The organism is Streptomyces sp. ID05-39B, from assembly GCF_033794725.1.
GTDB classification, from domain to species: Bacteria; Actinomycetota; Actinomycetes; order Streptomycetales; family Streptomycetaceae; genus Streptomyces; species Streptomyces bobili.
Genome location: NZ_JARGEF010000021.1, coordinates 1 through 56,136 on the forward strand (window position 1 = coordinate 1; position 56,136 = coordinate 56,136).

Sequence of the window (56,136 nt, forward strand, 5' to 3'; positions counted from 1 at the left end):
GACCATGCGGGGAGGCCGGCCGGTGCGGGGGCGGGCAGGACGGCCCGTGCGGGCGCCGGGAGCAGCTCGGCGTCGGCGGTCCGGGGCGCCGCGAGCAGCTCCGCTTCGGCGGTCCGTGGCGCCGGGAGCGGAACCGGGTGGCCTCCCCGCTCCAGCCACCGTCGGGCCAGGCTGCTCGGCCGGGCGTCGGCGAACACGTCGTCGAGGTCCAGTTCCACGCCGAGATCGCGCTCCAGCTCCGCCGCCAGCTCCACGGCGTGCACGGAGCTGCCTCCGGCGTCGAAGAAGTCGGCGTCGGCGTCCAGGTGCCCCTGGGGCAGATAGCGCCCGGCCGCTACGGCGATGGCGTCGGCCAGGCCGTCGAGGTCGAGGTCGAGCACAGGGGTGTCGGGGCCGGCCACCGGCACCGAACCGGAGTCTCCTGGGGCGGGCTCAGGACCGGCCGGGTCGGCCGTCATGACCAGCGCCAGCAGCTCGCTCACGCCGAGTCCGCTCCCGCCCTGCTCGATCGCCTCGGCGGTGGTCCGCCCGGCGTTCACCGGCTGTCCGGCGTCGGTCCGCTGTCCGGCTTTCGCCGCCGCTTCCTCGTTCATGTCACGCATGAGAGCCCTTCACGATGTGCACGGTCCTTTCCCTGCTGCTGCGAAAGCGTTGCTGTCATTGTTCCCAGGAGCGGAACGCCCGCAGATGGTCGGGAGTGGCGACGGTCTCCAGGAGTTCGTCGTCCGGGTCCCCGCCGCCGAGCGCGGCCACGATCCGGCGGGCCGGGGCGTTGCGCGGGGTGCGCTCGGCCGTCAACCGGACCTTGGTGCAGCCCAGTTCGTCGGCGCGGTCGGCGAGCCGGGCGAGGAGCCTCTCCTCCACGCCCCGGCCCAGCGCGCGGCAGCTCATCAGCCAGGCGAGGACGTCGAGTTGGTCGCCCTCGGCGCGGACGGCGAGCAGGCCGATCTGGCCGTAGTCACCGAACCGGTCGCGGGCCGAGGCCGTCCACACCTCACCGCGGCCGAGCCACCGGTCGAGGTCGCCGCCGTCGGCGGAGCGGGCGCGCAGCGTGAACTGGTTGGTGCGCCGCACGAGTTGCTCGGCCCGCTGCAGGTCGTCCTCGCCGAGGGCGCGGACGGCGACCTCCAGGTGCAGCTGGGCGAGGAACTCCTCGAAGCCCGCCTGCTCGCGGACGGCGTCCCGTTCGCGTTCCTGGTCGTAGAAGTGGGCCCGCAGGGCGTCCTCGGCGGTGGCCGGGGCGGGGACCAGCGGCCACAACCGGGCCAGGAACTCCTCCAGTCCGGCGGCCGGCGGGCAGGTCACGGACAGCACCTGGGGCAGCGCGGCACGCATCCTGCCGATCTCGGCGGGGTTGTCGTCGAGGAACAGGAAGCTGTCCACGCCCAGGTTGAGGGTGCGGGCCGCCTCCGCGACGCGGGTCGGCTTCGGGCCCCAGGCGGCGGACAGGACGCTGAAGTGCTCGGCCTTCAGGAGGCTGTCGGGCCGGTCGAGGACGGCCCGGACGGTGTCCTCGTCGTTGTTGCTGACGAGCGCCAGCAGCGCTCCGGCCTCGCGCCACTGCAGGAGGCGGCGCGCGAGGAGGGCGCGCGGTCCGGTCAGGTCCACCGCGTCGGGGCCGATCTCGCCGGCCACGCCGCCCCACAGCGTCTCGTCGCCGTCGACGGCGATCACCTTGGGCGCGGGCCGCAGCACGGACCGGACGGTCTCGGCGAGGCACAGCGCGACCGCCGCCTGGAAGGGCGGGGTGAAGGGCAGGTGGGCGAGGCGTTCGGTGCGCTCGTCGAAGGGTTCCGCGACGGCGTGCCGGCGGGTCCAGTCGTCGGGGCGGAGCACCGCGACGCCGGGCAGCGCGGCGAGTTCGCCGGCGATCTCGTGCTCCCAGCGGGTGAGGCGGTCGTCGGTGCGGACGGCCGGCAGGAAGCCGACGATCAGCGGCTTGCGGGTCCGTTCGGCGACGGCCCGCAGCGCGGCCGGGTACTCGGTGCGCAGTTCGGCGAGGAGGGCGTCGTCGACCGGTCCGAAGCGTTCCAGGTCGGGCGCCCGCAGAAGGACGACGCAGACGGCCGTGCCGGGGTCCGCGAAGACGCCGGAGGGGTCGCGCAGGGCGGCGAGCACCTGGTGGTACGGGGCTTCGGCGACCGTCGGCCCGCCGTGCGGCGCCTCGTCCTTGAGGGCGGTCGCGCACATCAGCGGAAGGTTGCCCAGGGCGAAGGTGGCGGCGAGGGCGAGGGACGGGGCGGGCGCGGCCTCCTGGCCCGCGACCGGAGTCGACGCGTCCCGCGCCACCTCCCCCAGCAGCTCCACGAACTCCTCGCCGAGCGCGGCCGTGGCCGCGGGGTCGAGGATGTCGAGGTTGTGGTCGAGGCGGATGCGGCCCGCGTCGGGGGTCATGGTGATCATCAGGTCCAGGTCGGAGTAGCCGGTGCCGGCGGGCAGGACGTCGAGGTGGTCGAGGCGGCCGCCGTAGCGGACGTAGTTGAAGTAGACCTCGACGAGCGGGGCCTCGGCGCGGTGCAGGCCCTGGCGGGCGAGGGTCGCCAGTACGTCGGAGAACATGGCGCCCCTGGCCAGGAGCCGTTCCATACGGCCGTCGGTGCGCCGCAGCACGTCGGCGACGGGTTCGGCGGCCCGTGCCTCGGCGGGGAACGGGACGGGGACGCCGTAGAAGCCCACCGCGTCGAAGGCGTCGGCGTGGATGCGGGTGTCGACGGGGACGGCGAGCACGAAGCGTTCGCGTCGGCGCTTGCGGGCCAGGAGCACGGTCAGGGTGCCGAGGCAGAACGCGGCGGGGGTGACGGCGAGGTCGCTCGCGGCGGCGCTCACGCGGTCCATGAGCCCGTCGGGGAGCGTGACGCTGACGCTGCCCGCGCGGTACGTCCGCCGTTCGGGGCGTGGGTGCGACAGGGTCAGATCGAGCCGCTCGCTGCCGTCGAAGGCCTCGCGCCAGTCGTCCGTCGCCGTGCCCTCGCCCGCCTGCTGGGCCTCGATGAGGAGGTGGACGTCCCGGTTGGTGGGGTCCGCGCCGAGCGGGGTGCCGCAGAGTTCGGCGTCGATCTCGCCCGCCACGAGGAGCAGGGACTGGAGGTCGCTGACCGCGTGGTGGGCGCCGAAGACCAGGATCTGGCCCCGCTTCCCGCCGTCCAGCAGCTCGAAGCGCCACAGGGGCGCGCTCGCCAGGTCGAACTCCGGTTCCAGCAGCGCCCGCAGGCGCTCGGCGGCGTCCGGATCGTCGGTCACGGGCGTCCACCGCAGCAGCGGCGGCACCTCGCGGACGACGTGCAGCAGACGTCCGTCCGCGCCGGTCCGGACGGAGGTGCGCAGGGCTGCGTGCCGGGCGGCGAGGCGGTCCACGACGGCCGTGAGCGTGTCGCGGCCGGTGGGTGTGGTGAGGCGTACGGCGAGGCCGACGGCGTGGGCGGCCTGCGGCATGCCGGGGCGGGCGCTGCGCAGCAGACGTACGACGTCGCGGGTCGCCGGGTGCGTCTCGGTCTCGGGGACTTCGGCCACGGGATCGGCGGTGCGCTGTTCGGCCGCCCGTTCGGGCAGGGCGGCGGCCAGGGTCCTGGCCAGGCTCCTGATGTCGGCGGCGGCGAACATCTCGGCGGTGGGCAGTTCGACGCCCAGTTCGCGGGCGAAGGAGTTGCGCAGCCGCACCAGCATCAGGGAGTCCAGGCCGAGTTCCTTGAGCGCGCTGCTCGCGGAGGTGTCGACGACGCCGCCGGAGACCTCGCCGACGCGGGCGCGGACGTAGGCCTCCAGCCAGCTGACGCGGTCCTGGTCGGTGGTGGCGGCGAACACCTTGCGTACGAGTCCGTCGGCGTCGCCGGTGCCGGTGGGGGCGGTGACGAGGTCGGCGAGGATCGGGCGGGTGCGCACCGCGTCCGGGGAGAGGGCGAGGAGTTCCCAGTCGAGGGCGAGGGGGGCGAGCTGGCGGCGGCGGGTGTCCAGGACGCGGTCGAAGAGTTCGCCGCCCTCCTGCGGGGAGAAGGCGAGAAGTCCGGAGCGGCTGGTCTCGGCGGCGCGGGTGCCGGACCCGGCGACCATGCCGACGCCGGACCATGCGCCCCAGTCGAGGCTGAGCGCCCGTCGTCCGGTGCGGGAGAGGTGGTGGGCCCAGGCGTCGAGGAAGGCGTTGGCCGCCGAGTAGGGGCTCTGTCCGGGTGAGCCGAGCAGGCCGGCCGCCGACGCGAACAGGACCAGGTTGCCCGCCTCGGGGGCGAGTTCGGTGAGCAGGGCGGTGCCGAGCACCTTGGGCGCGAGGACGCGCAGGACGCGTTCGTCGGTGAGGTTGGCGACGGTGGCGTCGTCGAGGACGCCGGCCGCGTGCACGATCGCGGCGATGGGGCCGGCCTCGTGGCGCAGGGCGTCCAGGGCGGCCGTCAGGCTGTCGCGGTCGGCGACGTCGGCGCGCGTGAGGTGCACGGTGATCCCGCGTTCCTCCAGGCCGCGGATCCAGCTGCGGGCGTCCGGGGCGGGGGTGCCGCGGCTCATCAGGGCGAGGTGGCGGGCGCCGCGCCGGACGAGCCGTTCGGCGACGACGCGTCCGAGGCCGCCGAGACCGCCGGTGATCAGGTGCACGCCGTCGGGGGTGACGACGGGTGTGCCGTCGGTGTCGGGGCGGGTGCGGGTCAGGCGGGGGACGAGGCGGCCCGGCTCGCGCAGGGCGACGAGGCGTTCGTCGTCGGCGTGGCGCAGCTGGGTCCACAGGGCGTCGGTGCCGCCGGTGGGCGGCAGGTCGACGAGGGTGACCGTCAGTTCGGGGTACTCCTGGGCGACGGCGAGGCCGAAGCCCCAGGCGAGCGCCTGCTGCGGGTGGGCCACCTGCGTGCTGTCCCCGGCGGCCTGGCCGCTGTCCCCGGCTGTCCGGCCGTGGTGCCCGGCCGCCTGACCGTCGCCCCCGGCGGCCTGGCTGCCGCGGGCGACGACGAAGAGGCGCGGGGAACGGCCACGGGGGCGGTCGGCGAGGGCGCGGACGAGGTGGAGGGTGCTGAGGCAGCACAGCCGGGCCGCTTCCTCGGCGGTCGCCCCGTCGGTGACGGCCGGGGCGTCGAGCGCGCCGAGCTGTACGACGCGGGCGGGAAGGGTGTCGGGGTAGGCCTCGTCGAGGAGGCGGGCCAGGTGGCTCGGGTCGGCGAGGTCGAGGACGTACCGGCCGGGGCCCTCCGCGGTGAACGCGGTTCCGCCGCGGGCGACGACGTGCGGGACCTCGGTGCCGAGGCGGGCGAGGAGGTCGTCGGCCGTGCCGGTGGCGTCGGCGAGGATGAGCCAGCTGCCCTCGGTGGGGCGTTCCTGCGCGGCGGGGCGGGGCTGCCAGCGCGTCTCGAAGAGGGCACCGTCCAGCGGGGAGAGCGCGGCGAGCCCGAACTCCTCGGCTTCCAGGACGAGTTGACCGTCGTCGTCCCACAGGCGCAGGTCGAGGGAGGCGGTGTCGCCTTCCACCGCGCGCAGTTCGCAGCTGACCCAGACGGGTGCGGTGCGCCGTCCGGTGTGACGGACGCGGCCGAACCCGGCGGGCACGAACGCCCGCCCCTCGGGCGCGTCGCCGGGCAGGGCGGCGGTGTGCAGGGCGGAGTCGAGGACGGCCGGGTGGAACAGGTGCCCGGCGGTGGGCCGTTCGGCGAGTCGTGCGAGCGCGGCGCTGTCGCTGCGCCGGCCGGACTCCAGGTTGCGGAAGGCGGGCCCGTAGTCGATGCCGAGAGCAGCCAACTGGGCGTATACGGGCGCCAGTTCGACCACTTCTGTGCAGCTCGCGCGCAGCTCGTCCAGCCGTGGCTCGGGAACGGGTGGCGTGTCGACGAGCATCCGGCCGGTGACATGGCGTTCCCAGCGGCGCTGTCCCTCGGCGGCGGAGGCGACGGTGAACTCGCGGACGCCGTCCTCCGCCGGGCGCAGCACGAGCTGGATCCGTACGGGCCGGGCCTCGTCGAGGCGCAGCGGCTGGACGAACCGCACGTCCTCCAGGCGCACTTCGGTGCCGTCCGTCGTCACGGCGTGGGCGGCTTCCAGGGCCATGTCGAGGAACGCGGCGCCGGGCAGCCAGACCTCGCCCGTGACGCGGTGGTCGGTGAGGTAGGAGAAGCGGCTGTCGCGCAGGTCGACCTGGCTCTGGAAGAGGTGCCGGTCGGGTTCGTCGCTGGCCTCGACGTGCGCGGCGAGCAGCGGGGAGGCGCCGGCCGCGGTGGCCGGGGCGGGGGCGAGCCAGTGGCGTTCGCGGGCAAAGGCGTAGGTGGGCAGGTCGAGGCGGCGCCCCTGGGGGAAGAGGGCCGTGAGGTCCGGTGCGTGGCCCGCGGTGAACAGTTCGCCGATCCGGCGCAGCAGCATGGCGTGGCCGTCCTGCTGGCGGCGCAGGGAGCCGATGCCGACGGCGTCGATGCCGGCCTCGGCGGCGACGGCTTCGACGGCGGCGGTGAGCGAGGGGTGCGGGCTCAGCTCGACGAAGTAGCGGTAGCCGTCGTCCAGCATCCGTCGGATCGTGTCCGCGAAGCGGACCGGCCGGCGCAGGTTGGCGAACCAGTACGCGCCGTCCAGGCGGTCGCCGTCCACGGGTTCGGCGAGCACCGCCGAGTAGAGGGGGGTGTCCGTGCGGGTGCCGCGGACGCCGGCGAAACGGTCGAGGAGTTCGTCGCGGAGCGGTTCCATGAGCGGGCTGTGGGAGGCGAACGGCGTCGACAGCCTGCGCACGGTGACGCCCCGCTCCGCCAGCTGCCGGCCCAGCTCGGCCAGTGCCTCGGCCTCCCCCGAAACGGCGGTGGAGCGGGCGCTGTTGAGGGCGCCGACGAACAGCCGTCCCTCGTAGGGCGTGAGCAGTTCCTCGACCTCGGTGTGCGGGAGGTCGACGGCAACCATGCCGCCGTGCCCGACGAGCGGCACGACCGCGTGGGCGCGGCCGGTCACCACCGTCACGGCCTCGTCCAGGGTCAGGGCGCCCGCGCTGTAGGCGGCGGCGATCTCGCCCAGGCTGTGGCCGACCACGGCGTCGGGGGTGACGCCGAGGGCACGCCAGGCGGCGGCCAGGGCCGCGTTGACGGCGAACAGCACCGGCTGGAGGTATTCGGTGCGCTCCAGCGGGGAGAACTCCTCGGGTGCGCGCAGCACATTGAGCACGGACCAGCCGACCTGCCGCCGCACGGCCGCGTCGATGCGGGTCAGCTCCGCCCGGTAGGCCTGCGAGTCGGCGAACGACTCCAGGCCCATGCCCGGCCATTGGCCGCCGTGCCCGGCGAACAGGAAGGCGACCTTGCCGCTTGGCTCCTCGCGGGACGGAGCCACGGGCGCACGGCCGGACGCCAACGCGTCGAGGACGGTACGCAGTTCGTCCCGGTCGCCGGCCACGACGGTGGCGCGTCGCTCGAAGTGGCTGCGGTGCCGCGCCAGGGTGTGGGCGACCTCCGGCAGCGGGGTCTCCTCGGTGACGTACGCCGAGAGCCGTGCCGCCTGCCCGCGGACGGCGGCCTCGCTGCGGCCGGACAGCAGGAACAGGTGCTTGCCGCCGCCCGTCGCGGCCGGTGTGCCCGGTGCGGTCGCGGGCGCCTCCTCGACGACGATGTGCGCGTTGGTGCCGCTGATCCCGAAGGCGCTGACGCCCGCGCGCCGGACCCGCTCCCCGGTCGCCGGCCAGGGCCGGGCCTCCTGGAGGAGACTCAGTCCGCTGTCGTCCCAGTCGACGTGCCGGCTGGGCGTGTCGGCGTGCAGGGTGGCCGGGAGCGTCCCGTGGCGCAGCGACTGCACCACCTTGATCAGCCCGGCGACGCCCGAAGCGGCCTGCGCGTGACCGATGTTGGACTTCAGGGAGCCCAGGTACAGCGGGCGGTCCTGGGGCCGGGAGGCGCCGAAGACCTCGGTGAGGGCGTTCGCCTCGATCGGGTCGCCGAGCGTGGTGCCGGTGCCGTGCGCCTCGATGTAGTCGATGTCCTCGGGCGCCAGCCCGGACTGCTCCAGGGCGCGCCGCAGGACCAGTTCCTGGGCGGGGCCGTTCGGGGCGGACAGTCCCTGGCTGCGGCCGTCCTGGTTCACGGCGGTGCCGCGCAGCACGGCCAGCACCTCGTCGCCGTCGCGCCGGGCGTCGCCGAGCCGCTTCAGTACGAGCATGCCGGCGCCCTCGGCCCAGATCGCGCCGTCGGCGTCGTCGGAGAAGGAGCGACAGCGGCCGGTCGCGGACAGGCCGCGCAGCCTGCTGAACTCGACGTAGGTCTGCGGGGTGACCATGAGGGTGACCCCGCCGGCGAGGGCGAGGTCGCACTCGCCCGACCGCAGTGCCTGTGCCGCGAGGTGGGTCGCCACCAGGGAGGAGGAACACGCGGTGTCCACGGTGAGGGCCGGCCCGTGCAGGCCGAGGGCGTACGACAGCCGGCCGGAGGCGACGCTCAGCGCGGACCCGGTGCCGACGTAGCCGTCGAGCTGGTCGAGGCGGGTGCCGGCCAGGTACTCGCTGCCGAACATGCCGACGTACACGCCGGTGGTGCTGCCCGCGAGGTCCCCGGGCACGATGCCGCCGCGCTCCAGTGCCTCCCAGGTGGTCTCCAGCAGCAGCCGCTGCTGCGGGTCCATGGCGGCGGCCTCCTTCGGGGTGATGCCGAAGAAGCCCGCGTCGAAGGACTCGATGTCGTCGAGGAAGCCGCCGTCCCGGGCATAGGACTTGCCGGGGACGTCCGGGTCGGGGTCGTACAGGGACTCCACGTCCCAGCGGTCCGCGGGAAAGGGGCCGACGGCGTCGCGGCCGTCCGCGACGAGACGCCACAGGTCGTCGGGGTCGTTCACCCCGCCGGGCAGGCGGCAGGCCATCGACACGATCGCGATCGGCTCGTCGGCGGGGGCGGCGGCGCGGGCCGCCCGTGCGGGGGCCGCCCGGCGCCGGGGGCCGCCGAGCGCCGTGTCGAGCAGGTGGCGGGCGAGCCGTTCGGGGGTGGGGTGGTCGAAGAGGAGCGTGGCGGGCAGCTTGGCGGCGAGGCGGGCGCCGATGCGGTTGCGCAGCTCGACGGCGGTCACCGAGTCCATGCCGAGGTCGCGCAGCGGCTGGTCGGGGCGGACGGCCTCCGCCGAGCGCAGACCGAGGGCGCGGGAGGCCTCCTCGCGGACGAGGGCGAGGACGCGTTCGGCGCGTTCGGCCTCGGGCAGTGCGGCGAGCCGGTCGGCGAGGCCGCCGCCGCCCTGTCCTGCGGTCCGCGGGGCGGGCAGCAGGGAACGCCACAGCGCGGTCCCCGTCACCTGCTCGCGCAGCCGCGGCAGGTCGAGCGAGAAGGCCACGAGGTGGGGTGTGCCGCGCCGCAGGGCCAGTTCGGCCAGGTCACGGCCCTGGTCGGGGGTGAGGGCGCGGTGGCCGAGGCGGGCCATCCGGTCCAGGTCGGCGTGCTCGGCGGCGAGGCCCTCACCGGCCCAGGCGCCGAAGGAGACGGACGTGGCGGGCAGGCCCTGGGCGCGCCGGTGGTGGGCGAGCTGGTCGAGGAAGACGTTGGCGGCGGCGTAGTTGCCCTGGCCCGCGTTGCCGAGGACGCCCGCCGCAGAGGAGACCAGCAGGAACATCTCCAGCGGCAGTCCGGCGGTGAGCCGGTGCAGCTGGGCGGCGCCGTCGGCCTTGGGGCGCAGCACCCGGGCGAGCCGTTCGGGGGTCAGTTCGGCGATCACCCCGTCGTCCAGGACGCCCGCGCAGTGCACGACCCCTCGCAGCGGGTGCTCCTCGCCGACGCGGGCGAGGACGTCGGCGAGGGCGTCGGCGTCCGCGACGTCGCAGGCGGCGACCTCGGTGTCGGCGCCGAGCGCGGCGAGTTCGGCGACGGTCTCGGCGGCACGCGGGTCCGCGGTTCCTTGACGGGACGTCAGGAGGAGTCGGGGCACGCCGTTCTCGGCGAGCAGCCGGGCGAGGTGCCGGCCTACGGCTCCCAGGCCGCCGGTGACGAGGACGGTGCCGTCGGTGGGCAGGGGCCCCCCGTCGCCCGCGCGGGCACGGATCAGTCGCGGTGCCAGCAACTCGCCCGCCCGCACGGCGAGTTCCGGCTCGTCCTCGTGGGCCACGGCGGCCTGGACGGCGCCCGCGCGCTCGGAGGTGTCGAGGTCGAGGAGGGTGAGTCCGAGGTCCGGGTGTTCGGAGCGGGCACTGCGGGCCAGCCCCCAGAGCACGGACTGGGCGAGCGCCGGCACGGCGTCCCCCGCCCCGGCCGCGACGGCGCCCCGCGTCACCCAGAGGGTCCGCGCGGGTGCCTGCCCCGGCGGGAGGGCGAGAAGCGCCTGGAGTTCGGCCAGGGCGACCGCGGCCAGCTCCAGGGCCATGGAGGCGGGTTCGCCGTCGGTCTCCGGCCGCGGCCAGAACCGTACGACGACATCGGCGGCCGTGTCGGTCAGCGGGATCCCTGCACAGGCCAGTTCGCGCGCGGCCGCCGCGTCCCCGACGACGGACCAGGCTCCCTCCGGGACCTCGGACGCCTGGGGCAGGGCCGTCCACGCGACCTCGTACAGGTGCCGCCCGTTCTCCGATCCGGCGCTGAGGTCCGCCGGAGTGGCCGCCCGCAGCCGTACGTCCTCCAGCCGGCCCGCGGGGAAGCCGTCGGCGTCCCACAGCGTGACGTCGAGGGTCAGGTCGGTGTCCGTGGATCCGGTGCGGCGGACGGAGACGATCAGGTCGTCGGCGCGGCCTTCGAGGAAGGTGCAGCGGCCGACGGCGACGGGGAGCAGCACCCGCTCGTCGCAGGCGTCGAGCACGGCGGCCACGTGCAGGGCGGCGTCCAGCAGCGCCGGGTGGACGGGGTACGGGTCGGACACGTCCCGCGCCCCGGCCGGCAGCGACAGCCGGGCGAGGAGTCCGCCTTCGCCGGTGAGGACGGCTTCCCGTACGCCCTGGAAGGCGTTCCCGTAGCCGAGGCCGACGCCGGTCAGTCGTTCGTACGTCTCAGGGGTCCAGGCCGGTGCCGCGTCCTGCGGCCAGGCCGGGGGGCGCTCTCCCGTGGTGCCGGCCGGGTCGGCGCCGGACGCGGTGGCGTGCAGGGTCCAGCCCGTGGCCTCCTGCCCCCTCGGGCGGCTGTGCACGGTGACCTCGGTGGCGGGACCGTCGACGGCCACCTCGACGGACACCTCGACCGTGCCGGAGGCGGGCAGCACCAGGGGGGTCAGCAGGAGCAGTCCGGTGACGTCGGTGCTCTCGCCGGGGCGGGCCGCGGTGAGGGCGGCGCGGCACAGTTCCAGCAGGGTCGTGCCGGAGACGACGGTCCGGCCGAACACGGCGTGGTCGGGCAGCCAGTCGGCGGTGGCCGGGGACCACTCGTTGCGGAAGGTCCAGCGGGTCTCGTCGGCCGACCGGAGCTGGACGCCGAGGAGCGGGTGCGCGGCCCGGTCGAAGATCCCGCCGGTGACGGACGTGCCCTCGGGCTCGATCCAGTACCGCTGCGTGTCCCAGGCGTAGGTGGGGAGTGGTGCGTGTCCCGTGTCGGGTACGACGCGCTGCCAGTCGATGTCCCGGCCGTGGACGTGGAGTTCGGCCGCCGAGAGGTCCAGGCAGGAGCGGGCGTCCGTGTCCCGGCGCAGTGAGCCGACGACGACCAGATCGTGCCCGCTCTCCTCGCCGATCGTGCGCAGGGCCGTCGACAGGGCGGGATGGGGGCTGAGTTCGACGAAGCAGCGGTAGCCGTCGGCGGCCATGCGCTCCACGGTGGGGGCGAACCGGACGGGCTCGCGCAGATTGGCGTACCAGTAGTCGGCCTCCAGCTCCTCGGTGACGGGCTCGCCGGTGACGGTCGAATACCAGGCGACGGACGCCGGGTAGGTGGTGACGCCGTCGAGTTCGTCGAGGATGGCGGCGCGGACGGGTTCGACCTGTGTGCTGTGGGAGGCGTAGTCGACGTCGAGGCGGCGCACGAACACCTGCTCGCGGTCCAGTTCGTCGAGGAGTGCCTGGAGCGGCTCGACCTCACCGGCGATCACCGTGGAGCGGCCGCTGTTGACGGCGGCGACGGACACCGTGCCGTCCAGGCCGGCGAGCCGCTCCTCGACCTCGGTGTGCGGCAGGGCGACGACGGCCATGGTGCCGCTGCCGGACAGGGCGGTCAGCGCCTGGCTGCGCAGGGCCACCACCGCTGCCGCGTCGTTGAGGCTGAGGGCGCCCGCCACACAGGCCGCGGCGACCTCGCCCTGGCTGTGCCCGATGACGGCGTCCGGGCGGATCCCGCGGGCCCGCCACACGGCGGCGAGGGACACCATCACCGCGAACAGCACGGGCTGGACGACGTCCACGCGGTCCAGGGACGGCGCGTCGGCGTCGCCGCGCAGGACGGCGGCGACGGACCACTCGGTGAAGGGGTGCAGGGCCCCGTCGCAGCGGTCGAGTTCGTCGGCGAACACCGGATCGTGCGCGAGGAGGTCGCGGGCCATGCCGGCCCACTGCGAGCCCTGGCCGGGGAAGACGAAGGCGACCTTGCCGGTGGGGTGGGTCTCCTGAGGGCCCGCGGTGGTGCCGGGGTGGGGCTCCCCCGCGGCCAGCGCGTCCAGGGCGGCGAGGAGTCCGGCGCGGTCGGCGGCCTGGACCACGGCCCGGTGCGCGAAGTGGGTGCGGTGGTGGGCGAGGGTCGCGGCGACCGCCGGGAGCGGTGCCGCGGTCCCCTCCCGCAGGGCCTCGGCGAGCCGGCCGGCCTGCCCCTTCAGCGCGGGGAGGGTGCGGGCGGAGAGCGGGAGGAGGACCGGGGCCGGGAGGCCGGTCCCGGCCGCGGCGAGATCGGCGCCGGACACGGAGACCTGGGTCCCGGGCTCGGAGACATCGGTCCCGGATACGGCGAGCCCGGCGCCGGACGGGCAGCCATCGGTCCCGGGCGCGGCCAGGCCGGCGCCGGGTGCTTCCTCCAGCACCACGTGTGCGTTGGTGCCGCTGATGCCGAACGCGCTCACGCCCGCCCGGCGTACCCGGTCCGCGCGGCGCGGCCAGGCCTGGGTCTCGGCCGGCACCCGCAGGCCGCTGCCCTCCCAGGTGATGTGCCCGGTGGGCGTCCCGGCGTGCAGGGAGGCCGGTATGCGTTCGTGGCGGAGTGCCATGACGGTCTTGATGACGCCGCCGACGCCGGCCGCGGCCTGGGCATGTCCGATGTTCGACTTGAGCGAGCCGAGGGCGAGGGGCCGGCCGGCGGGGCGGTCGGGTCCGAAGACGGCGGCGAGGGCGTTGCCCTCGATCGGGTCGCCGAGGGGGGTGCCGGTGCCATGCGCCTCGACGTAGTCGATGTCGCCCGGACGGAGACCGGCGGCGTCGAGCGCGGCTCGCAGGACCCGTTCCTGGGCGGGGCCGTTGGGCGCGCTGAGTCCCTGGCTGCGGCCGTCCTGGTTGAGGGCGGAGCCCTTGACGACGGCGAGGATCTCGTCACCGTCCCGGCGGGCGTCGGCGAGCCGCTTGAGCAGGACGAGTCCGCAGCCCTCGGCCCACACCACGCCGTCCGCGTCGGCGGAGAAGGGACTGCACCGGCCCGACGGCGACAGCCCGCGCAGCCTGCTGAACTCGACGTGCCCGCGCGGGGTGACGAGCAGCGTCGCGCCGCCCGCCAGGGCGAGGTCGCACTCGCCGGCCGCGAGGGCCCGTGCCGCGAGGTGCAGGGCGACCAGGGAGGAGGAGCATGCCGTGTCGACGGTGACGGCGGGCCCCTGGAGGCCGAGGGTGTAGGACAGCCGTCCGGAGGCCACGCTCGCGGCGGAGCCGGTGCCGACGTGGCCGTCGAGCTGCGCGAGGGAGGCGGCACCCAGGTAGCCGCTGTCGTAGAGGCCGACGTAGACGCCTGTGGAGCTGCCGTCCAGGGTGTCCGGGACGATGCCGGCGCGTTCGAGGGTCTCCCAGGCGGTCTGGAGCAGGATCCGCTGTTGCGGGTCCATGGCGGCGGCCTCGCGCGGGGAGATGCCGAAGAAGGGGGCGTCGAAGCGGTCGATGCCGTCGAGGAAGCCGCCGCGCAGGGTGTAGGCCTTGCCGGTGGCCTCGGGGTCGGTGTCGAGGAGGCCGTGGGTGTCCCAACGGCCCGCCGGGACCTCGGAGATGACGTCCTGGCCTGCGTCGAGGAGCCGCCACAACGCGTCGGGGTCGTCGGCGCCGCCGGGAAAGCGGCAGGCCATGGAGATGATGGCGATGTCGTCGCCGAGGGGCCCTGCGGCGGCACCCTCGCGGGGCGCCGCGGCGTCCTGTCCGGCGCGAGCGGTGGTGTACGCGGTCGGCCGTTCGTCGAAGAGTGCGTCGGTGAGCGCGGCGATGGTGGGGTGGTTGAAGACGAGGGACGGTTCCAGGGTGCGGCCGACGCGCTCGGAGAGCCCTGCACCCAGGGCCACCAACTGGCGTGATCCCAGGCCGAATTCGGCTAGGGGGCGGTGCGGGTCGACGTTCAGCGGGTCGAGACCGGCCGCTTCGGCCACGGCCGAGGCCAGCCAGGCGCGCACGCCCTCGGCGGTCGCCGGGGACGGCTCGGGGTTCTGGGGCAGGGACGCGTTCGCAGGCATCTGGAGAGGTCCTCGTGAGCTGGGTGCGCGGCGGACTTCCGTACGCGGTGGAAGGCGCGGCCGGAAGGGAGGGGCGGTTCGACGGCCCTGGGTCTGTCGGGTGGTCGGGACGGACTCGCGGGCTGATCCGGGCGATGAGAACCCCGGGTCGTCGCCGCCGGCCCGAACGGGCGGGCCGGCGACGGCCGTTGTCATCCGGCGGTGGGTACGCCGACCACGGAGAGGGTGTTGTCGAGGTAGGCCGTGCGCGTGGCACGGCGCTGGATCTTGCCGCTGGAGGTTTTCGCAATGGTGCCGGGGTGGACCAGGACGACCTCCCGCACGGGCAGGCCGTGGGCGTCGCCGATCGCCGCACGTATCAGGTCGGTGATCTTCTCGGACTCACCGGCCGCCTCCGGGGCCACCTCGGCGACCAGGACGCTCTGTTCGCCCTCGACACCGCCGTCGACGGAGAACGCGGCGGTGCAGCCGGGGCGCAGCGCCGGGTGGGCCAGTTCGGCGGAGAGTTCGAGGTCCTGCGGGTAGTGGTTGCGTCCGTCGATGACCATCAGGTCCTTGAGCCGGCCGGTGACGAACAGCTCGCCGTCGCGCAGGAATCCGAGGTCTCCGGTGCGCAGGAAGCGGCCCTCGTGGCCGGGCAGGGTGGCGCGGAAGGACTCGCGGGTGGCGAGGGTGTTGCGCCAGTAGCCCTTGGCGACGCTGGCGCCCCGCAGCCAGATCTCGCCGACCTCGCCCTCGGGCAGTTCCCGCTGCCGCTCGGGGTCGGTGATGGCGACGGTCCAGCCGTCGGCGGGGCGTCCGCAGCTCACCGCGGCGGCGTCGCCGGTGCCCGTGGCGGTGTCCAGCAGGACGGGGGATGCGTCGACGAGGCCGCCGGTGACCATGAGGGTGGCTTCGGCCAGGCCGTAGCAGGGGTAGAGGGCCTCGCGGCGGAAGCCGGCCGGGGCGAACGTCTCGGCGAAGCGGCGCAGGGTGGCCGCGCGGACCGGTTCGGCGCCGTTGAAGGCGACCTTCCAGCCGCTGAGGTCGAGGCCGTCCAGGAGTTCGGGGCTCGCGTGCTTGAGGGCGAGTTCGTAGGCGAAGTTGGGGCCGCCGCTGCTGTGCGGGCGGTAGCGGTCGATGGCTGTCAGCCAGCGGTCGGGGCGCTGGAGGAAGTGCAGGGGCGAGAAGAGGGTGGTGGTGGCGCCGAGGTACAGCGTGTTCAGGACCGGCCCGATGAGGCCCATGTCGTGGTAGACGGGCAGCCAGCTGACGAACAGCTCCTGGTCGTAGGCGTCGAGCACGTCCGCGGTGTGGCCCATGCGTTCGGCGATGACGCGCTCGTTGTCGAGCAGGTTGCCGTGGGTGACGACGACGCCCCGCGGGGCGGAGGTGGAGCCCGAGGTGTACTGGAGGAAGGCCACGGAGTCCGGGGTGAGATCGGGCTCGCGCCAGGACGCGGCCGCCTCGTCGGCGATGTCCTCCGTGGCGAGGCAGGTGATCCCGTCGAGTTCGGGCAGCTGCCCGGCCATGGTGCCCAGGGCGGCGATCACCTCGCGCCCGCCGAGTATCACCTTGGCGTCCGCGTCGGCTATCAGGCGCTTCATGCGGGTCACGGCGCGGTGGTTCTGCGAGCGGCCCTGCGGGGGCACGCCGGGTACGGCGACGACTCCGGCGGAGAGGCAGCCGAGGTAGCCGCAGATGAACTCGAGGCCGGGCGGGTACAGCAGCATCGCGCGGGAGCCGGTGAGGCCGCGCTCCTGGAGCCAGGCGGCGACGGCCCGGGATCGGGCGGCCAGGCGGGCGTAGGAGATCTCCTGGATCTCTCCGTCCGCGTCCCCCGTGACGAGATAGCGGTATGCGGTCCGGTCGGGCTGGGTCGTGGCGTGCGTGGTCAGCAGATCGACCAGGGAACGGGCCATGTTGACGAGTCTCACCTGTCTGGAGATAGGCGAGGGAACTGGAGTTCGAGATTCAGCCGACGCGTCTGCGTCGGCACGGGCCGGCACCGGTCCGGCCTCGTCGCCAGAACGTCCGCCTCGATCGTCCACTCGAAGGATCCGGGTGATGGTCGTTCACCGGTTCCTCGTCCCCCCGTACAGCTTGCTACCGACGAGTAACACTCTAGCAAGGCGTCGGGCGCGAACGGGCCGAATCCACGTAAACCCTGCGTGTCGAACGGAGTTGACGCTTCCGAACAGACGGTCGCACCACAGGAGGAACCCTACGGGATCCGGCAGGAAGGGTCACCTCCCGCCCCGCCGCCGGCCACGCCCCACGGCCGCGTCCGGCGCCCCCGCGGAGCCGGCGCCGAGGGGTCACCCACGGCCCGCACGCCACACTCCCCCAGCCCTCACCACGGGGACGCACCGACACCCACACGTTCCACCCACCGCCGCCCGATGCCCCAAATGCCCCACTCCCGAATCGGACCTATCGTGCTCATATGGAGCACGCACTCAGCCCCGCGACCCTCTCCGAACTGCGCCGCCCGCGCCCCTATCCCGCGGTGTCCGTGCTGACGCCGACGCACCGCCGTGAACCCGACAACAGCCAGGACCGGGTCCGGCTGCGCAATGTCGTGGCCGCGGCCAAGAAGCAGCTGGAGGCCGATCCGGCGGTCACCCGGGAGCGGCGCGCGGACGTGGCGGAACAGCTCGACCGGGCCCTCGCGGAGATCGACCTCACCTACACCGAGGACGGCCTGGTGATCTTCGCCGCACCGGGCGAGCACCAGGTGTGGTCGGTGGCCCGCCCGGTCCCGGAACGCGTCGTCCTCTCGGACACCTTCCTCACCCGCAACCTCGTCTCGGCGCAGGCCTCCGAGCGGCCGTTCTGGGTGCTGTCGGTCTCCGCCGACCGCGTCACCCTGTGGAACGGCGGCGCCGACCGGGTCACCGAGGAGCGCTCCCACGGCTTCCCGCTGACCAGGAGCCGGGAGAACTTCGACGCCGAGCGCATGGAGCGCGTCGGCGACCTGCCGAGCACCTTCCGCGACGAGGGCACCCGTCACTTCCTGCGCGACGCCGACACCGCCATGGGCCGGCTGCTGCGCGAGGCCCCACGGCCGCTCTACGTCACCGGCGAGACGGCCGCGCTGTCCCTCCTCGACGAGATCGGCGGCGTCACCGGGGACGCCGTGCACATCCCGCACGGCGGCCTCACCCACGCCACCCCGGACACCGTGTGGCAGGCGGTACGTCCGCTGCACGACGCCGAGGCCCGCCGGGACACCGCCGCCGTGGCACGGGAGCTGGACTCCGCCCGCGGCCACCGCACCTTCGCGGCCGGGGTCGACGAGCTGTGGCAGAACGCCCGCGAGGGCCGCGTCCGTCTCCTGGCCGTGGAGGAGAACTACCGCGTCACGGTCCGCGACGACGGCGAGCACCTGATCCCGGCCGAGAGCGCGGACCTCGACTCCCGCGACGACATCGTGGACGAGATCGTCGAACAGTGCCTGGAGACAGGGGCCGAGGTCCGCTTCGTCCCGGACGGCACCCTCACCGACGCCGAAGGCATCGCGGGCGTCCTGCGCTACTGAACCCGTCACCCGGTCGGCGTACGCTGAACATGATCGTCGGCCGGGAGGGAGCGGGTCCGTGGGTGAGTTGCTGGGGGTGGCCGTACTGGGCGCCGGGCACATGGGCGCCGACCACATACGGCGTCTCGACCGGGTGGTGAGCGGGGCCAGGGTCGCCGCCGTGGCCGATCCCGACGCGGCCCGCGCCAAGGAGGCCGTGGCCGCAGTCGAGGGGGTCTCGGTGCACACCGAGGCCGAGGCCGCGCTGGACGCGCCCGGCGTGGGGGCCGTACTGATCGCCTCGCCCGGACCCGCGCACGAGGAGGCCCTGCTCGCGGCCTTCGCCCGCGGCCTTCCGGTGCTGTGCGAGAAGCCCATGGTCCCCGACTCGGCCGGGGCGCTGCGGGTGCTGGAGGCGGAGGCCCGGCTCGGCCGGCGGCTGGCCCAGATCGGGTTCATGCGGCGCTACGACGCCGAGTACCGCAGGCTCAAGGCACTGCTGGACGACGGGCGCCTCGGACGGCCCCTGATGCTGCACTGCACCCACCGCAACGTCTCCTCGCCGCCCGGCTTCACCAGCGCCATGCTGATCGACAGCTCGGTGTCGCACGAGATCGACGCGGCCCGCTGGCTGCTCGGCCAGGAACTCACGGCCGTCACCGTGCTGCGCCCACGCCCCTCGTCCGGCGCCCCGGCGGGCCTGCTGGACCCCCAGTTCGTGGTCTTCGAGACCGACGGCGGAGCCCTGGTCGACGTGGAGGTCTTCGTCAACTGCGGCTTCGGCTACCAGGTGCGCGTCGAGGCGGTGTGCGAGACGGGCAGCGCACGCGTCGGCGACGACCACGGCATGCGCGTGACCGCGCGCGGCTCGGCCGGCACGGACGTTTCCCAGGACTACCTCGTGCGGTTCGCCGACGCCTACGACCGCGAGGTGCAGGACTGGGTCGACGCCACCCGGCGGGGCCGGGTCACCGGCGCGACCACCTGGGACGGCTATGCGGCCTCCGTCGTCGCCGAGGCCGGGGTGCGGGCACTGGAGGACGGCACGCGCGTGCCCGTCGACCTCGCCCCGCGCCCGGCCCTGTACGGCTGACGCCGTCGGCCTCACACGTTGCCGAGCAACGCGTGCAGGCTCTCGTCGACCGCCGCGCCGACATCCTCCTGACCCGCCGCGACCACGGCGTAGCTGCGCAGCAGGAAGCGGCTCAGCGCGGCCGTGTCGAACTGGAGCAGTGCGAGGCCGAACGGCGAATGGAACTCCACGACCGTACGGGACTTGCCGCACGGCCAGATGTGCACGTCACCGCCGCCGGCCGGCCCCCGCAGCCCCTCGGCCAGCAGCGCGCGCCCGAACGTCCAGGTGACCGCCTCACCCTGGAGGGAGACCTCCGCCGGGAAGTCGAGGTGCACGGCGAGCGGGTCGGCGTCGGTGTAGCGCAGGGTCGCGGGGACGGGCAGTTCCTGCTCCTCGGCGGTGATGAGCCGGGCGTGCGTGGGCTGTTCGACGGTGACGTGGGTGAAATCCATGGGCAGTCTCCGCAGCGATGAGAGGTCGGCCGTTTCCGGTGTGGTGCTTGTAGGACTTCGCAACGGCCGTTCGCATTACGCGAAAGCGGGGTGAATTATTGTGACGTGCATCACTATGGAGTCGCGCGCACGGGCCCTTCACCGGTCCAGCGCCGGTCCACCGCCAACCCTCGGCCGGTTCCCGGCCACCCCTGCGAACACATGACCGTCGAACACCCGAATGAACGTCCGGAAACACCCTCGGAACGTCCCTCAAGTCGCGTACCCCGTCTACGACTTACCCCCTGCATCGAGGTACGTCATCGGCACCCCGGGAACCGTCCGTGAAGACTGTGGCATATGCCAGACGCATCACCGGATCGTGTGTTGCCGAATCCCTTACACCGCGTCGCGGGCTGTGCCACAGTCGTAGCGGCCCCTTCGTCAGTCCGGCCGTCCCGTCCCCGCATCGGAGTGCGTCATGCCGTCCCATCTCTCTGCGGATCGCCCAGCCGCCCAGCCGCCCAAACGCGGCCAGGTCGACTCGCTGATCACGCAGACGCGACGGCTCAAGGGCGAGGTGGACGCCGTACGACGGGACGCGCAGGACGACACCGCCGACCCCCGGGGACGCTGGCAGCGCGCACTGTGCGATCTCGCCCTGCACCAACTCGACGACCTCGACGCGCACTTGGCTCAACTGCGGGACGGCCCACCGGTCCCGCCCGTACCGCCGCAGACCCTGCCCCCGGGCGAGTCACTGCTCAGCCGCGTCGGCAGCGCGGAGTGGAACCTGCTGACGGACGAGGCCGTCTGGTCCCCCGAGTTGCACGGGATCGTCGGCCGCGACCCGTCCTCCCCCCCGCTCACCCTCGACGAACTCCCCTCCCTCGTCCACGAGGAGGACCGCCCGCGCCTCACCGCCATGGTCACCGACTGCCTCATCGACGCCAAGCCCATCGACGGCGAGTTCAGGGTCGTACGGCCCGACGGCGAGGTCCGGACGCTGCACATGATGGGCGAGCCCGTGCTCGACGCCGGCGGCAGCACCACCTCGATGTGGGCCGTGCTGCGCGACGTCAGCGAACTGCGCCGCAGCCGGCGCGCGGTGCGCGAGACCCGTGACGTGCTGCACCCCCGACGGCACCCGGCGCGGCCCGAGCACCGGCTCGCGGTCGAGCCGCGGGAAGCCACGCCACCACCCCGGCACGGCTCCCCGCGGCTCCCGCGCCACACCGGCGGCACCCTCGACCTGGCCGCCCGGAACCTTCCCTCCCCCACGGCTTCACCACTCGGCGGCACCTGGTACGACAGCCTCGAACTGCCCGGCGGCGACACCCTGTTGGGCGTCGGCGGACTCACCGCCCACAGCCCGGACGTCACGTCCACCCTGGCGATGACGCTCGGCGCTCTGCGCGGCATGGCGATGTCAGGCGCCGGACCCGCCCAACTACTGTCCTGGCTCGGCCAGTTACTCGAAGCGGACGACCCTCCCACCCTGTGCTCCACCGTCTGCTGCCGCTACCGGCCCGCCACCCGCACGCTGACCTGGGCGCAGGCCGGGCACCCCGCCCCGCTGCTGTTCCGCGACGGGACGGGGCGCCGGCTGGACGCACCGGACGGCGTTCTCCTCGGCACCACCACGGGTGCCGCCCATGGGCAGGCCGAAGCGAGGCTGGAGGAGGGCGACCTGATCCTGCTGGCCACCGACGGACTGGTCCCCGCCGACGGCCCGGACACCATGGACCGGCTCCTGGACCTGGCCCCGCGCACCGTCGGGCGGGCCACCGCACAGGACTGCGTACGGCTGATCATGGAGGAGTTCGGGGACCGTGACCGCGAGGACGACGCCTGCGTGCTGGTCGCCCGGGTCACCCGGTGACCGACGGAACACCGAAAGCCATGCGCCGGGCTACGCCTGCGCGGCGGCGCCCCTGCCTCCCTTCGGCTTCGGCAGCGCCTGCCGGATCTCCTCGCGCAGCTCGCTGATCCGCGGGTAGCTCGCGTACTCCGCGGTGAGCCGGTACATCTCGCGCAGCCTGTCCCACGTACGGCGGGAGGAGTTCGACCCCATCGACATCAGGGCCAGCCGCGCGTACCGGTCGGCCTGTTCGGGGTCGTCCGCGATGAAACAGGCGGAGGCCATGGACAGATGGTCGAAGATCTTCGACCGCTCCCGTCCGTCGACGCGCAGGGCGAGCGCCTTCTCCGCGTAGTACTGGGCGTGCACGGCCGCTCCCGGATCGAACTCGGCCAGCGTGCGGTAGGCCAGCGCCTGCATGCCGTACAGATCCTCGTCCTTGAAGGTCTGCATCCAGGACGGCGTCTCCGCGTCGATCCGGCCGGAGACGAAGAGGTCCTCCGCCTGCCCGAGCGTGCGACGCATGGCCTGCCCCTTGCCCATGGACGCCTGTGCCCAGGCCTCGATGGTGTGGAACATGGCCCGCGTCCGCGGGAGCACCGCGTCGCCGGAGCCGGACTGGGCGAGCTTCATCAGATCCAGGGCCTCGTCGGGCCGGCCCAGGTGCACTTTCTGACGGGCCGCCCTGGACAGGGCCTCTCCCGCACGGGGCCGGTCGCCGCCCTCCCGCGCGGCGTGGGCGGCGATCACGAAGTACTTCTGGGCCGTGGGCTCCAGGCCGACGTCGTGCGACATCCAGCCCGCGAGGACGGCGAGGTTGGCGGCGACGCCCCACAGGCGCCGCTGGAGGTGGGGTGGGTGACGGTAGGCGAGGATACCGCCCACCTCGTTGAGCTGGCCCACCACGGCCTTGCGCTGGAGCCCGCCGCCACGGGCAGCGTCCCAGGCTCGGAACACCTCCACCGAGCGCTCCAGTTCGTCGACCTCCTCCGTACCGATGGGGGCGGCCTCGTAACGGTCGAACCCGGCGGAGTCGGCGTGCAGGAGGGATTGGTCGACGACAGGAGCGTCGGCGGAGAGGATGGGGTCGGTGTGCAGCCAGTCGTGCATGGCGCTGCTGAGTGCTGATCCCGCGGCGAGCACGGCACCCGCGCCCACCAAGCCGCGTCGGTTGAGCATGAGGTCCATTCCCGTGAATTCGGTGAGGACCGCGGCAGTCCGCTCGGGCGCCCACGGCACGCCGTCGGGATGCTGAGCACTCCCGTCGCGTGGCCGTTTCCCCGCACGCCCGTGCCGGACCAGACCTAGGTCCTCCATGGTCACGACACGGCCGAGACGCTCGGTGAACAGAGCCGCCAGCACCCGAGGCACGGGATCGCGCGGGATCTCTCCCATGTCGATCCACCGCCTGACCCGGGAGGTGTCGGTCGACAGCTGGGGGTGGCCCATGGCCGCCGCCTGCCGGTTGACCAGCCTCGCGAGTTCCCCTTTGGACCAGCCGGCCAGGCCGAACAGGTCCGCCAGGCGGGTGTTGGGTTGTCCGCTCACGTAAGCCCCCAGGTTCTCGGCTGAGTTGACAGTAGCCCCGTGCAAGTTGCCGGGCGACTATTCGCCAGGGTTCGCCAGGGTCCGCCAGATGGTGTGCCACGGGGCCACCGGTGTCAGGTAGGAATGCGCCACCCCGACCCGGTCGCCGAGGGACATTCCCCAGGGTGTACCCAGGAGGCCGGGCCGGGCGGCGCATTGACGTCGCAGGCACACGAAGGGATCTGTTTCTCCCATGTACGCAGCATCGTCCTCCGTGTCCGCCCCGCCCCGGTCGCTGCACTCCCGCCCGGGCGGCGGCGGCCCCTACCTCGACCCCGCCCGGCCGGCACCCCCCGTGCTCGGCGCGGGCCGCGGCGCCCGGCGCCCCGCGGGGCTCGGTACCCAGCCCGTCAGCGGGAGACTCGATCTGTCCGGCCCTCAGGGCGCCCAACTACGCACGGCGATCGCGTCGGTGCACCGGATCTGCCCGGAGTTCGCCCCGGTGCAGGTACTGCGCCGCAGCGGCCGCTCCGTGCTCCTGGTCGGTACGACGGGACGCAGCACGGCAGTCGCCAAGTGTTTACTGGACCACTCCCCCGTGTGGGCGGAGCGGATCCGCCACGAAATAGCGGCGTACCGCACGTTCGTCCGGCACCGCCCCCCTGTGCGGGCGCCGAGGCTGATCGCGGCGGACCCGGACAACTGCACCCTCGTCATCGAACGGATGCCGGGACGCGTGGCGGCTCTGCAGCGGCACCCCGCGGACGCCCCGCCCCGCGCGGACATCCGGGCGGCACTCGGCGCGATCTGCCAGCTCAACAGGTGGAGGCCGACCTCCGGCACCTTCGACGCCCCACTGGACTACGCGGCCCGGATCTCCCGGTACCACGAGCTGGGCCTGCTCACCGACCGGGATCTGGGAGACCTCCAGAAGCTGCTGCACGGCATCGCGGCGACCGCGGGCCGGCAGGGCATGGGCCAGTTCTGCCACGGCGACGCCCTCCTGTCCAACATGCTCCTGTCACCGGCCGGTCCAGTGCTGGTGGACTGGGAGCACGCGGGCTGGTACCTGCCGGGCTACGACCTGGCGACGCTGTGGTCGATCCTGGGTGAGGCGCCGGCGGCACGCCGTCAGATCAGCCAGATCGCCCAGTCGGCGGGCCCGGCCTCGCGTGACGCCTTCCTGGTCAACCTGATGCTGGTGCTGACCCGGGAGATCCGTACCTACGAGATGGCCGTGCAGCGTTCGATGCACGACTCGGCACCTGCGGCTCCGGGACCGGCCCACCCGGGGGCCGCGCCGACCGGCGAGGAGCAGCGGCTGCTGCTGCGGCGGCTGCACGACGACTGCCAGATGGCCCGCCGGGCCGTCCGGGCGGCGGTCGGCACTCGCTGACCGGCACTCGCCGCAACGAAGAGGAACGAAGAGGAAGGTCCGCGGTGCGCCGGAGCGGCGGCGCACCGCGGACCTTCGCACGTCCGGGTCCATACCGCCTCACGACGGGCCATTGGTGTAGGCCGGTGACGCCCCGCAGGCGGCGGACCTGCCCGCCACGAAACTCGCCCGACCCCTGTTGACATGGGAAATCGTCCGGCCGTGCGCATGATTGACGGATCGTCGGCAGGCCGGTACCACTGAGCCACGTCCGGCCCCGCACGCCCCGCCCCGCCCGCTCGTCCCAGGAGGCCGCATTGCGAGGATCCGTCACCTTCCCCAGACCAGCACGCACCCCGAGATCCGCACGCACGCACAGAGCCGCCGGCGCCGTGGCCTCGGCGGCTCTGCTGTTCCCGCTGCTCGCCGCGTCCCCTTCCCCGGTCGTCGCGGCGGAGTCCGCGACCGGGCTGCAGCGGGCGTTCGCCGCCGCGTCCGCCGAGTACGACGTGCCGCAGAGCGTGCTGCTGGGCGTCTCCTATCTCCAGTCCCGCTGGGACGCGCACGGCGGCGCGCCGAGCGTGACCGGCGGCTACGGCCCGATGCACCTCACGGACGCCCGCAGCGCCCTCGCCACGGCACCGCACCACAGCGAGGGCACCGAGGACCCGCGCGGTGACGACGCCCGTGCCCCACTGCGCCCTAAGGCCCCGCTCCCCGCCGACGGAGAGATCCCGGCCCGGCTGCGGACGCTGCCCGAGGCCGCGGAGCTGACCGGCCTGAGCCCCGAGGAGTTGCGAACCGACCCGGCCGCGAACGTGGCCGGCGGCGCCGCCCTGCTCGCCGCGGCGCAGCGGGCTCTGGGCGAGCCGCTGACCGCCGATCCGGCGGACTGGTACGGGGCGGTGGCACGATTCTCCGGCGCCGACGACACCGCGACGGCCGCCACGTACGCCGACGACGTGTACGACGTGATCCGCGGCGGCGAGGAGCGCATCACGGACGCCGGCCAGCGGGTGGCACTGCGCGCGCGGCCGGGCCTGGCACCGGACACGGGGCAGTTGCGACGCACCGGTCTGCGCACGGCGTCCGCGGCCGGCACCGAGTGCCCGGGGTCCGTCTCCTGCGAGTGGATCCCGGCGCCGTACGAGCAGTTCGGCGACAACGACTACGGCAACCACGATCTGGGCGACCGCCCCGCGGCCCAGTCGATCAAGTACATCGTCGTGCACGACACCGAGGGCGGCTGGGAGGGCGTCCTGGACCTGGTCCAGGACCCCGCCTACGTGTCCTGGCAGTACTCGCTGCGCTCCACCGACGGCCACATCGCCCAGCATGTGAAGGCCAAGGACGTCGCCTGGCACGCGGGCAACTGGTACATCAACTCCAAGTCGATCGGCCTGGAGCACGAGGGTTTCCTCGCCTTCCCGGACTCCTGGTACACGGAGGCGATGTACCGGTCGTCGGCGCGGCTGGTGGCGTACCTGGCGGAGAAGTACGGCATTCCGCTGGACCGGCAGCACATCCTGGGGCACGACACCGTGCCCGGCCCGACCGCCGCGTCCGTGCCGGGCATGCACACCGACCCGGGGCCGTACTGGGACTGGCGGCACTACTTCGAACTGCTCGGCCGGCCCTTCCAGGCCACGGCGCGCAAGAACGCCGGCCTGGTGACGATCCTGCCGGACTACACCGCCCACCAGCCGGTGTACACGGGCTGCACGGCCAAGGGCGAGCCGTGCGTGGCGCACGGGTCGAGCGCGGTCCGGCTGTACTCCGACCACGACGAGAACGCGCCCCTGATCAAGGACATCGGCCTGGGCACGACCCCGACGACGGGCGTGAACGACCTGTCCTCGCGCGTCTCCACCGGCCAGCGGTACGCGGTCGCCGACCGCTTCGGCGACTGGACGGCGATCTGGTACCTGGGCCAGAAGGCCTGGTTCCGCAATCCGGCGGCACAGCCGACGGCCGTGCCGGCGAACGGGCTGGTGGTGACTCCGAAGGACGGCGTGGACAGCGTTCCGGTCTACGGGCGCGCCTACCCGGAGGCGTCGGCGTACCCGGCGGGCGTACCCGTCCAGTCCGTGTCGCCGCTGCCCTACCGGCTGCCGGCCGGCCAGAAGTACGTGGCCGGTGACAAGGTGCCGGGCGAGTACTACTACGCGGTCACCTTCGCCACCGACGCGCACCGGGTGGTCGTGGGCAAGGACCTGTACTACGAGATCCAGTACGGGCACCGGGTGGCCTTCGTCCGGGCCGCGGACGTGCGGCTGACCTCGCCGTAGACGCCGAGGGCCGCGGTCCGGATCAGCCCTGCTGGAAAAGCTCCGCCGGGAGCGGCTTCAGCAGGGCGTACAGGTCGTCGGTGATGGGGCGGTCCCAGGCGGCGATGGTCACCAGGACATTGTCGCTGCGGTCGAACTGCACGCAGGAGATGCGGCTCTCGGAGAGCTTGAGGCGGCGCACGATGAGGAGGTTGTCGCCCTGCATCACCGGCATGTCCTCGGTGCCGACGACGGTCACCTCCTCGTCGTTCTCCAGCGCGAGCAGCAGTTGGGCCACCTCGAAGGGGACCTCGTCCGCGGCGATGTCACGGGCCGGCGAACCCTCGGGGAGGTTGCCGATGATCATCGCGGGGCCGCGTCCGCCGAAGAGGTCGTAGCGCAGGAAGACTCCCTGGCACGAGCCGTCGGGGGCGGGCAGCAGGCCGGCACCGAGATTGCCGGGCCAGTCACCCGGATCCATGGCCAGGACGTCGAAGTCGGGCCCGGCGGGCGTGGCACTGCGGCGGCGGAGGAACGACATGCCGCCATGGTACGTGTACGCAGGCGCGGTCGGCGTCGGCCGGGCGCCCTCCTGTTACCGGTGGGTTGCGTGGGTTGCCCCCGGTTCCCGAGGCGCGGTTTCGACGGTCCGGCCCGTCGTCGTCGTCGTCGGCGGCGGCGGCGGCGGCGTGACCGTCGGTGACCGGGAGGCTCAGGTGACCCCGCCGTGACGGTCGTGCCCGACGGCAGGCGCCGGGGCGAGGCGGTGCCGCGGCCGGTTGCGCTCGGTCCTCCGTGGGCGTCGGCGGCACCACCGCCACCAGGTTCACCGCGGGCGTGGGTGACCGAGCCCAGCATGCGGGCGGGGCCGACAGGCGTCGGCGTCGGCATGACCGCCAGTGTCCGGGCGGCCGTCCTGCCGAGGCGGTGGGCGCGAGGTCGAGGGCGAGGCGGTGCCGCGGCCGGTTGCGCTCAGTCCTCCGCGGGCGTCGGCGGCACCACCGCCACCGGGCTCGCCGCGTGCAGGAGGACGGCGTGGGTGACCGAGCCCAGCATGCGGGCGGGGGCCAGCAGGCGTCGGCGGTGGCGGCCCACGACGACCAGGTCGGCGTCCCGGGAGGCGGCGACGAGCTGGCCGGCCGCGTCGCCGGGGGCGGGGCAGGGCTCCACCTGGACGCCTGGGTGGCGCTCCCGGTGCGGGGCCAGGAAGCCGTCGGCGAGAGTGCGCGTCTCGCGTTCGACGGCGCCCTGGTCGACGGCGGGCGGGAGCAGTTCGCCGGGGGCGGCCGTCCAGGTCTGGACGGGCCAGGGATAGGCGGCCACCACCTGGAGGCGGGCGTCGCGCAGCGCGGCCTCGGTGAAGGCGAGGGCCAGCGTGGCGTCGTCGGGACTGTCGACGTTGAGGCCCACGACGACCCGCGGACCGGGCTCGGGCGCCGGGCCTTCCACCTCGCGGCCGGGCCGGGGAACGATCACGACAGGGCACTCGGCGTCGCGGGCGGCGGTCATGCCGTTGGAGCCGAGCAGCAGGCCGGCGAAGCCGCCCCGGCCCCGGGAGCCCAGCACGAGCAGTTCGGCCTCGGCGCCCAGTTCGGGCAGCAGTGCGCCGGGGGCCCCGTCGAGACCGACGTACTCGGCGTCCGGGGCGTCCGCGGCCGCTTCCAGCCGGGCGCGGACATCGGTGAGGACCGGGTCCTCGTCCGGGGGCGGGGGCATGATCAGGGGCGCGCCGGGCTGCGTCCACGCGGCGTAGTGGCGTACGTGGCACACGCGGAGTGCCGTTCCGCGTCTGCGTGCGGCGTCCACGGCCCAGTCCAGGGCGCGCAGGCTGCCCTCGGAACCGTCGACCGCCACGGCGACCGGCAGGGTGCTCATGGTCCTCACCTCCGACAGACACGACCTGGGGTGGTGCTGGGGCCAGCCTGGCTCAGGCACGGCCCCGGCCGGCTCTCCCCGGCCGCGTGTCCGGAAATTGAGGGATGACACCGCCGGTCCGGCGGTCCGCGGCCTCAGGTCAGATCGAACTCCCCCTCACGTGCCCCGGACACGAACGCGCCCCATTCGGCGGGCGTGAAGATCAGGGAGGGGCTCTCGGGGCGGCCGCTGTTGCGCATCGCGATGAATCCCTCGACGAACGCGATCTGGACATCCCCCCGACCCTGGCTGCTGGACTGCCACTCGGCGGTGCTGAGGTCCAGCTCCGGCTTGTCCCAGCCCGTGAACGGCTGCTGCTGGATGGTGCTCTCGGCCACGTCCGTACTCCTCCCGGTCTCGTCGTCCGCGGCCAGCCTAGCGATCGGCCCCTGGCGCCGACAGAGCACGTGAGGGGGACCTTTCAGGACTGCGGCGGGGCCGCGCCCACCAGCCACATGGAGAAGAACTGCGAGCCGCCGCCGTAGGCGTGCCCGAGGACCCTGCGGGCCCCGTCCACCTGGTGTTCTCCGGCCTGTCCGCGCACCTGGAGGGCCGCCTCCGCGAAGCGGATCATGCCGGAGGCGCCGATGGGATTGGTGGACAGCACACCGCCCGACATGTTGACGGGCAGGTCCCCGTCCAGCTCGGTCGCCCCGGCCTCGGTCAGTTTCCAGCCCTCGCCCTCGGCGGCGAAGCCGAGGTTCTCCAGCCACATGGGCTCGTACCAGGAGAACGGCACGTACATCTCGACGGCGTCGATGTCCCGGCGCGGGTCGGAGATCCCGGCCTGCCGGTAGACGTCGGCGGCGCAGTCCTTCCCCGCCTGCGGGGACACGGCGTCCTTCCCGGCGAACAGGGTCGGCTCGCTGCGCATGGCGCCGCCGTGCATCCAGGCGGGCGGGCGGGGTGAACGGGCCGCCCCCGCACGGTCGGTGAGGATCATGGCGCAGGCCCCGTCGGAGGACGGGCAGGTCTCCGAGTAGCGGATCGGGTCCCACAGCATGGGCGAGGCCTGCACCTTCTCCAGCGTGATGTCGTGCTCGTGGAGGTGGGCGTAGGGGTTCCTGAGGGCGTTGCGGCGGTCCTTGTAGGCGACGAGGGAGCCGATCGCGCTGGGTGCGCCGCTGCGCCGCATGTACGCCCGCACGTGCGGGGCGAAGAAGCCGCCCGCGCCGGCCAGCAGCGGCTGCTGGAAGGGGATGGGCAGGGACAGGCCCCACATGGCGTTGGACTCGGACTGCTTCTCGAAGGCGAGTGTCAGGACGGTGCCGTGGACGCGGGCCGCCACCAGGTTGGCCGCCACCAGCGCGGTCGATCCGCCGACCGAGCCGGCCGTGTGGACGCGCAGCATCGGCTTGCCGACGGCGCCGAGGGCGTCGGCGAGGTACAGCTCGGGCATCATGACGCCCTCGAAGAAGTCGGGCGCTTTGCCGATGACGACGGCGTCGATGTCGGCCCAGGTCAACTCGGCGTCGTCCAGGGCGCGTCGGGCCGCCTCGCGCACCAGGCCGGCGATCGACACGTCCCGTCGGGCGGAGACGTGCTTGGTCTGGCCGATCCCGATGACGGCCACGGGCTCCTTGCTCATCGCGGATCCCCTTCGAGTACGGCGACCAGGTTCTGTTGCAGGCACGGGCCGGACGTGGCGTGGGCGAGGGCGCGGTCGGACTCGCCTCGGTGGATGCGGGCGGCGGCCTCGCCGACGCGGACGAGTCCGGCGGCCATCACCGGGTTGGCGGCGAGGGCACCGCCGGAGGGGTTGACGCGCACGTGGTCGCCGAGTTTCAGCGCCTTGCGCAGGACGACCTCCTGGGAGGTGAACGGGGCGTGCAACTCCGCTGTGTCGACGGGTCGTTCGAAGGCGCCGGCCCGTTCGGCGGCCAGGCGGGCCGAGGGTGAGTCGGTGAGGTCGCGGACGCCCAGCGAGTGGGCCTCGATGCGGTGGTCGACGCCCCGGATCCAGGCGGGGCGTGCGCACAGTTCGCGGGCCCGTTCGCCGGACGCGAGGATCACGGCGGCCGCGCCGTCGCCGACGGGTGGGCAGTCGCCGGTACGCAGCGGGCTTACGAGAGGTTCGCCGTGCGGTACCGGGCCGCGGAGCTGGGCGTGGGGGTTGGCGGTGGCGTCGGACCGGCTGCGGGCGGCGATCGCGGCGAGGGCGGCCTCGTCGGTGTCGCCCGCGTCGATGAGTGCCTGCGCCTGGAGGGCGGCGAGGGCGACGGAGTCGGGCCAGAGGGGAGCCACGTAGTACGGGTCGAGCTGGCGGGTGAGGACGTCGCGGAGCGGGCCCGGCGAGGACTTGCCGTAGGCGTAGACGAGCGCGGTGTCGGCGTCGCCGGTGAGGAGTTTGGTCCAGGCCTCGTACAGCGCCCAGGCGCCGTCCATCTCGACGTGGGACTCGGAGATGGGCGGCCAGGCGCCGACGCCGTCCAGGGCGAGGGTGAAGGAGAAGGCGCGGCCCGCGAGGTAGTCGCTGGAGCCGGAGCAGGTGAAGCCGATGTCGGAGGTCTTCAGGCCGGTGCGGTCGAGGACCTCGTGCAGGACCGGCATCAGCATCTCGACCTCGGACAGGTCGTCGGAGGTGCGGCGGTGGCCGGTCTGGGCGAAGGCGACGACGGCGATGTCCCGGATTCCCGCGGATGCCTGGCGAGTCACAGCAGCTCCCTGTAGGTGTCGTAGTCCCCGTCGGGTTCGCCGGTCGGCCGGTAGTGGTCGGGGTAGCGGGCGCCCTCGGTCCAGACGGGTTCGACGCGCAGTCCCATGCGCACCTGGTCGTAGGGGATGCCGCCGATCCGGCCGTGCAGGGCCAGGTCGGCGCCGTCGAGGGCGATGTGGGCGTAGACGTAGGGGACCTCGATGTCGAGGTTCCTCGCCTTGATGTTGACGATGCAGAAGGTGGTGACGGTGCCGCGTGGGCCGACCTCGACCTGCTCGGCCGTGGGGACGCCGCAGGTGGGGCAGGCGCCGCGGGGCGGGACGTACACCTTGCGGCACGAGGGACAGCGCTCGCCGACGGTGCGCCGGTCGGAGAGGGCGGTGATGTAGGCGGTCTGGGCGCGGCCGGGCGAGTAGGTGTAGTCGAGGCGGGCGGGGGCGAGGATGCCGGTGACCGGGTCCTCGAACCGGCCGCTGTGGCCGCCCGGTCGGGCCGGATCACCGTCGTACGGCTCGAAGCAGGCGATGTCGGTGATGGCGCCGGCACGGTCCGCCGCCCAGCGGACGCGGACCCGCATGCCGGTGTGCACGGTGCCGGGGCCGGGGGCGTCCAGGGCGTGCAGGAGGGCGGTGTCGGCGCCGTCGAGGCGGACGAGGACCCAGGCGAAGGGGGTGTCGAGGGGCTGGCCTCGGCGGGGCTCGTGGTTCCAGGCCCAGGTGGTGACCGTGCCGGTGGGGGCGACCTCGACGAGGTCGCGGATCTCCTCGGCGGTGACCGGGTCGTACTCGACGGGTGGGACGAGGGTGCGGCCGTCGGTGGTGCGCACGCCGAGGACGACGCCTTCGCGCAGGCCGGTCAGGAAGGCGCTCTGGACCGGGCCGAGGGAGCGGGTGAAGGGGAACTCGACGATCAGGGGAGCTTTGAGGACTTCGGGCACGGGGACTCCCTCGGTTAGGCACGCTTGTAGACAGGTGGCCGCTTCTCGGTGAAGGCGCGGGCGCCTTCCTTGGCGTCTGCGGTGGCGAAGACCGGCCAGCCGCGCTCCAGTTCGGCGGCGAGGCCGTCCGACTCGGTCATCTCCGCGGTCTCGTACACCGACGCCTTCACGGCCTCGACGGCCAACGGGCCGCAGGCGTTGACGCGTTCGGCGATCTCCAGGGCCTTCTCCAGGGCCGTGCCGTCCGGGACCACATGGCCGACGAGCCCGATGGCGGCGGCCTCGCGCGCGCTGTACGGCCGTCCGGTGAGCAGCATCTCCAGGGCGTGGGTGCGCGGGATCTGGCGCGGCAGCCGGACGGTGGAGCCGCCGATCGGGAACAGTCCGCGGCGCACCTCGAAGAGGCCGAAGGTGGCGGATTCGCCGGCGACGCGGATGTCGGTGCCCTGGAGCATCTCGGTGCCGCCGGCGACGCAGTGGCCCTCGACGGCGGCGATCACGGGTTTGCGGGGGCGGTGGTGGCGCAGCATCGCCTTCCAGTGCAGGTCGGGGTCTGCCTTGAGCCGGTCGCGGTACTGCTCGCCCGCCATGCCGTTCCCGGCGAGGGCCTTGAGGTCCATGCCGGAGCAGAAGGTGCCTCCCGCGCCGGTGAACACGACGGAGCGGACCGAGTCGTCCTCGTCGGCCTCGATCCAGCCGTCGTGGAGGCCGACGAGCATGGCCGGTGAGAGTGCGTTCTTCGCCTCCGGCCTGTTGAGGGTGAGCACGAGTGTGGCGCCTTCGCGCCGCACGGTGAGGTGTTCCGTACCGCCCACGGCCGTCTCCCGTCTGCCTGCCACGTCCAGAACGAGAACAGGTTGCAGGAGTGGGGATGGCACTTCAAGGGTTTTCTGACAGTCAGTCAGATTTCTTGGCGCGGGCCCTTCCCACTTGGGGCGCCCTTTGCTCTGATGACCGGCGACCGTCAGCAGAGCCAGGCCCGGTCCGAGGTCAGGAGGAACGGTGGAGTACAACCTTGCCGACCTGTTCGAGTCGGTCGTCGACGTGGTGCCGGACCGCGAGGCCCTGGTCTACGTCGATCATCCGGGGACGGGCGCGGAACGCCGGCTGACGTATGCCGAGCTGGACGCGGCGGCCAACCGGATCGGCCATCACCTCCTCGACAGCGGGGTGCGTCCCGGCGAACATCTCGGGCTGCACCTCTACAACGGGGTCGAGTACCTGCAGACCGTGCTCGGCTGTCTCAAGGCGCGGATCGTGCCGGTCAACGTCAACTACCGGTACGTCGAGGAGGAGTTGGTCTACCTCTACCGGGACGCGGATCTGGTGGCCCTGGTCTTCGACGCGGAGTTCGCGGAGCGGGTGGCGGGGGCTCTGCCACAGGTTCCCAAGCTGCGGCACCTGATCCGGGTGGGGGCGGGGCCGAAGGCGTCGGGCCCGGACGCAGCTGCCCCGGACGCGTCCAGCCCGGACGCAGCTGCCCCGGGCGTGCCCCTCGCGGCCGTTCCCTTCACGGCGGCCGAGGCCGGCGGCTCCCCCCGGCGTGGGTTCCCGGCGCGGTCGGCCGACGACCAGTTCATCATCTACACGGGCGGCACCACGGGTCTCCCCAAGGGGGTGATGTGGCGTCAGGAGGACCTGTTCTTCGCCGGGCTGGGCGGCGGAGCGCCGACCGGGGAACCGGTGAAGAAGCCGCAGGAGCTCGCGGAGCGGGTCGCGGCCGGCGGATCGGGGATCACCTTCTTCCCCACTCCCCCGCTGATGCACGGCACGTCCACCCTGACGGCCTTCATCGGCTTCTACTTCGGCCAACGTGTGGTCGTGCACCGCAAGTTCATGCCCGAGGAGGTGCTGCGGACGGTGGCGAAGGAGAAGGTCACCAGCATCTCCCTGGTGGGCGACGCGATGCTGCGGCCGCTGATCGACGCGCTCCAGGGCCCGTTGAGGGGCACGGACTGCTCGTCGGTGTTCAGCGTCTCCTCCTCCGGCGCGATCATGTCGGACACGGTGCGCGGCCAGTTCCGGGCGCTCCTGCCGAACGCGATGCTGCTCAACAACTTCGGTTCCTCGGAGTCCGGCTTCAACGGCACGGCGACGGACGACTCGGGACCCGAACGCGGCTTCCGCGTGCGCGTCAACTCCCGTACCCGCGTGGTCGATCCGGTCACGCATGAGCCGGTGGCGGCGGGCGAGGTCGGCCGGGTCGCCCAGCGCGGCCATGTCCCGCTCGGCTACTACAACGACCCGGCGAAAACCGCCGAGACCTTCTTCGAGAAGGACGGCGAGCGCTGGGTGCTGCTCGGTGACATGGCCACCGTCGACGGGGACGGGGTGGTGATCGTCCTGGGCCGGGGCTCGCAGTGCATCAACACCGGCGGCGAGAAGGTGTACCCCGAGGAGGTCGAGCAGGCCCTCAAGGCGCATCCGGACGTGTACGACGCCCTGGTGGCGGGGGTGCCGGACGCGACCTGGGGCAATCACGTGGCCGCCGTGGTCCAGTTGCGCACGGGCGCGCGCCAACCCTCCCTGGACGACATCCGGACCCACTGCCGTACGCGCCTCGCCGGGTACAAGATCCCGCGCCAGCTGGTGATCACGGAGTCCGTCCGCCGTTCGCCGAGCGGCAAGGCGGACTACCGGTGGGCGCGGGACGTGGCGGTGGCGGCGGACGGGTGAGGCGGAGCCGCCCGCCCCTGCCGTGCCCGCGACGGACGTACGCCGGTGCCGGTGCCGGTCATGGAGAGGCCGGTGCCGGTGCCGTCAGGAACGCCTCGGTGCGGGCGGTGAACCACTTCGCGTCGTCCAGCCACGGGTAATGGCCGGCCCCGGGCTGCACGGCGAACTCGGCGTGCGGGAAGGCGTCGGCGACGAGCCGGGCAAGGCCGGGCCGCGGACCGCCGTCCATCTCACCCGCGAGGACCAGCACCGGGGCGTCGACATGGGCGAGGGCGGCCCGCAGGGCGGGCGGGTCGTAGGCGGCGGGGTCGTGGAAGCGGTCCGCCGCGTCGTCGTTGCTCTGTTCGTCGGCGGCGGCCGCGTGGGCGCGTGCGGTGTCGTCCCAGCGGCCGTAGAAGAAGGCGTCGACGGCCTCGAAGTCGATGTCGTTCCCGGCCTCTGCGGTCACCCATGCCTCGAACGCGGGGAAGGCCGCCGTGAACCACGGCTCTGCCTCGCGCAGGCGCGCCGCGGCGAGCCGCTCCTCGGGCGTGGCGGGCCGGCCGAGCGCCCAGGGGATGGCGGTGACGAGCAGCAGCCGGGACAGGCGGCGGGGGTGGCGGGCCGCGTACAGCATCGCGAGGCCGGCGCCCGCCGAGTGCGCCAGGAGGTCCATCCGGTCCAGGCCCAGGTGGGCGCGGAGCGCCTCGACGTCCTCGACCTGCCGGTCGCAGCGGTACGTCGCCGGGTCGGCGGGGGCCGCGGAAGCGCCGGTGCCGCGCAGGTCCAGCAGGATCAGGCGGCGGTGGGCGCTGAGGCCGCCGAGGTCACCCAGGTACTCCGAGGCCCGCATGGGCCCGCCGGGCAGGACGACGAGAGGCTCGCCCTCGCCCCGGACGTGATAGGCGAGGGTGGTTCCGTCGGGCGCGGTGAAGATCGTCATGCCCAGATCCTCGGCGGCGGGCGGGTCCGGGCGCAACGGTGTTACGGAGGGTCCGGAAAGTGCGGCCGGGGCCCTTGCCTCACCGGCGTACGTCTGGATCAATGATCCGTGGGGCGGCTACCGAATGATCGGTCGTCCGGATTGACACGGTTGGCACAGGTGACACAGTCGGCGAGGGAGGCGTCCGTGGTGGATGCGACGGACCTGCGGGACGAGGGCGAGCGGCTCGGCCTGGACGAACTGCGCGCGCTGCAAGGGGAGCGACTGCGGGCCTCGTTGCGGCACGCCTACGCCCATGTCCCGTTCTACCGGACGGCGTTCGACAAGGCGGGGGTCCACCCCGACGACTGCCGCGACCTCGCCGACCTCGCGCGGTTCCCCTTCACCACCAAGGCGGACCTGCGCGAGAACTACCCGTACGGCATGTTCGCCGTGCCGCGCGAGCGGGTCCGCCGGATCCACGCCTCCAGCGGTACCACCGGCCGCCCGACGGTCGTCGGATACACGGAGAACGACCTGTCCCTGTGGGCGGACATGGTGGCCCGCTCGATCCGGGCGGCGGGCGGCCGTCCCGGTGACACGGTCCATGTGGCGTACGGATACGGCCTGTTCACCGGCGGTCTGGGCGCCCACTACGGCGCCGAACGGCTCGGCTGTACGGTCGTCCCCGCGTCCGGAGGCATGACGTCACGCCAGGTACAGCTGATCCAGGACCTGAAGCCGGGGATCATCATGGTGACCCCCTCCTACATGCTCACCCTGCTCGACGAGTTCGAGCGGCAGGGCGTCGATCCGCGCGGCACCTCGCTGCGGGTGGGGATCTTCGGAGCCGAGCCGTGGACGGAGGCGATGCGCCGGGAGATCGAGGAGCGGTTCGCGATCGACGCGGTCGACATATACGGGCTGTCGGAGGTGATCGGCCCCGGCGTGGCCCAGGAGTGCGTGGAGACCAAGGACGGGCTGCACATCTGGGAGGACCACTTCTACCCGGAGATCGTCGACCCGCTCACGGGCGAGGTACTGCCGGAGGGCGAGGAGGGCGAGCTGGTGTTCACCTCGCTCACGAAGGAGGCGATGCCCGTGATCCGGTACCGGACGCGGGACCTGACCCGGTTGCTGCCGGGCACGGCACGCGTGTTCCGGCGGATGCGGAAGGTGACCGGGCGCAGTGACGACATGGTCATCCTGCGCGGGGTCAACCTCTTCCCCACCCAGATCGAGGAGATCGTGCTGCGCACACCGGGCGTCGCCCCGCACTTCCAGCTGCGGCTGACCCGCGAGGGCCGCCTGGACGCCCTCACGGTCCGTGCCGAGGCCCGTCCGGACGCCACACCGCGGGATCGTGACACGGCCGCTCGTGCGATCGCCGCGGCCGTGAAGGACGGTGTCGGCGTCTCGGTCGCCGTCGAGGTCGTGGACCCGGAGTCGCTGGAGCGGTCGGTGGGGAAGATCCGGCGGATCGTGGACCTGCGTCCGCGCGGGTAGACGGAGGAGGCCCACGACCGCGCTATCCGTCGGCGAGGCGGTCCCGCAGCTCCCGCTTGAGGATCTTCCCGCTGGCGTTGCGCGGGAGCTCGTCCACGAACACGACCCGCTTGGGCGCCTTGAACGCGGGAAGCTTCTCGCGGGCGTGGGCGACGAGTTCGTCCTCCGTCACCTCGCCGCGGGGGACGACGACCGCGGTGACGGCCTCGATCCACTTCTCGTCGGGCAGGCCGATCACGGCGGCCTCGGCGACGGCCTCGTGCGTGTAGAGGGCGTCCTCGACCTGGCGCGAAGCGACCAGTACGCCGCCGGAGTTGATGACGTCCTTCACCCGGTCGACGATCGTGAAGTAGCCGTGGGCGTCGCGCACGGCGAGGTCGCCGGAGTGGAACCAGCCGTCACGGAAGGCCTCGGCGCTCTCCTCGGGCTTGTCCCAGTAACCCTCGCACAACTGCGGGGAGCGGTAGACGATCTCGCCGGCCGTGCCGTCGGGCACGTCATCGCCGTTCTCGTCGACCACGCGGGCATCGACGAACAGGACGGTGCGCCCGCACGAGTCCATGCGGCCCTTGTGCTCGTCGGGGGCCAGGACGGTGGCCAGGGGACCGATCTCGCTCTGCCCGAAGCAGTTGTAGAGGGCGAGCTTCGGCACGCGCTCGCGCAGTCGTTCCAGGACGGGGACCGGCATGACCGACGCCCCGTAGTACGCCTTGCGCAGCCCGCCCAGGTCGCGGGTGTCGAAGTCGGGCCGGCCGGCGAGGCCGATCCACACGGTGGGCGGGGCGAAGAGGCTGTCGACACGGCCGCCCTCGATCAGGTCGAACAGCCGGTCGCCGTCCGGCGCGTCGAGGATGACGTTGGTGGCGCCCACGGCCAGGTACGGCAGCAGGAACACGTGCATCTGCGCCGAGTGGTACAGCGGCAGTGAGTGCGCGGGGCGGTCGCCCGCGCTCAGGTCGAGGGCGGTGATCGCGCTGAGGTACTCGTGGACCAGGGCGCGGTGGGTCATCATCGCGCCCTTGGGCCGGGCCGTCGTACCGGAGGTGTACAGGAGCTGGACCAGGTCCTCGCCGCGCGGCTCGGGGCCGTCGTGGGCGGGGGCGTCGGCCAGCAGGGCGAGCAGCGAGTCGTCGGCGTCGCGCAGTGGCAGCGTCCGTACGCCGTCGGGGAGACGGCCTGCGAGGTCGGGGTCGGTGAGGACCAGGGTGCTGCCCGACTGGCCGAGAATGTACGCGAGGTCGTCGCCGGTGAGGTTCTGGTTGACGGGGACGTGGACCAGGCCGGCGCGGGCGCAGGCGAGGAACGCGACGAGGTAGGCGTCGGAGTTGTGGCCGTAGGTGCCGACCCGGTCACCGGGGACGAGGCCCTGGCCGAGCAGGACGCTCGCCGCGCGGGAGACTGCCTCGTCGAGTTCCTCGTAGGTCCAGGTGCGGTCGCGGTACTCCACCGCGACGCGGGCGGGGGTGCGTCGGGCGCTGCGGCGCAGCACCCCGTCGACGGTGCTGCCATGTCCGGGCGTCATGGCACATGATCCTCGGCGGGCCGCCGGGGCAGGTCAAGTCACGGGCATGCCCGGTGGGTCAGGCCACCTCGCCGGCCGCCCCTGTCCGTCCGGCCGGGACGCCTTCGACGGAGACGATGGTCTGCTCGCGGACGTCCTCGCCGAGGACGGAGGCCATCGAGTCGGCGGTGACGGCGGCCCACGAACCGGCGATCTCGGCATGGCTCGCGCCGGGCGCCGCCGCCTGGGCGCAGGGCTCTGGCTCCACTGACGGATGATCAGCGACGGCTGTGTGTCGACAGGTTGCCGGCCTACGAGGCCGAAGTCGCCGGGGAGCGGGAGTCGGCCGGCGTGAGCAAGGCCTGATCCCGCTCAACCTCGACGCACCGTCCTGACGCGGAACATACCCGCTGGTACGCTCAGCCGCTTCTTCCTTCAATGATGTTGGGAGGCACGATGCGCACCCGCCTGAGACGAATCGTCGTCGCCGCCGTCGCCCTGCTCACGGCCGCCACGGGCACGCTCCCGGCCACCGCGGCCGACCGGCCCGACGACCGCAGCCGCAAGGAACACCCCTCCGCCGACGGTCTGTCCGCCGTCATCCGCTACACCGAGTACGGCATCCCGCACATCCTCGCCCGCGACTACGCGGACCTCGGTTTCGGCACCGGCTGGGCGCAGGCCGCCGACCAGGTGTGCACCGTCGCCGACGGCTTCGTGACCGTGCGCGGGGAGCGCTCGCGGTTCTTCGGGCCCGACGCGGCGACCGACTTCTCGCTCTCCTCTGCCGCCAGGAACCTCTCCAGCGACCTCTACTTCCGCGGGGTCCGCGCCACCGGCACCGTCGAGCGCCTGCTCGCGCGGCCGGCGCCCGCCGGTCCCAGCCGTACGGCCAAGGAGCTGATGCGGGGCTATGCGGCCGGGTACAACGCCTGGCTGCGGCAGAACCGGATCACCGACCCCACGTGCAAGGGCGCCGCCTGGGTGCGGCCGATCACCGCGCTCGACGTGGCCGCCCGCGGCTACGCGCTCGCCGTCCTCGGCGGCCAGGGCCGGGCCGTCGACGGCATCACGGCCGCACAGCCGCCCACCACGGGATCCACGGCGTCCGGCGCCGCCCCCGACCCCGCGCGCACCGCCCGTGCCGCGGGCGAACTCTTCGCCGCGGACTCCGCCGACATGGGCTCCAACGCGGTGGCGTTCGGCGGGTCCACCACGGCGAACGGCCGGGGCCTGCTGCTGGGCAACCCGCACTACCCGTGGCAGGGCGGCCGCCGCTTCTGGCAGTCGCAGCAGACCATCCCGGGCAGGCTGAACGTGTCCGGCGCCTCGCTGCTCGGCACCCCCACCGTGTCCATCGGCCACAACGCGCACGTGGCGTGGAGCCACACCGTCGCCACCGGCGTCACGCTCAACCTCCACCAGCTGACGCTGGACCCCGCCGACCCGACCGTGTACCTGGTCGACGGCAGACCCGAACGCATGACGAAGCGTTCGGTGACCGTCGCGATCCAGGGCGGCACGCCGGTGACCCGCACCCAGTGGTGGACGCGCTACGGCCCGGTGGTCACCGGCCTCGGCAGCAGCCTCCCGCTGCCCTGGACCACCACCACCGCATACGCCCTCAACGACCCCAACTCCACCAACCTGCGCGCCTCCGACACCGCACTCGGCTTCGGCACCGCCCGCAGCACGGCGGACGTGCTGGGCTCCCTGCGCCGCACCCAGGGCCTCCCGTGGGTCAACACGATCGCCGCCGACTCGGCAGGCCACACCCTGTTCACCCAGTCCCAGGTAATCCCCCGCATCACCGACGAGCTGGCACAGCGCTGCTCCACCCCGCTCGGCCGCGCCACCTACCCGGCATCAGGCGTGGCGGTCCTGGACGGCTCGCGCGGCGACTGCGCGCTCGGCCGCGACGGCGACGCCGTGGAGCCCGGCATCTTCGGGCCGGCCGCGCTGCCCACCCTCCGCGACGCCCCGTACGCGGAGAATTCCAACGACAGCGCCTGGCTGGCCAACGCGGACCGGCCGCTCACCGGCTACGAGCGGGTCTTCGGCACGATCGGCACCGCGCGGTCCCTGCGCACCCGGGGCGCGCTGGAGGACGTGGCGGCGCTGGCCGACCGCGGCGGTCTGAGCGTGCGCGACCTGCAACGGCAGCAGTACGCCAACCGGGTGCCGGCCGCCGATCTGGCCGCCGCGGACGCGGCGAAGGCCTGCGCCGCGCTGCCGGGCGGCACGGCGACCGGCAGCGGCGGTCAGGCCGTCGACGTGAGCGGGGCCTGCGGGGTGCTGGCCGCGTGGGACCACAGGGCCGGCACCTCCAGCCGGGGAGCGCTGCTCTTCGACCGCTTCTGGCGGAGGTTCCCCACCGCCCAGCAGTGGAAGGTGCCGTTCTCGGTGGCCGACCCGGTGGGCACTCCTCGCACGCTCAACACGGAAGCGCCGGGCTTCGCCGCCGCCCTCGCGGACGCGGTCGCCGAACTGCGTGCCGCGGACATCCCGCTCGACTCCCCGCTCGGAAAGCACCAGTTCGTCGTGCGGGGCGGCAAGCGTGTCCCCGTGCCGGGCGGCACCGAGTCCCTCGGCGTCTGGAACAAGGTCGAGGCCGTGTGGAACCCGGCGGGCGGCGGCTACACCGAGGTGACGACCGGCTCCAGCTATATGCAGGCGGTCGGCTGGGACGGCGGGCGCTGTCCGGTGGCCCGGACTTTGCTGACGTACTCGCAGTCCTCGAACCCGGACTCCCGTCACCACGACGACCAGACCCGGTTGTTCTCGGGGGAGAAGTGGGTGACGTCCCGGTTCTGCGAGAAGGACATCCTGTCGTCGCCCGCCCTGCGGGTGGTCCGGGTCGGTGACCACAGATGACCACAAGTGACCACAGGTGACCCTCACACCGGCCTGGTGCGGCCCTCCCAGTACGGCTCGCGCAGGCGGCGCTTGTACAGCTTGCCGTTGGGGTCGCGGGGCATCTCGGCGATGAAGTCGATGCTGCGGGGCCGCTTGTAGCCGGCCAGCCGGCCGGCGCAGTGGGCGAGGAGGTCGGCGGCGAGTCCGGGTCCGGGCTCGTGGCCGGGGGCCGGTTCGACGACGGCCCGCACCTCCTCGCCCCAGTCGTCGTGCGGGATGCCGAAGGCGGCGGCGTCGGCGACGGCGGGGTGCGCGAGCAGGGCGGACTCGATCTCCGCGGGGTAGATGTTGACTCCGCCGGAGATGATCAGGTCGATCTTGCGGTCGCGCAGGAACAGGTAGCCGTCCTCGTCGAGGCAGCCCAGGTCGCCGACGGTGAAGAAGTCGCCGATGCGGTTCTTGCGGGTCTTCGCCTCGTCCTTGTGATAGCTGAAGCCGCCCGTGCTCATCTTCATGTAGACGGTGCCGAGTTCACCGGGCGGCAGCCGGTTGCCGTCGTCGTCGAAGACGGCGAGTTCGCTGATGGGCCAGGCCTTGCCGACCGTGCCGGGCTTCTTCAGCCAGTCCTCGGCCGTGGCGAAGGCACCGCCGCCCTCGCTGGCCGCGTAGTACTCCTCCACGCACTCGCCCCACCACTCGATCATCGCCCGCTTCACATGGTCGGGGCAGGGCGCGGCGCCGTGGATGGCGTGCCGCATGGAGGTGACGTCGTAGCGGGCCTTCACGTCGTCGGGGAGGGCGAGGAGGCGGTGGAACTGGGTCGGGACCATGTGGGTGTGCGTGCACCGGTGTCCGTCGATCAGACGGAGCATCTCCTGCGGGGTCCACTTGTCCATCAGGACCAGCCGGTGGCCGATGTGCAGGGACGCGCCCGCGAACTGGAGCACGGCCGTGTGGTAGAGCGGCGAGCAGACCAGGTGAACGTTGCCGTCCGCGGGCCTGATCCCGAAGATGCCGAGGAATCCGCCGAGATACGCCTCCTCGGGCGGCCTGCCGGGCAGCGGACGCCGGATGCCGCGTGGGCGTCCCGTCGTACCGGACGTGTAGTTCATGACCCAGCCGAGGGTGCGGTCGGCGGGCGCCGACTCGGGCTGTCCGGCGAGGAGTTCGGGGTACGGCCGGAAGCCGGGGACCTCGCCGACGGCGTACCGGTGGGTGGCGGGGAGGGCGGCCTCGTCGGCGGCCCGGCGGGCCTGGTCGGCGAAGCGCTCGTGGGCGAGGAGGACCTTGGCTCCGGAGTCGGAGACGATCCAGGCGATCTCGGGGCCGACGAGGTGGTGGTTGACGGGGACGAGGTAGAAGCCGGCCTGGGTGGCCGCCAGGTAGGCGGTGAAGAACTCGGGCGAATTGGGCAGGACGACGGCGAAGGCGTCGCCGCGCTCCAGCCCGGCCGCGCGCAGACCGTGGACGAGACGGTTGGCGGCGGCGTGCAGGCGTCCGGCGGTCCACTCCTCGCCGTCCGGGGCGATCATCACCGTACGGCCGGGGTCCTCGGCGGCCTGGGCCCAGAAGCCGGTGGGGGGTGCGGTCGTCACCGGGCGCTCCTTCCCGCGATGCGGTTGACTCGGTCGACGGCCTGCTCGAAGCCGCGGGTGAGGTCGTCGAAGACGGCCCGGACGCTGCGGACCTCGTTCATCCGGCCGACGATCTGCCCGACGGGGGTGCCGAGGAGGGGGTCGACCTCGTACTTCTGGATCCGTGAGACGGCGTCGGCGACGAGCAGTCCCTGGAGGGGCATCGGGAGCGTGCCGGGGCCGTCCGGGGTGTCCCAGGCGTCGGTCCATTCGGTACGGAGCTGGCGGGCGGGTTTCCCGGTGAGGGCGCGGGAGCGGACGGTGTCGCCGGAGCCGGCCGCGAGGAGTTTGCGGGTCAGCGCGGACGAATGCAGGTCGGCCTCGGCGGCGGTCAGCCAGAGGGAGCCGAGCCATACGCCCTGGGCGCCGAGGGCGAGGGCGGCGGCGATCTGCCGTCCGCTGCCGATGCCGCCGGCGGCCAGCACCGGCATGGGGGCGACGGCGTCCACGACCTCGGGGGTGAGCACCATGGAGGCGATCTCGCCGGTGTGACCGCCGGCCTCGTAGCCCTGGGCGACGACGATGTCGATGCCCGCGTCCCGGTGTTTGACCGCGTGCCGGGCGCTGCCCGCGAGCGCGGCGACCAGCACTCCCCGCTCGTGGGCGCGGGCCACGACGTCGGCGGGCGGGGAGCCGAGGGCGTTGGCCAGCAGCCGGATCGGGTAGTCGAAGGCGACGTCGAGCTGACCGCGGGCGACCTGCTCCATCCAGCCGGTGATGCGCCAGCCGGACGCCTCGCCCTCGGCCAGTTCGGGCACGCCGTGCTTGGCGAGGGTGTCCCGCACGAACTGCCGGTGTCCTTCGGGGATCATCGCCTCGACGTCGGCCTCGGTCAGTGTGTGATCCTTCGGGCCCTCCACCTTCTTCGCGGGCATGACGACATCCAGGCCGTACGGCCGGCCGTCGACGTGGCGCTCGATCCAGTCGAGGTCGCGCCGGAGATCGTCGGGGGCGGTGTAGCGGACCGCGCCGAGCACGCCGAACCCGCCGGCGCGGCTGATGGCCGCGGCCACCGCGGGAAACGGCGTGAAGCCGAAGACGGCGTGCTCGACTCCGAGTTGGTTGCTCAGCTCCGTCTGCATGGGCGCAGGATGCCGCAGCGGTCCGGACGAAGGAAGCCCTTTTCTGATACTCCGTCAGATTGTCTCGGTCCCAGGCCCTCAGCGGGCGACGTCCATCCGCTGGGTGCCGTTGACGGACAGCAGTGGGAGTGCCTGCTCCGACGGGGAGCCGGGGTGGCCGTGCAGATGACGACCCGCTGGTCCCGGTCGGTGATGTCCAGGACGTCGCAGTTGACGGAGACGGGGCCCATCAGGGGATGGCCGAAGGTCTTGCACGGGGTGGGCCGGGCAGCCGCCTCGTGAGCCGCCCACAGCCGGGCGAACTCCTCGCTGCCGTCCAGGAGTTCGGCGATCAGGTCGGTCAGCTCCGGGTCGCCGGGGTAGCGGGCGGCGGCGGCACGCAGATGCTGGGCCGCGGTGCGGGTGAACTCGTCGGCGTCGGACACGCTGTACAGCCGCCGGCCGTCCGGCTGCTGCAGGAAGGCCCGGCGGACGACGTCGCGGTCGCGGCGCGACAGGGCGGAGAAGTCCCCGGTCGCCGAGGCCGCGGCGTGGTTGCTGAGCGACCGCGCCTCCTACGTCACCGGGACGGTGCTGCCGGTGGACGGGGACATGCGGTCCTGACAGGCACCGACCGGCCTCACCCCGTGAGGTCCTCCAGCACCGCCATCGCCGCGTTGTGCCCCGGCACCCCGCTGACCCCTCCCCCGCGTACCGCGCCGGCGCCGCACAGCAGCACGTTGGCGTGCGGGGTCTCGACGCCCCAGCGGCCGACGCCGTCCTGGGTGTACGGCCAGGCCAGGTCGCGGTGGAAGATGTTGCCGCCGGGCAGGCCGAGGTCGCGCTCCAGGTCCAGCGGGGTCTTCGCCTCGATGCAGGGGCGGCCGTCGGCGTCGGTGGCCAGGCAGTCGGCGAGCGGCTCGGCGAGGTGCGCGTCCAGTTGGGCGAGGGTGGCCTTGAGGAGGTCCTCGCGTACGGCGTCGTTGTCCTGTGCGAAGAGCCGGGCGGGGGTGTGCAGGCCGAACAGGGTCAGCGTCTGGCAGCCCCGCTCGACCAGGTCCGGGCCGAGGATCGTCGGGTCGGTCAGGGAGTGGCAGTAGATCTCGGACGGCGGGGCGGCGGGCGGTTCGCCGGCCGCCGCCTGGGCGTGGGCGGTGGCCAGTTGGGCGTAGCCCTCGGCGATGTGGAAGGTGCCGGCGAAGGCCTCGCGCGGGTCGACGGAGGTGTCACGCAGCCGGGGCAGCCGCTCCAGGAGCATGTTCACCTTGAGCTGCGCGCCCTCGGCGGGGGCCGGCGGGGCGTCGCCGGTGAGGGCGGCCAGCGCTTGCGGGGAGGCGTTGACGAGGACGTGCCGGGCGGCGGCGACGCCCTCGCCGTCGGCGGTGCGATACGTGACCTCGGCGCCACGGCCGTCGGTGTCGATCCGCACGGCCTCGTGACCGGTGGCGAGAACGGCGCCGGCGCTCCGGGCGGCGTCGGCCAGGGCGTCCGTCAGGGCGCCCATCCCGCCGACGGGCACGTCCCAGGCGCCGGTGCCGCCGCCGATCACGTGGTAGAGGAGGCAGCGGTTCTGTCTGAGGGAGGGATCGTGGGCGTCGGCGAAGGTGCCGATCAGCGCGTCGGTCAGGACGACGCCCCGCACCAGGTCGTCCGTGAAGTGCTCCTCGACGGCGATGCCGACGGGCTCCTCGAAGAGCGCCCGCCAGGCATCCTCGTCGTCGACGCGCCGGCGCAGCTCCTCGCGGGTGGGCAGCGGTTCGGTGAGCGTGGGGAAGACCCGCTCGGCGAGGCGCCCGGTCATGCCGTAGAAGCGCTGCCAGGCCGCGTACTCCCGCTCACCGCCGGTCAGCCGCGCGAACGCCTCCCGGGTGCGCGCCTCGCCCCCGCCGACGAGCAGCCCGGTCGCCCGCCCGTCACGCTCCACCGGCGTGTACGACGAGATGGTGCGCCGCTGGACGCGGAAGTCCAGCCCCAGATCCCGCACGATCTTCGACGGCAGCAGGCTGACCAGGTACGAGTACCGCGACAACCGGGCGTCCACCCCGGTGAACGGCCGGGTGGAGACGGCGGCACCCCCGGTGTGGCCGAGCCGCTCCAGCACCAGCACGGACCGCCCGGCCCGCGCCAGATAGGCGGCGGCGACCAGCCCGTTGTGACCACCGCCGACGATGACGACGTCGTAGGCGCGACGTCCGGGGTCTCCCTCGTGTGCAGGCATGGTTCTTCGTAGCACGGGGCGATCAGGACGGGCCAGGGCGGCGCGGCGGACGAGGCGCCCGCTCGGCGGGCGGCGGCAGGGGCTGGGCGGGCACACGCAGTCGGGTTCACAGCGAGCCGTGCGTCGAGGAGGGACTCTCTTGGCCGGTCCTGGACGTCGGCCTCACGGTGGTGGCGGCCCACCCCGACCCGCGCGGGCAGGGCCCAGGACCGTGCGCGGCACGGCCACCGACGCTTCACCGCTGAGCGGAAGGCACCGGAAAGAGCATGCAGCTGCTGGTGGCGTGCGCGAGCAGGCGGTCCTTCGCGTCGAACAACTGGGCCTGGGCCAGAGCTGTCTGGCGGCCGCTGTTGACCACCGTGCCGATGGCGCGCACCGTGCCCGTCTCCACCGTGATGCGCCGCAGGAACTTCACCGTCAGGTCGAGCGAGGTGTACGCCATGCCCTGCGGGAGGGTGGACTGGACGGCGCAGCCCGCCGCCGAGTCGAGCAGGGTGGCGAAGATGCCGCCGTGCACGCTGCCGATCGGGTTGTAGTGCTCCTCCCCGGGGGTCAGCGAGAAGACCGCCCTGCCGGGCTCCACCTCGTCCAGGGCGAAGTCGATGGAGTAGTTGATGGGCGGTCCCGGCAGCCGCCCCGCCTGCAGCTCGCGCAGGAAGTCGATGCCGGCCATGCGCCCGGCGGCCTCCGCGAGGATCGCGGGATCTTCCCATTGATACGTACGTGTTCGTCCCACGACCGGCACCTTCCCATCTGACTTTTGCAAGTGAAGCTAGCTGTGCGTTCACCTGACTGTCAATGAAGAAGCCAGGCCCTTACGATGGCCGGATGGAGTGGCTTGAGGCGAGCACGGAGAACTGCCCCGTCCAGCGCACGCTCGACGTGGTCGGAGAGAAGTGGATGTTGCTGATCCTGCGGGACGCGGTCAACGGGGTCCGCCGCTTCGACGACTTCCATCGCCATATCGGCCTGTCGGAGGCCGTCCTCAGCGACCGTCTGCGCAAGCTGACCGCGGCCGGCGTCCTCAAGACGACTCCCTACCAGGAGCCGGGCAGCCGCCCCCGCAACGAGTACCGGCTGACCCGCAAGGGCTGGGACCTGTGGCCCGTACTGATGGCGCTCACCCAGTGGGGCGAGACATACGCCCTCGGGCCCGAAGGGCCCCTGCTGGACGTCCGCCACACCGACTGCGACGCCCCGGTCCGCGTCGTCGTCGAGTGCTCCGCCGAACACGCCACGGTCACCCCCCGTGACGTCACCGCCCGCCTGGGACCCGGCGCCCGCCGCCGCAACTGAGACAGCGCCCGCGGTCCGCACGACCACCGGTGACCTGTCAGCCGTGACCGGCCACCGGCCGACCGGTCACGGCTCTCACAGGTCACAGCTCACCGTTCGGCCCGAGACAACCTTGCGGTCGCCGGCCGCTCCGTGTCCGTTCGTGGCGAGGGCTTCTCCCACCGGGAGCTGGGCCCCCAGGAGGGCGTGCCGCTGATCCTGCTGATCCACCTGGCCGGTGTGCTGGACAACCGGGACCCGCGCGTCGTCGACGGACTCGCCGCGCGGCGTCGGGTCATCGCCTTCGACAATCGCGGGGTGGGCGGATCGAGCGGTTCGACGCCGGACACGATCGAGGCGATGGCGCGTGACGCGGTGCTGTTCGTGCGAGCCCTCGGATTCGACCAGGTCGCTCTGCTGGGACTGTCGATGGGCGGCTTCGTCGCACAGGTCGTCGCGGCGGAAGAACCGCGCCCTGATCCGTAAGGTCATCCTCGCGGGCACGGGAACCGCGGGGGGTCCCGGGATCGAGAAGGTCCCCGCCCTCAGCATCCAGGCGACACTCAAGGGCGCTCTCACCCGTCAGGATCCCGAGCTCTCGCTCTTCTTCACCGGGACCGCCGACGGCCGGCGGGCGGGACTCGCCTTCCTGGAACGGCCCAAGGAGCGCACGCAGGACCGCGACAAGGTGATCTCGCTGCCGTCGTTCCGCTGCCCAGCTGAAGGCCATCAGGCGATGGGGCCGCCAGACACCGTCCGAACTTTCGGCCATTCGCCAACCGGTCCTCGTGGCCAACGGTGAGCACGACCGGATGGTGCCCAGCCGGAACACACTCGACCTGGCCGTGCGCCTGCCCCGCGGCAAACTCGTTCCCCTCCACCCGGACGCCGGACACGAGTTCCTGGAGTCCTGAACCCGGGCGCCGGGTCGTGCGAGCGGGCCGCACGGCGCCGAGCTGCCGCCGGTCCCGGCGCACAGGCGCGGCGAGGGTGGCTAACGCCGCACCCGCGGCATCCCCAGGCCGATCCAGGAGATGATCTCCCGCTGGATCTCGTTGTTGCCGCCGCCGAAGGTGAAGATCACGGCGGAGCGGTAGCCGCGTTCGAGTTCGCCGTGCAGGACGGCGCCCGCCGAGCCTTCCTGGAGGGCGCCGGGGGCGGCGACGACCTCCAGCAGCCAGGCGTAGGCGTCCCGGCGGGCCTCGGAGCCGTAGACCTTGACGGCGGAGGCGTCCTGCGGGGTGAGGGTGCCGTTCTGGAGGGCGGTGACCATCTGCCAGTTGAGGAGCTTGAGGGCGTCCAGTTTCACGTGGGTGCGGGCGAGGAGGCGGCGGACCCAGGGCAGGTCGACGACACGGCGGCCGTCGGCGAGCTTGGTCCCGCTCGCCCAGCGCTGGACGTCGTGCAGGGCGCGGATGGCCATGGTGCCGTGGGCGGCCAGTGTCACGCGCTCGTGGTTGAGCTGGTTGGTGATCAGCCGCCAGCCCTGGTTCTCGGCGCCGACGCGGTGGGTGACGGGGACGCGTACGTTCTCGTAGTAGCTGGCGGTGGTGTCGTGCGAGGCGAGCGTGCGGATGAGGGTGCAGGAGTAGCCGGGGTCGGTGGTCGGCACCAGCAGCATGGTGATGCCCTTGTGGGGCGGGGCGTCGGGGTCGGTGCGCACGGCGAGCCACACCCAGTCGGCGGTGTCACCGTTCGTCGTCCAGATCTTCTGGCCGTTGACCACGTACGTGTCCCCGTCCCGCACCGCGCGCGTCCGCAGGGCGGCGAGGTCGGTGCCCGCGTCGGGTTCGCTGTAGCCGATGGCGAAGTCGATCTCGCCGGCGAGGATCTTCGGAAGGAAGTACGCCTTCTGCTCGTCCGTGCCGTACCGCATGATCGTCGGGCCGACGGTGTTGAGCGCCATGAGCGGCAGCGGGACCCCGGCCTGGGCGGCCTCGTCGAAGAAGACGAACTGCTCGGTCGGCGTCAGCCCGCGTCCGCCGTACTCCTTCGGCCAGCCGACGCCCAGCCAGCCGTCCGCGCCGAGCCGGCGGATGGTCTCGCGGTAGAAGCGTTTCGCGGCGAGGGGGTCTGCGTGCCGCGCATACGCGTTGTCCGGTACCAGCTCGGCGAAGTAGGCACGCAGTTCGGTGCGCAGCCGCAACTGCTCGGGCGTGTGGTCGAGGTGCACGGCGCCTCCTGGCTTTCCAAGGCCGGTCTCCTGACGGCGCACACCGTAGAACGTGTTGCAGCAATTGGGAATGCCGGTCACCGGTCGGCATTCACGGACCGGCTGTCGCGGCCACCACCTCAGTCCAGCGTCTTCAGGAAGTCCGTGCACGCCCGGGCACACGCGCGGCACGCGGCCGCGCTGTCCTGGGCGCCGGGATGCCGCTCGAAGACGTGCGCGGTCTCCAGGCAGATGGTGCGGCACCACTCCACCTGGACCCGGATGCCGGCCTCGTCCACCCGGTTCTCCTCGGACAGCACACGGCAGGTCGCGTCGCAGACCTCCGCGCACATGATCCCCTTGCGCCGCACGAATTCCTGCTGTTCGGTTCCGTCCGGATCCACGAGGCTCGCGCGCAGCGCGCAGGCCCGCGCACACTCGGTGCACGCCTGGGCGCATGCGAAGCGGTCCTCCAGGAACCGGAAGAGTTCCTGTTGGGATGTCGTCGAAGTCACACAGCGCGAGTAGCCGCGACGGACCGCGCCAAACTCCCCACCGCACTCGCCAGAGGCGGACCGGGCACGGAGAGCGACAGGTGCCGCCGGGCGGTTCGCGACTGATTGGTGGGGTATTCGCCTGATATGAGTAGCGCAAGCATGCAGGTGGCCGCGTCGAGCGGCCTGCTCAGCGTGGCCATGTTCGTGGTCGGTGTGGTCCTCGTGGCCCTGCTGGCCGGCAGCTTCTGGCTGGGCGCACGCATCAAGCAGCGTGAGCTGCCCCGGCCGCGTCCCGACGAGCAGCCCCATCTGCCCCCGGACGGACCCGTGCGGGAGGTCCGGGAATACCGGGAGCCCGACGAGGTACCGCGGATGCCGAAGGGGGGCCGCGCCCTCACCCCGTACGAACTGACCAACATGCAGACCCGGCCGAGCACGTCCAAGGAGCGGCGGCGCTGGAGTCCGGGCAGCAGCGGATCGTTCGGCGGGGGCGGACTGGGCGGCCACTGAGTCCCGCCCCGCCCTCGCGCACCAGCGCCCACCGTCCCAGGCCATCGCGAACGGAGTGAGATCCATGGCCGACGAAGGTCGCAGCACCCTGCCCCTGCCCGACTACGACCACCTGCCCATCGGCGGCCTGGAGAGTCGCGTACGGTCGCTCACCGCCGGGGAGGTCGAGGAACTGCTCGCCTACGAACGGACGCACGCCGACCGTCTCCCGGTGACCGAGGTCCTGACGTCCCGCCTGGAACAGCTGGAGGCGGGCGCCGAGCCGACCTCGGGCGACCCGAGCGCCCTGCGCCCGGAGCAGTCCACGGGGCGCGCCGGATCCCCGGTGTCCCCGGCGACCTCGCCGCAGCCGTTCGGTCCGCCGCCGCACGGCACCCCGGACCAGCGGGGCAAGCCGAAGGGCGACCGGGCGTAGCGCGCCACGTCCACGTCCACGTCAGCCAGGGTCCGGGCCGGTGCCCGGGCCCTGGCGTCTTCGGCGTCTTCGGCGTCTCACACGGCACGGGCCGAGCGGTGACCAAAGCCACACGGCGCCGCCGACGTCAGCCGCCCACGTACTCCGCGAGGTGTTCGCCCGTGAGGGTCGAGCGGGCGGCGACGAGGTCGGCCGGGGTGCCCTCGAAGACGATCCGGCCGCCGTCGTGACCGGCGCCCGGGCCGAGGTCGATGATCCAGTCGGCGTGGGCCATGACCGCCAGGTGATGTTCGACCACGACGACCGACTTGCCGGAGTCCACCAGCCGGTCCAGCAGCCCGAGCAGTTGCTCGACGTCGGCGAGGTGAAGACCGGTGGTCGGTTCGTCGAGCACGTAGACGCCGCCCTTGTCGCCCATGTGGGTGGCCAGCTTGAGGCGCTGACGCTCGCCCCCGGACAGGGTGGTGAGCGGCTGGCCGAGGGTGAGATAGCCGAGCCCGACGTCCGCGAGCCGGCCGAGGATGCGCTGCGCGGCGGGGGTGTGCGCCTCACCGGAGCCGAAGAACTCCTCGGCCCTGGCCACCGGCAACGCGAGCACCTCGCTGATGTCCCGGCCGCCGAGATGGTAGTCGAGCACCGCCGCCTGGAACCGCTTGCCCTCGCAGTCCTCGCAGGTGGTGGCCACGCCGGCCATCATCGCCAGGTCGGTGTAGACGACGCCCGCGCCGTTGCAGGTGGGACAGGCGCCCTCGGAGTTGGCGCTGAACAGGGCCGGCTTCACGCCGTTGGCCTTCGCGAACGCCTTGCGGATCGGGTCGAGCAGTCCGGTGTAGGTCGCCGGGTTGCTGCGCCGCGAGCCCCGGATCGGGCTCTGGTCGACGGACACCACGCCCGCGTCGGCGGGGATCGACCCGTGGACGAGCGAACTCTTGCCAGAACCGGCGACCCCGGTGATGACGGCGAGCACACCGAGCGGGATGTCCACGTCGACGCCCTGGAGGTTGTGCGCCCTCGCGCCGCGGATCTCCAGTGCCCCGGTGGACTCGCGCACGGATGCCTTCAGGGCGGCCCGGTCGTCGAGATGGCGGCCGGTGACGGTGTCCCCGGCCCGCAGCCCTTCGACGGTGCCCTCGTAGCAGACCGTGCCGCCCGCCGTACCGGCGCCGGGGCCGAGGTCGACGATGTGGTCGGCGATCGCGATCGTCTGCGGCTTGTGCTCCACGACGAGCACGGTGTTGCCCTTGTCCCGCAGCCGCAGCAGCAGGTCGTTCATCCGCCGGATGTCGTGGGGGTGCAGGCCGGCGGTGGGCTCGTCGAAGACGTAGGTGACGTCGGTGAGCGAGGAGCCGAGGTGGCGGATCATCTTGACGCGTTGCGACTCACCGCCCGACAGCGAGCCCGCGGGCCGGTCGAGCGAGAGGTAGCCGAGGCCGATCTCCGCGAAGGAGTCGAGGGTCTGGCGCAACGCCGTGAGCAGTGGCGCCACCGACGGCTCGTCGAGCGAGCGGACCCATTCGGCCAGGTCGGTGATCTGCATCGCGCAGGCATCGGCGATGCTGACCTTGTCGATCTTCGAGGAGCGGGCGCCCTCGCTGAGCCGGGTGCCGTCGCACTCGGGGCAGACGGAGAACGTCATCGCCCGTTCCACGAAGGCGCGCACATGCGGCTGGAGCGCTTCGACGTCCTTGGCGAGCATCGACTTCTGGATCTTCGGGATCAGCCCGTCGTACGTCAGGTTGATGCCGTCGACCTTGATCTTGGTCGGCTCCTTGTAAAGGAGGTCGTGCAGTTCCCTCTCGGTGTACTCGCGGATCGGCTTGTCCGGGTCGAAGAAGCCGCAGCCTCGGAAGATGCGGCCGTACCAGCCGTCCATGCTGTAGCCGGGGATCGTGAGCGCGTCCTCGTTCAGCGACTTGCTGTCGTCGTAGAGCTGGGTGAGGTCGATGTCGGAGACCGTGCCCCGGCCCTCGCAGCGGACACACATGCCGCCGGTGCGGTTGTAGGTCGCCTTCACGGTCTTCTTGGTGCCGCGCTCGACGGTGATGCCGCCGCTGGCCCGTACCGAGGCGGTGTTGAAGGAGTAGGCGCTGGGCGGGCCGATGTGCGGATCGCCGAGCCGGCTGAAGAGGATCCGCAGCATCGCGTTGGCGTCGGTCGCGGTGCCGACGGTGGAGCGGGGGTCGGCGCCCATCCGCTGCTGGTCGACGATGATCGCGGTCGTCAGCCCGTCGAGGACGTCGACGTCGGGCCGCGCCAGCGTCGGCATGAAGCCCTGCACGAAGGCGCTGTACGTCTCGTTGATCAGCCGCTGCGACTCGGCGGCGATGGTGTTGAACACCAGGGAGCTCTTGCCCGAGCCGGACACCCCCGTGAACACGGTCAGCCGGCGCTTGGGGATCTCGACACTGACGTCCTTGAGGTTGTTCACGCGCGCGCTGTGCACACGGATCACGTCGTGGGTGTCGGCGGCGTGCGGCGTGGCCGGCCGGCCGGCCGTCCTCTTCGCGGTGCTCATCAGCTGTCTCCATCGGTCGTGCGGGCCGGCCTTCGCGGTCTCCGTCGGCGTCACCCTCACGCTATGCGCTGCCCGGGGACCGGCGCTTCTCGATTCCTGACCGAAGCCGGCTCGCCTGTCGCGACGAGGGAAGAAACCGCGCCATACCGCGCGGATCGGGGGCGGTGTACGACCCGAGCGGTCGCCGGGACACACCCGGACGGGGATCGGCCAGCTTCGGCCGTGAACGGTCAGTAAGCGACATCCCGGAGCGGAGCGGGTGTGAAGGCGCTGTGATGGCCTGAATCGTCGCGCAAAGTGAGGTGGATCATGGCCGACTTGGTGCAGGCGGAACCGGCGGAACTGCGGTACGGCTGCCGCGGCCCCCTGCGTGAGAAGGCTCCGTCCGGAGCGGAGGAGCGGTTCCGGGGGCTGCTGGAGGCGGCGCCGGACGCCATGGTCATCGTCGACGACCGGGGCACCATCCGCCTCGTCAACGCTCAGACGGAGGCCCTGTTCGGCTACCGCCGCGAGGAACTCCTCGGCCACCCGGTCGACCTGCTGCTGCCGCACCGCTTCCGCGACCAGCACACCGCCCACCGCGGCGCTTACACCGCCAACCGCCAGGTGCGGCCCATGGGCGCCGGCCTCGAACTGCTCGGGCTGCGCAAGGACGGCACCGAGTTCCCGGTCGAGATCAGCCTGAGTCCCCTGGAGACGGCGGACGGACTGCTGGTGTCTGCGGCGGTCCGCGACGTCTCCGAGCGCAAGGCCGCCGAGGCCCGCATCAACGAACTCGCCGCCCTCGTGGAGTCCTCGCAGGACGCCATCCTCGCCCACACCCTCGACGGGTACGTCACCTACTGGAACGCGGCGGCGCAGCGTCTGTACGGCTACACCGCCGACGAGGCCGTCGGACGGCACGTCTCCCTGCTGGCCCCGCCCGAGCTGCGCGGCGAGGTCAGAGCGCTGCTGCGGCGGCTGCGGCGGGGCCGGAAGGTGGAGCACTTCGAGACGCTGAGGGTCACCAGCACCGGAGCGCTGCTGGACGTGGACGTGACGCTGTGGCCGACCCGGGACACCCACGGAGCGGTGGTCGGGGCGTGCGCGATCGTGCGGGACATCAGCGACCGCAAGCGGGCCCAGGCCGAACTGACCGAGCTGTACGAGCAGCAGCGGCACATCGCCCTCACCCTCCAGCGCAGCCTGATGGGCACCCCGCCCGCGCTGCCCGGTCTGCCCACCGCCAGCCGCTACCGGCCCGCCACGCAGGGCGCCGGGGTGGGCGGCGACTGGTTCGACCTGGTGCCGCTGGGCGCCGGGCGGGTGGGCGTGCTCATAGGCGATGTGATGGGGCGCGGCCTGGAGGCCGCCGCAGTGATGGGCCAACTGCGCTCCGCCGCGCACGCGCTGGCCAAGACCGGCATGCAGCCGCGGCAGCTGATGCGGGCGCTGGACACCTGCGTCGCGGACCTGGATGTGCCCGACCAGCTCGTCACCTGCTGCTATCTGGTGATCACCCCGGACACGGGCACGGTGACGATCTGCTCGGCGGGCCATCTGCCGGTCCTGGTCGCCGGGGCCGGAAGGGGCGTGCGGGCGCTCGACTGCCCGGTCAACATGCCGCTCGGAGTCGGCGACGTCCCGTTCAGGCAGGCCCGCGCGAAGATACCCCCGGGGGCGACCCTGGTGCTGTACACGGACGGCCTCATCGAGACGCCGGGCAGCGACATAGAACTGCGTATCGGCGAACTCACGGTGCTGCTGGAGGAGTTGTTCGCCGACGCGCCCTGTCTGGAGAAGGCGGCCGACCGGGTGCTCGCGGGTCTGCTGCCGGACCCGGAGAGCCACAACGACGACGTGACCCTCCTGCTGGCCCAGCTCCCGGCGGTGTAGGAGGCCGGGAGCGGGCGCGGCACGGGTCGAGGCAGGGGGTCCCTCACGGGTCCTTGGTGCGTCCGTGGCCTCGGCCCGCGGTGCGGCGGTGCGGCCGGGGACAAGGGCGGACGACCGGGTTCAGGCCGGGGCGGTGAAGCCCCGGCGGCCGGTGGCCATAACCTGGGTGAGGTGCGGCTGCCGTGCCGTGCGACGGCCGCTCACCGTCCGCGCGTAGGCGTCCAGGTGGGCCTTGATGTACGGGACGGCCACGGTGTCGAGTTCGCCGTCGACGAACGCGGGCTGGACGTTGACCTCGAAGACGACGCCGCCGTTCTCCACGGCCAGGTCCACCCCGGCGAAGGGCAGGCCGACCGACGCGGTGGCGGCGACGGCGAGTTCCGTGAGGCGGGGTGACAGGTCCGGCGGGTCGATGTGGACGGGGGTGGCGCCCTGGCAGGTGTTGCAGGGGGTGTTCCCCGGGCGACCCGAGCGCACGCGTTCGTCGCGCCTGTGTGCCCGTTGAAGGCCCAGTGGGTTTTCAGGTTGAAAAGGGGGGGGGGGGAGGCGACCTGGTG

Annotated in this window: 39 protein-coding genes; 15 read left to right on the plus strand and 24 right to left on the minus strand. The window is 73.1% G+C overall.

All coding sequences use genetic code 11. The annotated features are described in order from the left end of the window. From P1P75_RS07830 to P1P75_RS07840, 3 genes are all read right to left on the minus strand, one after another. Positions 1–593: phosphopantetheine-binding protein (locus tag P1P75_RS07830; RefSeq protein WP_319252894.1), on the minus strand; the 593-nt coding region annotated here is incomplete at its 3' end. 64 nt (positions 594–657) lie between these two features. Further along, positions 658–14,445 (minus strand): SDR family NAD(P)-dependent oxidoreductase, encoded by a 13,788-nt coding sequence (locus P1P75_RS07835; protein ID WP_319252896.1) that lies wholly within the window; start codon positions 14,443–14,445, stop codon positions 658–660. A 191-nt stretch (positions 14,446–14,636) separates the two neighbouring features. Next, on the minus strand, positions 14,637–16,346 hold the full coding sequence (locus P1P75_RS07840) for a fatty acyl-AMP ligase (RefSeq protein WP_319252898.1): 1,710 nt from the start codon (positions 16,344–16,346) through the stop codon (positions 14,637–14,639). Between the two features lie 524 nt (positions 16,347–16,870). Here P1P75_RS07840 and P1P75_RS07845 point away from each other — a divergent pair. Next, positions 16,871–17,965, plus strand: a complete 1,095-nt coding sequence (locus P1P75_RS07845) for a chemotaxis protein (protein ID WP_319252900.1) — start codon at positions 16,871–16,873, stop codon at positions 17,963–17,965. Between the two features lie 58 nt (positions 17,966–18,023). After that, complete coding sequence (locus P1P75_RS07850; RefSeq protein WP_319252902.1) at positions 18,024–19,037, plus strand: Gfo/Idh/MocA family oxidoreductase; 1,014 nt, start codon at positions 18,024–18,026, stop codon at positions 19,035–19,037. A gap of 11 nt (positions 19,038–19,048) precedes the next feature. On the opposite strand, the gene P1P75_RS07855 is transcribed toward P1P75_RS07850, so the two are convergent. Continuing rightward, positions 19,049–19,471: an SsgA family sporulation/cell division regulator gene (locus P1P75_RS07855; RefSeq protein WP_319252904.1), complete on the minus strand. Its 423-nt coding sequence runs from the start codon at positions 19,469–19,471 to the stop codon at positions 19,049–19,051. Between the two features lie 460 nt (positions 19,472–19,931). Between P1P75_RS07855 and P1P75_RS07860 the strand changes: the two genes are divergently transcribed. Further along, positions 19,932–21,332: a SpoIIE family protein phosphatase gene (locus P1P75_RS07860; protein WP_319252906.1), complete on the plus strand. Its 1,401-nt coding sequence runs from the start codon at positions 19,932–19,934 to the stop codon at positions 21,330–21,332. A 30-nt stretch (positions 21,333–21,362) separates the two neighbouring features. Here P1P75_RS07860 and P1P75_RS07865 read toward each other — a convergent pair whose 3' ends face one another. Further along, complete coding sequence (locus P1P75_RS07865) at positions 21,363–22,859, minus strand: hypothetical protein (RefSeq protein WP_319252908.1); 1,497 nt, start codon at positions 22,857–22,859, stop codon at positions 21,363–21,365. Between the two features lie 232 nt (positions 22,860–23,091). Here P1P75_RS07865 and P1P75_RS07870 point away from each other — a divergent pair, with 232 nt between their 5' ends. Together P1P75_RS07870 and P1P75_RS07875 are read left to right on the plus strand one after the other, a co-directional pair. Further along, the gene (locus P1P75_RS07870) at positions 23,092–24,234 is read left to right on the plus strand and encodes an aminoglycoside phosphotransferase family protein (RefSeq protein ID WP_319252910.1); all 1,143 of its coding nucleotides are present in this window, start codon (positions 23,092–23,094) and stop codon (positions 24,232–24,234) included. Between the two features lie 371 nt (positions 24,235–24,605). After that, entirely contained in the window at positions 24,606–26,501 is a 1,896-nt protein-coding gene (locus P1P75_RS07875) for an N-acetylmuramoyl-L-alanine amidase (RefSeq protein WP_319252912.1), read from the plus strand. A gap of 22 nt (positions 26,502–26,523) precedes the next feature. Here P1P75_RS07875 and P1P75_RS07880 read toward each other — a convergent pair whose 3' ends face one another. From P1P75_RS07880 to P1P75_RS07910, 7 genes are all read right to left on the minus strand, one after another. Continuing rightward, the gene (locus P1P75_RS07880) at positions 26,524–27,021 is read right to left on the minus strand and encodes a hypothetical protein (protein WP_319252915.1); all 498 of its coding nucleotides are present in this window, start codon (positions 27,019–27,021) and stop codon (positions 26,524–26,526) included. Between the two features lie 431 nt (positions 27,022–27,452). Beyond that, the gene (locus P1P75_RS07885) at positions 27,453–28,355 is read right to left on the minus strand and encodes a universal stress protein (RefSeq protein ID WP_319252917.1); all 903 of its coding nucleotides are present in this window, start codon (positions 28,353–28,355) and stop codon (positions 27,453–27,455) included. Positions 28,356–28,489: 134 nt separating this feature from the next. Then, entirely contained in the window at positions 28,490–28,732 is a 243-nt protein-coding gene (locus tag P1P75_RS07890) for a DUF397 domain-containing protein (RefSeq protein WP_086770063.1), read from the minus strand. Positions 28,733–28,815: 83 nt separating this feature from the next. Beyond that, positions 28,816–29,982, minus strand: coding sequence for a thiolase domain-containing protein (locus P1P75_RS07895; RefSeq protein WP_319252919.1), 1,167 nt, complete (start codon positions 29,980–29,982; stop codon positions 28,816–28,818). Continuing rightward, entirely contained in the window at positions 29,979–31,049 is a 1,071-nt protein-coding gene (locus P1P75_RS07900; RefSeq protein ID WP_319252921.1) for a thiolase domain-containing protein, read from the minus strand. The genes P1P75_RS07895 and P1P75_RS07900 overlap by 4 nt, the downstream gene beginning before the upstream one ends. After that, positions 31,046–31,987 (minus strand): OB-fold domain-containing protein, encoded by a 942-nt coding sequence (locus P1P75_RS07905; protein ID WP_319252923.1) that lies wholly within the window; start codon positions 31,985–31,987, stop codon positions 31,046–31,048. The genes P1P75_RS07900 and P1P75_RS07905 overlap by 4 nt, the downstream gene beginning before the upstream one ends. Positions 31,988–32,001: 14 nt before the next feature. Next, positions 32,002–32,802 (minus strand): crotonase/enoyl-CoA hydratase family protein, encoded by an 801-nt coding sequence (locus P1P75_RS07910; RefSeq protein ID WP_319252962.1) that lies wholly within the window; start codon positions 32,800–32,802, stop codon positions 32,002–32,004. 187 nt (positions 32,803–32,989) lie between these two features. Here P1P75_RS07910 and P1P75_RS07915 point away from each other — a divergent pair, with 187 nt between their 5' ends. Continuing rightward, entirely contained in the window at positions 32,990–34,663 is a 1,674-nt protein-coding gene (locus P1P75_RS07915) for an acyl-CoA synthetase (protein WP_319252925.1), read from the plus strand. Positions 34,664–34,721: 58 nt separating this feature from the next. Here P1P75_RS07915 and P1P75_RS07920 read toward each other — a convergent pair whose 3' ends face one another. Beyond that, positions 34,722–35,585, minus strand: a complete 864-nt coding sequence (locus tag P1P75_RS07920; RefSeq protein WP_319252927.1) for an alpha/beta hydrolase — start codon at positions 35,583–35,585, stop codon at positions 34,722–34,724. Between the two features lie 186 nt (positions 35,586–35,771). Here P1P75_RS07920 and paaK point away from each other — a divergent pair, with 186 nt between their 5' ends. Then, a complete protein-coding gene (gene paaK, locus P1P75_RS07925; RefSeq protein ID WP_319252928.1) occupies positions 35,772–37,070 on the plus strand; it encodes a phenylacetate--CoA ligase PaaK in 1,299 nt (432 codons plus the stop codon). Positions 37,071–37,092: 22 nt separating this feature from the next. Here the strand turns inward: paaK and P1P75_RS07930 are convergent, their stop codons facing one another. Both P1P75_RS07930 and P1P75_RS07935 read right to left on the minus strand, forming a co-directional pair. Continuing rightward, the gene (locus P1P75_RS07930) at positions 37,093–38,592 is read right to left on the minus strand and encodes an acyl-CoA synthetase (RefSeq protein WP_319252930.1); all 1,500 of its coding nucleotides are present in this window, start codon (positions 38,590–38,592) and stop codon (positions 37,093–37,095) included. 58 nt (positions 38,593–38,650) lie between these two features. Then, a complete protein-coding gene (locus P1P75_RS07935; RefSeq protein WP_319252932.1) occupies positions 38,651–38,839 on the minus strand; it encodes a hypothetical protein in 189 nt (62 codons plus the stop codon). A gap of 188 nt (positions 38,840–39,027) precedes the next feature. Here P1P75_RS07935 and P1P75_RS07940 point away from each other — a divergent pair, with 188 nt between their 5' ends. Beyond that, on the plus strand, positions 39,028–41,445 hold the full coding sequence (locus tag P1P75_RS07940) for a penicillin acylase family protein (RefSeq protein ID WP_319252934.1): 2,418 nt from the start codon (positions 39,028–39,030) through the stop codon (positions 41,443–41,445). Between the two features lie 23 nt (positions 41,446–41,468). On the opposite strand, the gene P1P75_RS07945 is transcribed toward P1P75_RS07940, so the two are convergent. The 3 genes from P1P75_RS07945 to P1P75_RS07955 are packed head-to-tail and all read right to left on the minus strand — an operon-like array spanning position 41,469 to position 44,640. Then, a complete protein-coding gene (locus P1P75_RS07945) occupies positions 41,469–43,022 on the minus strand; it encodes an acyl-CoA synthetase (RefSeq protein WP_319252936.1) in 1,554 nt (517 codons plus the stop codon). Then, the gene (locus P1P75_RS07950) at positions 43,019–44,143 is read right to left on the minus strand and encodes a nitronate monooxygenase (protein ID WP_319252938.1); all 1,125 of its coding nucleotides are present in this window, start codon (positions 44,141–44,143) and stop codon (positions 43,019–43,021) included. The genes P1P75_RS07945 and P1P75_RS07950 overlap by 4 nt, the downstream gene beginning before the upstream one ends. Continuing rightward, positions 44,128–44,640, minus strand: a complete 513-nt coding sequence (locus P1P75_RS07955) for a hypothetical protein (protein WP_369076330.1) — start codon at positions 44,638–44,640, stop codon at positions 44,128–44,130. The genes P1P75_RS07950 and P1P75_RS07955 overlap by 16 nt, the downstream gene beginning before the upstream one ends. On the opposite strand from P1P75_RS07955, the gene P1P75_RS41975 reads away from it, so the two are divergent. Further along, positions 44,546–44,746: an SDR family oxidoreductase gene (locus tag P1P75_RS41975; protein WP_369076329.1), complete on the plus strand. Its 201-nt coding sequence runs from the start codon at positions 44,546–44,548 to the stop codon at positions 44,744–44,746. The genes P1P75_RS07955 and P1P75_RS41975 overlap by 95 nt on opposite strands. 16 nt (positions 44,747–44,762) lie before the next feature. On the opposite strand, the gene P1P75_RS07965 is transcribed toward P1P75_RS41975, so the two are convergent. Together P1P75_RS07965 and P1P75_RS07970 are read right to left on the minus strand one after the other, a co-directional pair. Then, positions 44,763–46,340 carry an NAD(P)/FAD-dependent oxidoreductase gene (locus tag P1P75_RS07965; RefSeq protein ID WP_319252940.1) on the minus strand — a complete coding sequence of 526 codons (1,578 nt, stop codon included), beginning with the start codon at positions 46,338–46,340 and terminating at the stop codon, positions 44,763–44,765. A 235-nt stretch (positions 46,341–46,575) separates the two neighbouring features. Further along, a complete protein-coding gene (locus P1P75_RS07970; RefSeq protein WP_319252942.1) occupies positions 46,576–47,076 on the minus strand; it encodes a PaaI family thioesterase in 501 nt (166 codons plus the stop codon). A 92-nt stretch (positions 47,077–47,168) separates the two neighbouring features. Here P1P75_RS07970 and P1P75_RS07975 point away from each other — a divergent pair, with 92 nt between their 5' ends. From P1P75_RS07975 to P1P75_RS07985, 3 genes are all read left to right on the plus strand, one after another. Then, on the plus strand, positions 47,169–47,636 hold the full coding sequence (locus tag P1P75_RS07975; RefSeq protein ID WP_319252944.1) for a helix-turn-helix domain-containing protein: 468 nt from the start codon (positions 47,169–47,171) through the stop codon (positions 47,634–47,636). A 132-nt stretch (positions 47,637–47,768) separates the two neighbouring features. Continuing rightward, the gene (locus tag P1P75_RS07980; RefSeq protein WP_319252946.1) at positions 47,769–48,101 is read left to right on the plus strand and encodes an alpha/beta fold hydrolase; all 333 of its coding nucleotides are present in this window, start codon (positions 47,769–47,771) and stop codon (positions 48,099–48,101) included. A gap of 302 nt (positions 48,102–48,403) precedes the next feature. Then, positions 48,404–48,529, plus strand: a complete 126-nt coding sequence (locus P1P75_RS07985; protein WP_319252948.1) for a hypothetical protein — start codon at positions 48,404–48,406, stop codon at positions 48,527–48,529. Positions 48,530–48,609: 80 nt separating this feature from the next. Here the strand turns inward: P1P75_RS07985 and P1P75_RS07990 are convergent, their stop codons facing one another. Both P1P75_RS07990 and P1P75_RS07995 read right to left on the minus strand, forming a co-directional pair. Beyond that, positions 48,610–49,788 carry an acyl-CoA dehydrogenase family protein gene (locus tag P1P75_RS07990; RefSeq protein ID WP_319252950.1) on the minus strand — a complete coding sequence of 393 codons (1,179 nt, stop codon included), beginning with the start codon at positions 49,786–49,788 and terminating at the stop codon, positions 48,610–48,612. 119 nt (positions 49,789–49,907) lie between these two features. After that, positions 49,908–50,282, minus strand: coding sequence for a ferredoxin (locus tag P1P75_RS07995; RefSeq protein WP_319252952.1), 375 nt, complete (start codon positions 50,280–50,282; stop codon positions 49,908–49,910). 126 nt (positions 50,283–50,408) lie between these two features. On the opposite strand from P1P75_RS07995, the gene P1P75_RS08000 reads away from it, so the two are divergent. Continuing rightward, positions 50,409–50,774 carry a DUF6479 family protein gene (locus P1P75_RS08000; protein WP_319252954.1) on the plus strand — a complete coding sequence of 122 codons (366 nt, stop codon included), beginning with the start codon at positions 50,409–50,411 and terminating at the stop codon, positions 50,772–50,774. Positions 50,775–50,838: 64 nt separating this feature from the next. Beyond that, a complete protein-coding gene (locus P1P75_RS08005; RefSeq protein WP_319252956.1) occupies positions 50,839–51,189 on the plus strand; it encodes a hypothetical protein in 351 nt (116 codons plus the stop codon). A 127-nt stretch (positions 51,190–51,316) separates the two neighbouring features. Here P1P75_RS08005 and P1P75_RS08010 read toward each other — a convergent pair whose 3' ends face one another. Further along, positions 51,317–53,704: an excinuclease ABC subunit UvrA gene (locus P1P75_RS08010; RefSeq protein ID WP_319252958.1), complete on the minus strand. Its 2,388-nt coding sequence runs from the start codon at positions 53,702–53,704 to the stop codon at positions 51,317–51,319. Between the two features lie 342 nt (positions 53,705–54,046). Between P1P75_RS08010 and P1P75_RS08015 the strand changes: the two genes are divergently transcribed. Beyond that, positions 54,047–55,579 carry a PAS domain S-box protein gene (locus P1P75_RS08015; protein ID WP_319252964.1) on the plus strand — a complete coding sequence of 511 codons (1,533 nt, stop codon included), beginning with the start codon at positions 54,047–54,049 and terminating at the stop codon, positions 55,577–55,579. 120 nt (positions 55,580–55,699) lie between these two features. Here P1P75_RS08015 and P1P75_RS08020 read toward each other — a convergent pair whose 3' ends face one another. After that, positions 55,700–56,056 carry a hypothetical protein gene (locus P1P75_RS08020; protein WP_319252960.1) on the minus strand — a complete coding sequence of 119 codons (357 nt, stop codon included), beginning with the start codon at positions 56,054–56,056 and terminating at the stop codon, positions 55,700–55,702. Between the last annotated feature and the right edge of the window lie 80 nt (positions 56,057–56,136).

Coding starts and splice junctions, on each gene's coding strand:
- P1P75_RS07835 (WP_319252896.1), bottom strand. CDS start 14,445: ATGCCTGCGAACGCGTCCCTGCCCCAGAACCCCGAGCCGTCCCCGGCG.
- P1P75_RS07840 (WP_319252898.1), bottom strand. CDS start 16,346: ATGGCCCGTTCCCTGGTCGATCTGCTGACCACGCACGCCACGACCCAG.
- P1P75_RS07845 (WP_319252900.1), top strand. CDS start 16,871: ATGGAGCACGCACTCAGCCCCGCGACCCTCTCCGAACTGCGCCGCCCG.
- P1P75_RS07855 (WP_319252904.1), bottom strand. CDS start 19,471: ATGGATTTCACCCACGTCACCGTCGAACAGCCCACGCACGCCCGGCTC.
- P1P75_RS07860 (WP_319252906.1), top strand. CDS start 19,932: ATGCCGTCCCATCTCTCTGCGGATCGCCCAGCCGCCCAGCCGCCCAAA.
- P1P75_RS07870 (WP_319252910.1), top strand. CDS start 23,092: ATGTACGCAGCATCGTCCTCCGTGTCCGCCCCGCCCCGGTCGCTGCAC.
- P1P75_RS07880 (WP_319252915.1), bottom strand. CDS start 27,021: ATGTCGTTCCTCCGCCGCCGCAGTGCCACGCCCGCCGGGCCCGACTTC.
- P1P75_RS07885 (WP_319252917.1), bottom strand. CDS start 28,355: ATGAGCACCCTGCCGGTCGCCGTGGCGGTCGACGGTTCCGAGGGCAGC.
- P1P75_RS07895 (WP_319252919.1), bottom strand. CDS start 29,982: ATGAGCAAGGAGCCCGTGGCCGTCATCGGGATCGGCCAGACCAAGCAC.
- P1P75_RS07920 (WP_319252927.1), bottom strand. CDS start 35,585: ATGACGATCTTCACCGCGCCCGACGGAACCACCCTCGCCTATCACGTC.
- P1P75_RS07930 (WP_319252930.1), bottom strand. CDS start 38,592: ATGACGCCCGGACATGGCAGCACCGTCGACGGGGTGCTGCGCCGCAGC.
- P1P75_RS07940 (WP_319252934.1), top strand. CDS start 39,028: ATGCGCACCCGCCTGAGACGAATCGTCGTCGCCGCCGTCGCCCTGCTC.
- P1P75_RS07950 (WP_319252938.1), bottom strand. CDS start 44,143: ATGCAGACGGAGCTGAGCAACCAACTCGGAGTCGAGCACGCCGTCTTC.
- P1P75_RS07965 (WP_319252940.1), bottom strand. CDS start 46,340: ATGCCTGCACACGAGGGAGACCCCGGACGTCGCGCCTACGACGTCGTC.
- P1P75_RS07975 (WP_319252944.1), top strand. CDS start 47,169: ATGGAGTGGCTTGAGGCGAGCACGGAGAACTGCCCCGTCCAGCGCACG.
- P1P75_RS08000 (WP_319252954.1), top strand. CDS start 50,409: ATGAGTAGCGCAAGCATGCAGGTGGCCGCGTCGAGCGGCCTGCTCAGC.
- P1P75_RS08005 (WP_319252956.1), top strand. CDS start 50,839: ATGGCCGACGAAGGTCGCAGCACCCTGCCCCTGCCCGACTACGACCAC.
- P1P75_RS08010 (WP_319252958.1), bottom strand. CDS start 53,704: ATGAGCACCGCGAAGAGGACGGCCGGCCGGCCGGCCACGCCGCACGCC.